This is a genomic window from Bacillus sp. SRB3LM (assembly GCF_015712745.1).
Lineage (GTDB): Bacteria > Bacillota > Bacilli > Bacillales > Bacillaceae_G > Bacillus_A > Bacillus_A thuringiensis_K.
The window spans coordinates 1-57671 of record NZ_VWVQ01000017.1; the positions used below are offsets into that span (position 1 = coordinate 1).

Genomic DNA, 57671 nt, shown 5'->3' on the forward strand with positions numbered 1-57671 from the left:
TTAATGCTGTTAATACTACCGCTCCACTTGCTGATCCTACGAAGTCACCTTTTGTTACTTGTAATACTTGCTCTTTCATATCTTTCATTCTCCTTTTTTTATAAGTTATCTATATGTAATTTCTAAGAAATGTTTATTTCATAGTTTTTATGTTAACGTTACATTAAATTTGATAACGTAATGTTTGTAACATTAATGTAACATAACTATTATTACGTTGCAATATAATTACGTAAAATTTATTACACTTTTTTTACGTTTTTTTATAACAACCCTCAAAAACCTTTATTTAATGCGTTTTTCACTAAGTCCACGTTTGTAACATTCGCGTAACATTACAGTCATAAAGTGAAATGTATCCATATTCCTCTCTATTTTTGTTACAAATTGTTTATTTAGTGCCACTAAACCTATCTAATCTTTACTTACTTTTAATATGAGATAAAATACCGTCTTTCCAAGATAAGTTTATATGTTTCCTCTATATAACTATGTATAATAAAAACAAAGAGGTGGTCATTTTGAAATTAATCGCATTAGATATGGATGGTACACTACTATCATCTAATCTTGAAATCTCCAAAGAAAACCTACAAGCAATCCAAACTGCACAAGAAGCCGGTCATATTGTAATGATCTGTTCTGGTCGTGCGAAAGAGGATGCTTTAAAACTATTGGAAGAATATAAATTATCTCTTCCAGTCGGAGCAAGCAATGGGGCAATTGTTTATGTGGATGGAAAAGTAATTAACTCGCGTTGTTTACAAAACGATAAAGTATACAAGCTTGCAAAATTACTAGAATCTGAAGGTTTTCCTTATAAGCTATATACGAATAAAGGAGTTTATTCTCCATATACATGGCAAGATCAAGTCATGCAAGCTTTCGAAGAGAACAAGCATGCATTAGATGTTACACTTGAGGAGCTTGAGAGAATTACAGAAAAACAAAAGAAATCAAACTTAATTACTGATTTCCAAAAAATTGAAGATGTTGTAAATAATCCAGAATTAGAAATATCTAAATTCTTCATTTTGACATTTAATGCAACGCATCGTGCACAGCTATTAAGTATGTTACAAGAAGACACTGATATTTCGGTTACAGCATCAGCTCCTACTAATGTAGAAATTATGGATAAGCTTGGTCATAAAGGAAACGGTCTACAAGAAATGGCTGCTTATTTCAATATACCAATTGAAGATACTATTGCAATCGGGGACAACTTTAATGATGTGCCAATGTTACAAGTAGCTGGCTTATCAGTTGCGATGGGAAATGCTGAAGAAGATGTAAAAAAACTATGTGATGTTGTAACATTAACAAACAATGAACATGGTGTTGCTCACGCAATTGAGCAATTTGTATTGAAACAAACTTCATCTAGTAAATAAAAGAAAAGGACTCTTTCCATTTGAAAGGGTCCTTTTCTTTTATACGTGATGACAAGCAACAAAATGCTCCTCACCAACATTACGGAATTCTGGTACTGTTTTTTTACAAACATCCGTTGCAAATGGGCAACGTGTATGAAAACGACAGCCCGAAGGTGGATTTGCTGGACTTGGAATATCCCCTTCTAGTATAATTCGCTCTCGCTTCACTGTTGGATCTGGTATTGGAACAGCTGATAACAATGCTTTCGTATAAGGATGTAGCGGATTGGTAAATAACTCATCACGCGGTGCTGTCTCCACAATCGTACCTAAATACATAATTCCGATTTTCGTACATAAATGTTCTACTACACTTAAATCATGCGAAATGAATAAATAAGATAATCCCTTTTTCTCTTGTAACTCACTAAATAAATTAATAATTTGTGCTTGGATAGATACATCTAGTGCCGCCACAGGTTCATCAGCTACAATAAATTCCGGATTTAATACCATAGCTCTTGCGATTACGATACGCTGACGTTGTCCACCAGAAAACTCATGGGGATACCGGTCAATATGATAAGGAGCTAACCCACATAACTCCAATACTTCAATTACCTTTTCACGAACATTTTCTTTCGTCGCTAATCCGTGGGCCAACATTGGCTCTCCAAGCGCTTCTCCAATTCTCATTCTCGGATTTAATGAGCTAAATGGATCTTGGAAAACGAGCTGCATATTAGGGCGATGTTTTCTTAATTCATCCTTGGATAAAGAATGAACATCTTTCCCTTTAAACTTCACTTCTCCCTCCGTTTTTTGAACGAGGCGTAAAATTGTTTTTCCTATTGTTGTTTTTCCGCTCCCTGATTCGCCAACGAGACCAAACACTTCACCTTTATTAATAGTAAAACTTACTCCATCAACCGCTTTTACATGCCCAATTGTTCTACTAAATACGCCACCCTTGATTGGAAAATATGTCTTTAGATTTTTCACCTCTAATAATGGTTCACTCATTGTTCCGCACGCTCCTCATATAGCCAGCAAGCTACTTTATGATTTTCATCATTTACATTTAGATTTGGGGCTTCTTTTTCACATATTTCCATACAATGCTCACAACGCCCACTAAAGTAGCAAAACTCACCTAAACCAACTAAATTCGGAACTTGCCCTGGAATAGAATATAGTTTATCTATTCGTTTTCCCATTACTGGTTTTGATTTCAATAATCCTTTCGTATAAGGATGTTTTGGATTTTGGAATATCTCTAGTACTGGGGCTTCTTCAATAACTTTCCCGCCATACATAACGACAACATAATCAGCCATTTCTGCTACGACACCTAAGTCATGTGTAATTAATAAAATCGACGTTTTAAATTCTTCTTTCACTTGTCTTAGTAGATCCAATATTTGAGCCTGAATGGTAACATCAAGAGCTGTTGTTGGTTCATCCGCAATTAATAACTTAGGATTACAACTAAGTGCAACAGCAATCATAATACGTTGTAACATCCCACCGCTCAGTTCATGCGGATAAGAATGGACGATTTCATCAGCGCGGGCTATGCCAACTTTACGAATTAACTCAATTGCCTTCTTATATGCTTCATTTTTACTAAGTAATTCATGCTCCCTTAACGTTTCTACAATTTGCTCACCTACAGTGAAGACGGGGTTTAGCGATGTCATCGGTTCTTGGAAAATCATCGCAATATCATTACCTCGTAAACTACGAAGTTCTTTCTCTTTCATTCCTAAAAGACTTTTTCCTTCATATAAAATGTCTCCACCTACTACACTGCCTGATTCAGCAATAAGTCCCATAATAGATAACGCCGTTACACTTTTTCCGCAACCAGATTCACCTACAACACAAACAGTTTCACCTTCTCGAACAGAAAAACTAACATGATTCACAGCTTTTACTGTCCCTTCTTCTGTCTGAAAGTGTGTTTGTAAATCTTTCAGCTCTACTACCGCTTTACTCATATCTCCTCACCTACCGTCTCATCTTTGGATCTAATGCATCACGAAGTGCATCACCAAGTAAATTAATTGATACAACTGTTATAAAGATTGCAAAACCAGGCGGAATCCATAACCATGGACGCTTTTGGAAATCGATTAATGAGTTAGCTGCGCTAATCATGTTCCCCCATGATGGTGTAGGTGGAACGACTCCGAGACCTAAGTAACTTAGTGCGGATTCTCCCAAAATAGAACCTGCAACACCTAATGTAGATACGACAATTAAAATGGGTAAAACATTAGGTATTAAGTGATATATAATTTTCCGGTAATCTTTTATTCCTAACACATCCGCAGCTTGCATAAATGCTTGCTCCCTAAGTGATAAAATTTGCCCTCTTACAAGGCGTGCAAGCCCTGGCCAACCTACTAAACTTAAAATAATCATAATGACATACAAACGATAATCAGACGGTACTTTCCACTCTGATAAAATCGCACCCATTATAATAAGTAACGGTAATCCTGGCATCGACATTAAAATATCTGCAAGTCGCATAATAATATTGTCCACAATACCACGATAAAAACCTGCAATCGCTCCTAATAAAGCTCCAAGTATAACCGATAAAACCATTGAAGCTAAACCAATGGTTAATGAAATACGTCCCGCTTGCATAAGCCTTGTTAAAATATCTCTTCCTAATTGATCTGTACCAAGCCAATGAGAAAAACTAGGTGGTTTGTTAATGAGCGCAACTTGTATTTTTCCTGATGCATATGGAGAAAAGAACGGACCGATAAAACAAAATAAAAACATAAAAATTAATGCATAAAACCCTACAAGTGCCATCTTATTTTTCTTTATCTTTTTAAAAGCTTGTCGCCATGGTGATGATTCATTTCTTCTCTTTTTTTCTGTAATTACTGTAACAGTCTCCATTTCTTTCCCCCCTTACTTCAACCGAATTCTTGGATCAACAACTGCATATACGATATCTGCTAAAAAGTTTGAAACGATTGTTAAACAAGAAAGAAACATCGTAAATGCCATCAATACTGTATAGTCACGGAAATTTAATGCTTCTAATTGAATATTACCAATCCCTGGCCAGTTAAAAATTTGTTCAATAATAATTGCCCCAGAAAACAATCCAGGTAATTCAAATGCTAATAACGTAATTGCCGGTAAAATTGCATTTTTTAATGCATGCTTATAAATAACCGTCTTCTCCTTCAAACCTTTCGCTCTTGCTGTTCGTATGTAATCTTGTCTTACAACCTCTAACATACTTGTTCTAAAATAACGAGTTAGCGAGCCGACCCCAAGAAGTGTCAAAATAAATACTGGTAAAATCATATGTTTTGCAACTTCTATCACGTAAGCAAATCCTGTTGAATTACTGCCAACATCAATCATTCCACCTATCGGTAATAACTTAAAGTCAACCGCAAACACCTTAATTAAAAACAAACCGATAAAGAATGAAGGAAATGACATTGCTGCAAAAACACCGATTGTTACAAGTTTATCGAATAAAGAATGTTGCTTCGTCGCCGAGAATACACCGATAATAAGTGCAATTAGCCAAATAAAAAACAATGCAATAATTGCTACACTAAAAGAATTCCAAATAAATTTATTTAATAATGATGTTACAGGTTCTTGATATTGAAGCGAAAAACCAAAGTCTCCTTGTAACGCATTACCTAGCCAGTGAAAATAGCGTTCAACAATTGGCTTATTTAATCCGTACAATTCCCGAAGCTCTTCCGCCCTTTGCGGTGTAATCTTAGGATTCGAATCAATATAATCCCCCGGAAGAAGTGCGAACAGGAAGAAGATAATAATTGATGTTCCAAACAGTGTAGGAATCATTTGTAGCAACCTACGAACAATATATGTTTTCACCCTTTTTCTCTCCAATCTTATGCTTAAAATAGAAGAACATTTTTTCGAATCAGCACATTACTAGCCGAATGAAAAAATGCCTCCTACTTATACATTCTTCTTATTATTTTTCAATAGATAATACTGGTGAATTAGAACTAATACTGTCGTACTTCTCAGGATCAATCCCTTTAATGTTTCCATTGTAAGCTGTGATGATTCTGCGATAATTTAATAAAATTACTGGTGGATCATCACTTAGTTCTTTATATAATTCTTTATAAATTGGTTTACGTTTCTCAATATCGACTGTACCAATACCTTTTTTAATTAATTCATCTACTTTTTCATTCTTATATCCTAAACTATTACCATCACCTTCAGAAAGATAGCTACTAACCGGTTCACTTGGATCAGTAGTAATCGGTGTAGATACTGAGGCCAAATCATAATCTCCTTTATTTACCTTCGAAAGCATTGTATTAAAATCCATAAACTCTGGATTAAAATCAACACCTAATTCTTTATAATTTTCTTTTGCTATCGGAATAAATAAATCGCCATCTTTTGCTGAACTTGCACCATAATATGTTAGTTTAAGTTTTTGACCATCTTTTTCACGAATTCCATCTGAACCAGCTTTCCATCCTGCCTCATCTAGTAACTTCTTCGCCTTATCTAAATTATATTCATACTTATTGATGCCCTCTTCTGTATACGCCCAAGATGTTGGATGAATTGGAACGTTAGCTACTGTACCGTATCCTTTAAGCGCTGTATCTACATATTTTTTGCGATCTAATCCATAAATAAGAGCTTGACGAACTTTCTTATCTTTTAAATACGGTTTCTTACTATTCATTCTTATATAACTAAATGATGCTGCTGTCTCTATTTCAACATTTGCAAACTGCAAACTCTTCACCTGTTCTAAAATTTCATCCCCATACCCAACTCCTGTATAATCTATCTCACCCGTTTGGAATAATTGGAATTTTGTATCTGGTGATGTAATTTTATAAATAAAGTTTTTGATTTTCGGTTTACCTGCATAATAATTTTCATTTGCTGTAAAACGAACTTCCTGTCCTGGAATATATTTTTCAAACTTATATGGTCCCGCAGCTATCGGTTTCCCATATAACTCTTTTAAATAGTCTAAACTAGTATTTTGTTTATACTCTTTTCCATAATAAGCTTTCGATAATACTGGACCACCTAAAGCAATTAGTGCTTGTGAGTTAACTTTTTCGGTCGTAATTTTAATTGTTTGTGGATCAACAACTTGAATTCCTTCAATAGATGTCACTTTTCCTTCTTTATATTCCTTTCCACCTTTAATCGCATATTGTGAAATATCATCGCCGCCTTCATACGCTTTATCATGTAGAAGTGATAATGTAAATGCTACATCGTCTGCAGTTAATGGCGACCCATCACTAAACTTTAAGTCTTTACGTAAGTGAAATGTATACGTTAATTGGTCTGAAGAAACATCCCATTTCTCAGCAAGATCTGGTATCGGTTTTCCTTGTTTATCTGTTGTAACAAGAGAAGCAAAGATAACTGATGTCACATTGCCATCCCAACCATTCTCTTGAAAGTAAGGCAAGAAAACTCCTCCAGGTTTTGAGATACCAGAAATAAAGGTATCTTTTCTATTCTTCGCCTTATCAGGTTCTTTCGTCTTATCTGTCGCAGCGATCTTTTCAATTTTTATATTTTTTAAATCCTGCTGTTTAACCGGTTCTGTAGAAGCCGTATCCTCCTGTCCCCCACAAGCAGATAACACAAGCGAACTACTCAGTAATACCGAAAATACACCAGCCCATTTTTTTGTCTTTTTCTTCATTGTCCCCACCCTAACTTTTTAATAGTTATACCCTTTGAACTTATTACCTTATGTATGCCTCCCACAGCACATTTATAGCCAATCGGAAAAGTCGGTTTTAATCGTAAAAAAATAGATGTTTTTGAGGGGTAACAATCCTATTCCGACCTTTCCGGTAGACTTTATGGTTATTAGCTTATATCGTCCGTTATATTTTGTCAATTCTTTCTAAATAAATATTTTGAGAATTTTTTAAAAATTATCGTTCTATCTTTAATTTAGGTAAACTTAACAAGATACCGTTATAGTTATCTTCTTGCAATCCTTGAATGCGCGCATGATGTGCAGACACAACCTTGCTATTATTTAAGAAGATTACAGGCGGATCTTCACTCAACTCCTGGTACAACTTTTTATAAATTTCTTTTCGTTTTTCAATATCTAATGTTTCTAGTGCCTGCTTCGCTAATTCATCTACTTTCGGATTATGGTATCCATCATAGTTTCGTTTACTTTTCGAAACAAACTCTTCAATCGCTCTCTTTTATTTCGTATAAAAAAATTTAAAATTCACTTCTATTCGTTCCTTATGAAACATAGAATACTAATAACCAATTACCAAAAAGGGGGCGAAAACATGGACAACCTATTCCAATACGTCCTGCACTATGTATTATTAACAATTATGATAGTTGGGGCGCTATTACTATTCCCATTCTTCCCAAAGTTCGTCCTCTTTTTAGCTTTTTTTATTATGCTCGGGGTCGCTATTATCATTTCAACAAGGGAAGATACGACACAAAAAGAAAACAGAGTTCAGCGCGTAAAGCTGTAACTCTGTTTTTTTTCAGTCGTAACGTATTCTTGTTAAACTAATTATGAAAAAGACTCCTGCAAATAAAATGAGTATACCAATATATCCTCCTATATCTGCCAATGTACCTCCCCTTACAATTAACTCCGTAAAGCCACGCATCGCCCAAGTTTGCGGAACAAAATTTGCTGCCGTCTGCATCCATGCTGGTTCAATTTCAATTGGCCAATACAGGCCACCAATCATGCATGTTGAAATCACAACGATATTACCTAATGCAGACTGTTGTTCTGTTGTTTTCACGATACTTGCTAATAATAAGGCTAGACCAATGACAGCTAATAATAATACGGAAACGAGTATAATAACCCCTAACAAATTTCCCCACTGCACATTAAATAAGGAATGCGTTAATATCATTAGAACACCAAATTGAATCCATCCTATTAAGAAGAATGAAAGGATATATCCCGTTAGTATTTGAACTTTTGAAACTGGTGCTTCTAATAAACGAGACCAAACACCAATTTGTCTAGCTTTCAAAATAGTCCCCGTCGCACTTAACATAACAATCATAACGAATAGAATTGAAAATCCCGCTGCTCGCCCTGTAACGTTATTTAACTTTTGATCATCATGTGAAATTGACTCTTTTTGAATCGAAGCAGGTTCTACTTTTGTATAGATTTCTTTATACATAGGTTCCCACGAAGCGTTACTTTTCTTCTCAAAATCTCTCGCTGCACTAACTTCTATCTCCATTTTTTTTAATGCACTTGCCAATACTTGCTCTACAGAAGTTCCACCAGTAAAATCAGCACTAGCTTGAAACTGAATATTTTCTACCCTTCCATCTAACATATTCTTTTGAAAGTCTTTCGGAATAAGAACTATGCCGGATGATTTTTTGTTTTCAATCTTCTGTTTGCCTTCCTTATACGTTACCTTCTCTATAGAAATTAAGTCACTTTTCTTTATGTCCTCGTAATACTTGTTAGATAATACAGAACCATCTTCATCTACTAAGCTAACATTTACTTTCTTATTCCCACTTCCACCTAAAAGTCCGCCGAAAATGAGTGTAAAAATAATAGGCATTCCAAACATAAGTATATAACTTTGTGGTTTTATTAAAATTTGTTTTAACTCTAGCCAACAAAGTGCCCAAACTTTCTTCATCATTTCTCCCTCCTATCTCGTATGTAAACGTAATGTTCCTATCATAACGGAGACAATTCCTGCACCACATAAACTAAAAATAACAGGGAGTAACACATCCCAAGATGTTCCCGACATAATATTTAAAAAGCTTGTAAGTGCCCATTTATTCGGAGCAACATTCGCAATGGTCTGGAGTGTATCAGGGAATACGTAAATTGGTAACATCGATCCTCCTAATATAGCCAGTATTTGAATACCAATTCCTCCCATTACATCTGCCGTTTTTTCCTCGCGAATAAAAGCGGCAATTAACATAGATAAACCCGAAACACAAATTGCATAAGACATTCCCACCGCTACTATTTGAGATAAGTCTCCGCCCCATTCCACATGAAACATAAAGTGTGTAGCAACTATAAATATCCCAAATTGTATACAAGCAAATAATAATGTACCTAAAAACTTCCCGAATAAAATTGAAAATGAGCTCGTCGGTGTACTGAACAAACGCGCCAACGTCTCAGTTCGTTGCTCTGTTACAACTGACTTTGCACCTACTGTTATGTTATATAGTAAAAACATGACTAACATCGCTGCGGCATAATATTGCATCGCTGCAACTGTTTTTTTACCTATCGTTCCTTTTTCAATGTTATCTGCACCCGAAGTTGCTACTGTTTGTAAATCCCCACTTACTTCTTTTGCAACTTGTTCCACATTACTATGCTGAGAATTTGCTAATTCCGTCACAACACTTTTAGTAGATACCGCAATTGTTTGAACACGCTCTGAAAAAGAGCGGACCATTGATTCAGCGATTTTCGCTTGTATATCTTTTGATGGGTCTATAAACACCTTTGGTTCTTTTAATTTTCCATCTTGTACTTGTTCGCTCCATTTATTCGGGATGACGATTCCCACATCGATTTTCTTTTCCTTTAACATATCTTCAAGCTCTTCCTGAGAATTAACTATCTTTACTTTCACATCATCTTTTAATTCTTTAGATTGCAATACGTCTTTTTGAAAGACATCTGCAAACTCATCATTTCCTACTTGATAATAGCCAATCACTGTTTTGGGTAGTCCACCATTATCAAATATATTACTTAACGCTGAACCTAAAATCGCTGTTAATAAAAGCGGCATAATTAACATCATCATAAATCCGCGCCGATCAATTAAACGTATTTTTAAATCTTTCCATGCAATAATAAAACTTTTCATCTCGCACTAACCTCCTTAATCACGAAGTGAACGTCCTGTTAATTGTAAAAAGAGTGCCTCTAAATTCGGTTCTTGCACTTCAAGCTTTAAAATTTGAGCGTTGTTCTCCACAACTACTGACACAACTGTACCAATGGACTCGCCACCATTTAGCCCAATATCAATCGTACTATTATCTTCATCAAAAATAATTCGTTCAACAACAGATAGTGCTTTCAACTTTTGTAGCAGTTCCGTACTATAACGATTTAATTGCAATCTCACTATAAACCCATCCGCCAGGCGATTACATAGCTCCCTTTTCGTTCCTAATGCAATTACCTTTCCATGATCAACAATTGCAATTCTTTCACATAAATACTCTACTTCTTCCATGTAATGACTCGTATAAATAACTGTCATCCCTTTTTCATTTAACTTTTTAACAGTCTCTAAAATATGGTTTCTCGATTGCGGATCAATCCCAACTGTCGGTTCATCCATAATTAACAACTCTGGCCCATGCATAAGTGCTGCACCAATATTAATACGCCTTTTCATTCCACCTGAAAATGTTTCAATTTTATCTTTTCCACGGTCCTGTAAACCGACGTAAGCTAATACTTCCTCCGCTCGTTCTTTTGCAATTTTTCCATTTAAACCGTACATTTTCCCCCAAAAAACCAAATTTTCCTTCGCTGAAAGTGTTGGATAGAGCGCAATGTCTTGTGGAACAATACCAATTTTCTTTTTCGCCTCTAATGGATATTCTTTTACAGATTTCCCACCAACTTTTATATCACCACTGTCGTATGAAATTAACCCGCAAATCATTGATATCGTCGTTGATTTTCCCGCTCCATTTGGACCAAGCAATCCAAATGTTTCCCCTTTCTTCACCTCAAAAGAAACATTCTTTATGATTTCCTTCTTACCAAATGATTTCGTAATATGATCTATGACTAACATACTGATTCAGCCCCTTTGCATTCATCTACACTTTCATTGTAGAAAAATTTCTTCTTCTCTCCATCATCCTTGAGATAGAAATACAAAATAAAAAAGCAGCAAATTCTGCTGCTTTTTCACACTTATATATGCCAAAAGTCATGTGTACATCGTGATGCCATACCTTACTGCGTATATGGCTGCTTGCGTTCGATCTCTCAGTTCTAACTTACTAATTAAATTAGAAACATGATTCTTAACAGTTCCCTCTGTAATAAATAACTTTTCCGCAATCTCTTTATTATTTAACCCAAGTCCAATTTCCCTTAAAACATCTACTTCTCGCTCAGTTAATTGCGCTAATTGTTCTGGTGTGGTGCACTCTACTGCTACTTTTGTCTTTTTTAATTCTTTTATGATTTGCGCTGTTATATCCTGAGGAAGCACAGCCCCTCCACTATGCACCGTTAAAATTGCTTGAGCGATTGCATCTGTCTCCATGTCCTTCAATAAATAACCGCTTGCTCCTTGCTCCAATGCTTCAAAGATAAGCTCACTATCACTAAAAGTCGTCAACATAAGTACCTTTATATGAGGGAACTGTTCTCTAACTAAACGTGTTCCTTCAACACCATTCATACGGGGCATCCGAATATCCATCAAAATAATTTCAGGATGTAACTCTTTCACCTTTTGTATCACTTCGTCTCCATCTGTAGCAGTTCCCACTACTTCAAGTTCCTGACGTAAATTTAATAACATCGCTAAGCCATCACGAATGAGTGATTGATCATCAACAATCATAATCCGAATCATACAGTTCCCCCTATTAACCACGTTTTCTCCTGAAGTGGAAATTCAATCTGTAACCGAAAGCCTTTTTCTATCTCACTCTCAAATTGAATAGTTCCACCATGTTCCTCTACTCGTTCTCTCATATTAAGTAAACCAAAACCTGGGCTTACCTCGTTAACTCCCACGCCATTATCCAAAATACATAGTTTAACTTGTTTCGCCGAACAAGTTAAACTCACTTCACATAAACTCGCCTTGCCATGCCGCTTTGCATTTGTTAAAGACTCTTGCATAACCCGGAGCAGTGTAGGTTGTAGTGACAGCGGAATCACAACCGGATCTCCTTGTAATTGAAACGATACTTGTACTTTCGTCGCTTTAGAATATCCATGTAACATTTCACGCATATTCTCTATTATGTTCCCTAGTTTAACTTCTTCTTTTAAGGCATGTACAGACGCTCTCACCTCTTGAAGTGATTTCCTGGCTAGCCCATGACATGTATGTAAAACCTCTTCCGTAGCGTCCGACTTTTGTTTCCACAAAGCCTCTGCCAGTTGTAATTGGACAAGTAAGGCTGTCATATTATGACCGACAGTATCATGAATTTCTCGGGCAATATCATTTCGCTCTCGAACGGCTGTCAATTCTTCTACCTCTTTGGCATATAGACGTAATTGTTCATGCGCTTCTTTTAGAGCTGTATGAGACAATGTCAATTCCTCATATTGCTCATCTACCATTTTCCGAGCAGCTGTAAGTTTTTTTATTAAACTTCCAGCTAAAGCACTAAAAACGATGAACATAAAATTAATGGCATTACTCTCCAATTCTAAACTACCTGTATGTTGATACGCATGTAATATATTTATAAACCAACAAAGAAAGAAAAAAGTAATAAAAAAGTACGTCATGCTTCTACGAAACTCATGAATAAATAGCCCTACTGCATCAATTCCAAATATAATTAAATATAAACATGTCTCGGGAAATAAAAAACCTAATAAAGCTGTGACTATCCCATTTGCTAATAGTGTATAAAAAACAAGTTTTTTACCTCCATTCACTTTTACTAGCAAAATATGATTCACAATATAAATAAAAAGTGCTGTACCTACAAAAAATTGCAAATGTGCTGTTTCACGTGAAACATGGTTTGCATAAACAAAACAAATCATGACGATTGTAACAATTCGCGCGTATCCTAACATAAAATTCTCCTCACATTTTAATAACCTAAAGTGCATCTCTTCATTATGATGACAAGAAAATTATACCAATTACTTCTCTTTCCTTACACACAAAAAAAAGCAAGCCCCCCTCAAAACATGAGAAAACAACTTGCTCTTTCATTCTAATCTCTTTACTCCACAATATTCTCTAACTCATTATATAACTCCGCTCGTAACAACTCTTTCTTCGTTTTTTCCTCATATAATTTTTCAAGTCTTTCAACATCAGCTACATGTTCCATTTCACATTCTATTGCATATATATCTTCTTCTACATGCATTAACTCATTTTCAATCTCTTCAAGATTCCTAGCTTCTTTCTCTTTTACAAGAACCGTTTCAACACTTTTTCTCCCTTGGCGTTTCTGCTTTATTACTTGCTTCTCAAGCTTTTCCTCCCACTTTTGACGAGCCCATGCATAGTTTCCTGCAAACTCAAATAATTGGCATCCATCAATCCAGTACGTCTTTTCAAATAACTTATTTAAAAAATAACGATCGTGTGAAACAGCTAAAATCGTCCCATTATATTGCTCAAGGGCTTCCTCTAAAACTTCCCTTGATTCAATATCAAGATGGTTTGTCGGCTCATCTAAAATTAGAAAATTGATGTCTTGATACATAAGTTGCGCAAGTCTTAACCTCATTCTTTCTCCACCGCTCAGTTGCGTTACTTTCTTAAACACCGCTGGACCATAAAATAAAAACTTAGCTAATATATGTCTCGCTTCTCCCTCTGTTACAGCTACATATTCTCTAAAAGCCTCTAATACATTACTCTTCATATTTCCGTACGCATGCTGGGATAAATAACCGATTTTCACACTACTACCAATTCGAATTTCTCCCGCGTCTGGTTCTATTTCTTCTAATAATAATTTTAGTAGCGTTGTCTTTCCTGTACCATTACGACCAACGATGGCCGCACGCTCTTGAAAACGAACATGTAAATTCACTTCGTTAAATAAGGGGTGGTCAGCAAATCCCTTACTCACTTCTTTCATTACAACAACATCTTTCCCACTTCTCTCTTGCCCTTCAAACTGAAGTCCCATTTGTTTTCGTTCTAAAATAGGTTTTTTTAGTTTCTCCATCCGTTCCAGTGCACGTTCCATACTTCTTGCTCTCTTATGCAATCCTTCATTCGGAGGATTCGCTTGATTTGCCCATTCACGTAGGCGCTTAATTGCTTCTTTCATTTTCTTTATTTTCTTTTGCTGCTCTTGATAAGCTTGAAACTCTTGAAGTAATCTTTCTTCCTTCTCCTCGACGAACTGAGAATAATTCGTATGGTACACGTGAATCTCTCCATCTTCCAAATCAAAAATTTTCGTTACAACTTCATCAAGGAAATAGCGATCGTGTGAAATAACCATAACTGTTCCAATATATTCTTTTAAAAATTTCTCTAACCATTCAACTGCAAACAAATCTAAATGATTTGTTGGTTCATCTAATAGAAGTAAATCTGGTTTCTGCAATAACATATATGCAAGGCTAACTTTCGTCTGTTCTCCTCCACTTAATTCCGTAAATACTCTTGGAAATAAGTCTGTTACTTGTAAGCCATTTGCTACCTTCATTATATTTGCCTCTATTTCATAACCACCGAGAAATGCAAATTTTTCTTGAATTATTCCGTACCTCTCCATTAGCTTTTGCAATGAAGATTGTTCCTGCTCCTCCGCCATATTTTTTTCTAGAGCATGCATTTCTTTTTCTAATTCCTTTTCTACTTTAAAAGCGGAACTCAATACATCATATACATTCATGACCTCATCAAACTTCGGAATTTGTGCGACATGACCAATACGTGTACCTTTCTTCATATGGATGGCTCCTGCATCCAAACTCTCCCTTCCCGTTAGAAGTCCAAAGATTGTTGTCTTCCCACTACCGTTACGACCAACTAACCCAACACGTTCACCATTCTTTATTTCAAGCGATATATTTTCAAATATGATGTTTCCACCAAAAGATTTCATTACATTATTTACACTACAAATAGTCATTTTCCGTACTCCTTTCAATATAAAAAACCATGAGAAAGAAACATTCCCCATGGTTTTCGGCATAGAAAAAGGAAGCCAAATAGCTCCCTTTTCACACGTTTATTAAAAATGGGTGAAGAGATTTCTATCGTTCAATAGTCACTATGCAATTGTTAAAAAAGGGCATACGTATCCCGTTAACAACTACATCATGAAAAATCGCACGACAAAAATAAATAAAATCTAAAAATTTGGCACGCGCAGCTAAAGAACGTTTCATCTCATTCACCCCTTTCGTACGGAATTTAATACTTACTTCTTTATTATACTTTCCAATTTCATGTTTGAACAGTCATTTTTCTGAAAATAATGAAGATAGACTAAACATTTCAATAAGTGACATCAAATCTTACAAAACTGTTATGTTCACGTAATGGAAAGCGATAGTACGAAAAGATGCCTCCCTATACAATAAAGATGTAAACAAGCGAGACAAACAAAAGGAGGAAACAAACATGATGAAAGAAATCGTAAAAGCAATCTTTGAGGTATTAGTGAACGGACAAGCAGTTGTAAACGAACTAAATGAACTATAAAAAGGAGTGAAGAAATATGATGAACATGGTGAAAATGATTTTACACGCTTTAGTCGATGCAAAAGCAGTTAGCCAAGAATTAAACCAACAATAAAAAGGGGTATATGAATATGAAGAAAGCCATTATTATAATTGCAAGCACAGCAATTACCTTATACACAATAAAAAAGAGAAAAAAGAAAAATAATGAAAATGTTCTATATTATCCATACACGCTATTAGAGAAAAAATAAAAGACAAGGTACCCTATCGTAATGAGGATATCTTGTCTTTTATTTTTCCCCTATTCCTTTAGAGGATTTCCTTCTCCTTTTCCCGAATGTATTAAGCGGGATTTTTACACATATTTTAAAGGGGCATATATACAAATGGATACACAACAACTATATTTTTTAAACGATATCGGTAAACAAAAACCAGAAAGTATTCGGAATAGAAGCGCTGCATGTCCATTTTGCGATAAAGAACAATTAACGGATATTTTAGCAACTGATGGTTCTATTATTTGGTTAAAAAATAAATTTCCTACATTACAAGATACATTTCAAACAGTGTTAATCGAAACCGATAATTGCGAAGATCATATCGCAACATATACCGAAGGACATATGAGAAAATTAATGCAATTTTCTATTCAACATTGGTTACACTTACAGAAGAACGAAGAGTTCGCATCTGTGATTTTATATAAAAATCACGGTCCATTTTCAGGTGGCAGTTTGCATCATGCACACATGCAAATTATCGGAATGAAATATGTAGATTATCTTGAAAATATTGAAGAAGAAAATTTCCAAGGGTTAATTATTCAAAAAAATGAATGCATTGAGCTTAATATTTCAGAGCGTCCCATTATTGGCTTCACTGAATTCAATATAATCATTGATAATATTTTATATATAGATGAAATGGCAAATTACATTCAGCAAACTGTACGTTACATACTGACAGATTTCCATAAAGGATGCAGTAGTTATAACTTATTCTTCTATTACTTAAATGGAAAAATCATTTGTAAAGTTGTACCTAGATTTGTCGTTTCACCATTGTATGTAGGATATAAAATACCGCAAGTTTCTACAAAACTAGAAGAGGTGAAAATACAACTCACGCAGTATTTCACGAAAGAAAAGGATGAAATTATTCATAAAAAAACAGAGTAGGTATAGAAAACCTACTCTTTAATTACACCTTTATTTCGATAGTACACATCTTCTAATCCGATGTTATACTTCATGTTATTATCCGTCCACTCTGGCCCTAAATTCCCTGGCCATCCAGATGTATTCGCTATATATTTCAGTAATGCAAAATCAGTCAAACCTTTTTGCACCCCACGCTTATATCCTTTCATTAAATGCGGCATTGCAATTTGCGCATTTGTACGTGGATCTTTCAGCTCATCATCAGTTAAATATTCTGGTGCAAGCCCGCCGCCGCGGTGTAGTTGAAACAATCCGAATGAAGTTCCATTATCTCCAACACTCCTTGGATTTAATCGACTTTCATGCTCGGCAATTGCAAGAGGTATCCATTCTGGAAGATTTACTTTCTTCGCTTCCTCTATAATGATTTGTTTCATCTGTTTTGCTTCTTCTGAATCAACATAGCTTGTTCCATTCACTAGCTTATCCATTCCTTCAGACTTTCCTTGGAAATATAAATATACTCCAAGAACAACTAAAAATCCTACAAAGAATTTCTTCACTACCTCTACCTCTTTCTCCGCTGAAATTTGTCCCCTTTCAGCCTTCCCTTTACAATTACCTACATTCTATTACTCTTTTATCATAGCAAATAACTATACATATTATCATCATGCTTTAGACCGATTTTGTGAAAAAACAGCTGGTAAATACGTGCAAAAATGTAACTTTCATAGACTATAACGCATTTATTGTATATAATTGTAAACTGAACTCTACATATAGAATAGGAGCATACAAAATGAAAAAATGCCTAACACTCTTGTTCAGCATTTTACTACTCATCCCTACCTACACCTCTGCACAAACATCATCAAAACCAAAAGTACTTGTTTTGTATAGTACACAAGACGATAAAGTTTCAAATAACGTCCAAATACTTAATACTCAATTAGGACATTTTACAAATGATATAACCGTAAAAAGCTTAAAAGAAGCAACTTCAATTAATAACGTATCCTCCTATACACATATTGTTTATATCGGTGAAACAAAAGAAGTGTTTTCCGATGAAACGAAACAATTTCTAGAAAACTTCTCCGGCCCTGTATTAGTATTAGGACAAAATGTTGAACAATTATCTAAGCGTTTTTCTTTCATTACATTGAAGAGTGATGATATACGAGTTAATAAAATTGAATATCCAGACAAGAAGCTAAAAAATACTTTAGAAGCGGAACGATTAATTCAATCATTTGATACGAATGGAACTGTGCTTGCTAGCGCCTTAAGCTCAAATAACACTAACCCACTAATCGTTCAGCATGAAACATCTTATTACGCTGCAACGCCAAATCTCTTTGACTGGATGTCTCATTACGTCGGTGAAATGTTATTTTCTTACTTCGGAAAAGAGCCAACGACAAATAAAGTAGAAGCTTATTTACGTCTTGAGGACGTTCATCCGGCCGCAGATATAAATCAATTAAAAGAAATTGCTGAATTACTAAAAGGGAAAAAAATTCCTTATATGATTACGGTCATCCCTGTATATAAAGATCCAAATACGGGAAAGACAATACATCTAAAAGATAAACCCGAACTAGTCGATCTTTTACGCTATATGCAAAATGATGGGGCAGCAATTATTTTGCATGGTTATACTCACCAATTTTATGACAGTGAAACCGGTGAAGGGTTTGAATTTTGGGACGTAAAGACAGATCAACCAATTCGCCAACCGAAACATGAAAAACCGAAGACAAAAGATGACTTTCCAAATATAGAGGCATATAACCAATATGTAAAAAAAGGGGAAGAGTTTGAGGAAAAATATACGAAAGATCATATCGAAAAAGGAATTCAAGAACTTGTAGCTGCTAAACTATATCCTGTTGCCTTTGAAGCACCTCATTACACGATGTCTCAAAAAGGATATGAAATATTATCAAGATACTTTTCAACTTATGTAGGACAACTACAGTTAAATGATACAACTTGGAAATCCATGCACTCACCATATTATACAAGTACTCCGTCATTTTTACATGGAATGAAAATATTGCCTGAAACAGTCGGATTTATTGAAGAAAATAAACCACAAACTATTGCTAAAATGAAAGAACGTGCTCTATCTGTTTCTAAATTATCCGATGGAGTTATTGGAGCATTCTATCATCCTTACTTAGGTGTGAAACCATTAAAAGAAGTGTTAAAGGACCTAGAAAGTATTCCAAATATAGAATGGATTGATTTACAAAAGGAAAAGAATGAAGTAAAAATGAAAGATATTCATATTACGACGAATAAAGACGGCATTCACGTTGAAAAACCAACCAGTGCGAATGACATAATTGATTATATAAAGCAATATGGCATCTTCCTTATACTAGGGTTCGTTATCATTGTCTTTCTTTTATTATTAAAACGTGCGAAAAAATTAGAATCCTAATACAAAACCACCGAGCGGAACGCTTGGTGGTTTTTTGTCCTATATCAAACCGTGGCATTTTATTAAATAAATTCAACTTTTACTTTTTCCGTTACATGATTAAAACTATAATTCTCCTATCCTTTCAAATAAAATCGACTTGTATTTTCATATATTGTTTCTGCGACCTTATCAATAGATATGTTTTTTATAACACTAATTTCCTTTAATACCTCTCGAATCATTCTTGGATGCGTTATAACATCCTCTTGAAATTCCCACGGTCCATCTGTTTCTACCATCATATATTCAAGTGGATAATACGAAACGATTTTTCTAATCTTCTCCTTATGTAAAACATCCGGTGTAATCGAAATATAATAACCATTCTTCATCATCCGTTTCATTGTTTCATCACTTCCTTTAAACCAATGGAAATGTGCACGTGAAACTTTATATTTCTCTAGCAAATCACATACAATGTCAGCATCTTCATAAACTGCATGTAATATAATCGGCAAATTATACTTACTAGCTAGTTCTATAAATTTTTTCAATACAACTATGTATGGATTTACAGCAATTCTTTCATCTTCTTTCCTCAAATAATAGGGCAAACCTACTTCACCAATCGCAACAATTTCCTCTGCGTTCTGTTCAATAAGTTTATAAATCTGTTCACACTCTTCTTTATGAATCTGTTGCTCTGGATGAAACCCTATCGCTGGATATATAAAAGGATAGTTCTTCGCTAAAGATAACGTTTCCTTACAAGATTGATAATTCATAGATACTGCAATAAGCCCCTTTATTTCATTACTATTTTCCACCTCTTTCAGTAATCTGTTCTTCTCTTCATCCTTATATTGATCAACATGTATATGACTATCAATCCATTTCATCTTTATGCCCCCATAAAAAAAACAAGAAAGGACTTCCTTTCTTGTTTTATCATCTATATTATTTAACAATTAAGTTTGTTATGATATCAAATAATCCAATACACACTACGGCAACAGTAAAGTAGCTACAGAAATCTTTAATTGGTAACTTCACTACTTCTTCTTTACGCATCCCATTTTTCTCCCTTCTTACTAGATCCCTAATTATTTTTCTATCTGTATCTATTATGCAAAAAATATGACAAATTTACTATCGAATTAACTTACGTAAACCTTACAATGTTGTAAGGTTTAAAAAAGGATCCTCATCTTTATTCAGATGAGGATTATTAAAAATTAGTTGGTTTTTCATTCTTCATTACAAACAGAAAGTAATACATTGAGACTTTCTAGTTACACTATATGAAAATTACTATCTTTTAACTATCGAATTACATTACAGAAGGCTTACATGTTTGTAAGTTATGTGTAATGTAATTCGATAGTTCTCCTTACTTATATTTCGTACAATAAAGTTAGAAAGTAAGCCAAATAAGAAGAACAATCACATAACCAAATTACATTGCTAGTAGCTACTCTTCTTATACCTTTCACCTATGCTACTACAATGTACCCCCTTCCCTTTTATATAATAAAAAAAGCCTTAGTCCATATTGAAGTGACCCCCGAAAGTTAGACAGGTCGTTTCATTAGGCAGCCTCTAGGGTATGAGCCCGGTATTGTACTGGGCTCATACCCTTTAATTTTGCCTTAATTCTTTTATGATTATAGTATTCTATATACTTTGCTAACTCTTGTTTGAAATGTGTTATACTTTCAAATTCTTTTCGATACAGAAATTCCGATTTCATGATACCGAAGAAATTTTCAATAACGGCATTGTCATAACAGTTTCCTTTGCGAGACATACTTTGAGTTATGCCACAATTCTTAAGAGAATGACGGTATTGTTTCATTTGATAGTGCCAACCTTGATCAGAGTGAATGAGGAGTTTATCCGGATCGGTTACACAATAAAGGGCTTGGTCCAACATCGTTGAAACAAGGGAATAGGTCGGTCTTGAACCAATTGTATACGTGATAATTTCACCATTAAATAAATCCAACATTGGTGATAGGTATAACTTCTCCCCAAATAACTTAAACTCCGTAATATCTGTAACCCACTTTTCATTTGGTTTTTCAGCTTGGAAGTTGCGATTTAAAATATTTGGTGCAATTTTCCCAACTGTCCCTTTGTAAGAGCGATATTTTTTCATACGAACCAGACATTTTAACCCTAATTCTTTCATAAGACGATACACTTTTTTATGATTTACTTTGTGTCCACGATTCATAAGTTCATCACGAATACGACGATAACCATAACACCCATCGTGTTCATTATAAATAGCTTGAATCAGTTCTTTTACCTCCGCATTTGGATCAGGACGATTAAAATGTTTCATCCAGTAATAGTACGTACTACGTGGAATGTTTGCGAGTTGAAGTAACTCCTTGATAGGAAATTCATGCCTTAACTCGTAGATTACTTGCGCTTTGTCTTGTTTGGTGATTTTTCTTTGTTTTGAACTAAGGCATTCAACTTTTTTAAATATGAATTTTCCATACGTAAACGCTCATTTTCCGCTTGTAAGGCTTCGATTGATCCTTCATCTACTGGTTTTATTTTTTTATCTTTCATGGTTGGACGCCCCTTTTTCTTTGATTGTAGGGCATCCAATCCTCCTGTTTCATAAGCTATTTTCCATTTCCGAAGTGTTTCATAAGACGGTATATTGAAAAGTGCCGCTGTTTCTCTGATAGATGTCCCGTGTTCATTCATATAATAAAGTACATCTAGTTTATACTGGGCTGGGTAGAATGTATAGCACTTTTCAAAGGCCTTTTCACCTGAAGACTCATATCGTCTAATCCACTCACGAAGTACGCTAGGGTTAACTCCTATAGATTTAGCAATTGTTTTTCCACTTTCTGTACCATCTAAATATCGTTTCACCGCTTGGATTTTTTCTTTTGAAGAAAATTTAGCCATAAAAAATGCACCTCCAATTGTTAGACTGTGTCTAACAATTGGGGTGCACTTCAATTAGCAGCAAGGCTCTTTTCTCTCTTCAATATGCTAGCCTTTTGAATAAAAACTAGTAATAAACTTCATATTACTACTTCTTATCCATTAGCAAGTAAGTAATCCATTTATTTTCAAAACGAATCTTATCTTATTCTACAGAGAAGATGAAAGAATACACTGGTTGGTTTCCAGCATGCACTTCTACTTCTGCATCTTCAAATTTCTCTTCTACAAATTCAACTAACTCCGCTACTTCTTCGTCAGTTGCATCCTCACCTTGTAGAATCGTTACGATTTCAGAATCTTCATCAATAAGCGCTTCTAGTAATTGCTTCGCAGCTCCTACTTTTTCAGCATTTGTAGATACAATTTTCCCATCTGCAATACACATGAAGTCATCTTTTTGAATTGCTACACCATCAATTTCCGTATCACGTACAGCATACGTAATTTGACCTGTTTTCACATGAGATAAAGCTTCTTGCATGTTTTCTTCATTCTCTTCTAACGTTCCAACTGGGTTAAATGCTAACATTGCTGCCATACCTTGAGGAACTGTTTTCGAACGAACAACAATAACTTCTTGATCTACAACTGATGCCGCTTGTTCTGCTGCCATTACAATATTTCCGTTATTCGGTAAAATAATGATTTTTTCAGCATTTGCTTCTTCAATTGCCTTCACGATATCCTCCGTACTTGGATTCATCGTTTGACCACCTTCGATAACTTTCGTTGCGCCGATGCTCTCAAATAAAGTTTTAATACCAGACCCCATAGCTACAGTTACGATACCATATGGTTGTTTTTCTTTCGATTGAGCTGGTTGTTCAGGAACCATAGTAGGTTCATCTAATAAAGCAGTATGCTGTTCACGCATATTTTCTACTTTAATCTTAATTAAACTACCGTATTTTTGCCCGTAGTTCATAGCGTCTCCAGGATGTTCTGCATGGATATGAACTTTTACAATTTCATCATCAGACACAACTAGTAGCGAATCACCATATACACTAATATCTTCACGGAATTTTTGTTCAGAGAAATTATGCTCTTTCACCTTTTCAGCCTCTAATTTCACCATGAACTCCGTACAATATCCATACTTAATATCTTCTGTACTCAATTGGCTTTGTACACTACGGTGATGTTCTGCGCGTACCATTTCATTCATAGATGGTTGCGTCGGTGCATCAGAAGAAATCGTTTCTCCTTTTAAGTCAGCTAAAAATCCTTCGTATACCACTACAAGACCTTTACCACCGCTATCTACAACGCCAACTTGTTTTAATACAGGTAATAAATCTGGCGTACGATTTAACGATGCGTTTGCTTCTTTCACAACGTCTTCCATAAACAAAACAAAGTCGCGCTGTTTTTTCGCAACTGTTACTGCATATTTACCCGTTTCTCTTGCAACCGTTAAAATCGTTCCTTCAATCGGTTTCATAACCGCTTTATAAGCCGCCTCTACTCCAGCTTCTAGTGCTGCAGCAAAATCAACTGTTGTTAATTCTTCTTTTTGTTCAATGGATTTAGAGAAACCACGGAACAACTGAGATAAAATAACTCCAGAGTTACCACGAGCTCCCATTAATAATCCTTTGGCTAAACTTACGCCGACTTTACCAGCATGCTGTGAAGGGTTTGCTTTCACTTCACGCGCACCTGAAGTCATAGATAAGTTCATGTTTGTACCGGTATCGCCATCTGGAACTGGAAATACGTTTAATGCATCAACAAGCTGAACATTGTTTGTTAAATTATTCGCTCCTTGCATGATCATTTGTGATAAACGTTTTCCATCAATTTTTTGAATTGACACAGATTTTCCTCCTTAATGCACATTACAAGTTTATTACTTTAACTCCTTGTACGTAGATGTTTACAGAATCTACTGCTAGTCCTACAGTTTGATCTAATGTATATTTCACTTTCGTCTGCACATTATGTGCCACTTCTGAAATTTTCGTACCATAGCTCACAATAATATACATATCAATATGTACTTCATCTTCATCTTTACGAACAATAACACCTCTAGTGAAGTTTTCTTTTCGTAAAATGTCTGTTAATCCATCTTTTAACTGATTTTTTGATGCCATACCTACGATACCGTAGCAATCTACCGCGGCACCTCCAGCAATTGTTGCAATTACATCTGTACTAATATCAATTTGACCGTACTTCGTTTTAATTTCAATTGACATCTCGTTTCCCCCTTCATAAATGGTGAAAGTGAGCTAGACTACTTTAGTTACTATCATATAATCTTTTTAAAGAAAATTCCATCGTTCTTTCTTTTCACTCTCATATTTTATGTTTTAAATTACACTTTTTTATGATGAGCAAAATAGTCCATTGTTATTATACAACATGTACCACTATAATATGTCAAGCAATTTTTATGGATTTCAACTTTTCTGCATTAACATATAGTGTCAAGTAAATTTTCTTGATTTCTTTTTTCTACGGTGTTGCATTCTCTTTTTAGTTGTGTTAAATTATAGTAGTGTTTTTAGCATCGCATAAAAGACTAACATTGAAAAATTACGTATGGTAAGGTATCAAGGGAGGGAAATATAAATGGCTCGTGTTTGTGCTATTACTGGAAGAAAAGCTCGTTCTGGTAACTCTCGTTCTCACGCAATGAACGCTACAAAACGTAAATGGGGCGCTAACCTTCAAAAAGTTCGCGTACGCATCGACGGAAAAGTTCAACGTGTTTACGTTTCTGCTAGAGCATTAAAATCTGGCAAAATCGAACGTGTTTAATAATAAAAAAAAGAGCCGATAGGCTCTTTTTTTACTATAACAATGGAAAAAGCACCGGTGATAGGTGCTTTTTTTAATCTTTTTTGAAGGTATTTAACATTGCACGAACTATTCCACCAAGAAATTTAGGTAACTTAATTGTATAAAATCTCATGGTTTCCCTCCTAATCCCCATTACTCCACTTGGTCACTATATGATGTAAGGAGCAAAATTGTTTCTTCAATCAGTGCTTCTTATCAACATTAATATGCCAGAAGTAAATGAAAAAGTACCTTTTTCCTCAACGAGTTCGTTACTAATACAAAGTGTTGATCCCCACTCTATTGTTTTATTAGTAAGAGGGTACTTAAAACCAAACAATGTAATCCCTTCCACTATTTCAGTAACTGGTACAAAAGATACATAAGGAAAATTTTTATTTTCTTCAATTATATGTGTACCCATTTTTTTAACTGTTATTTCATTTTTATTGTCCACAATACACATTTCTATCTCTACTTCTAACCCTTTTAAAAGCATCTGTATATTTGCCAAACCGTGATCAAGCCTTCCACCAGTAGCACCAAAAATACGAATTAGTGCCGGCTTCTGTTCTAATGCCCAGTTGATTGCAATTTCTAAATCCGTTTGATCTTTTTCCCGCGGAACAATATGTAATTCGTTCGTTTGCTGTCCCATCCATACTAATTCTTCTTCAGTAACTGAATCGTAATCTCCAAACGCAACAGCCGGGGTAATCCCTTTCTTTAATAGACGGTATACTCCCCTATCAACCGCTGCCCACACTACTTCCTCATTCTCGTATCGAGCAAAATCTGCGCAATATTCCGAAGGTCCTCCTGCCAAAATATGAATAATCATTTTTTCTTCTCCTTCCATTGTAAAAAGGCAATCTGCCATTCGGTAGATTGCCTTTTTACATATTTTTATCCTATCCTATAAATACCTTACTAGGATAAAAGTTCATCACTACCCACGAATTACGCGAATTGCTTCACCGCGGTCTTTTTGATTGTATACCGCTGACCCAGCTACAAGTACATTTGCTCCTGCTTCCACACAAAGTCTTGCTGTTTCAGCATTTACACCACCATCAACTTCAATTTCCACTTCTAGATTGCGCTCTTTCACCATGTCTGCAACTTGTTTAATTTTCGGTAATACAGAATGGATAAACTTCTGTCCACCAAATCCAGGGTTTACTGTCATAAGTAATACCATATCTACATCTTCTAATACATGCTCAATCACTGAAACTGGCGTATGTGGATTTAATACAACGCCCGCTTTAATACCATGAGATTTAATTAACTGAATTGTACGATGTAGATGCGGACACGCCTCTACGTGAACAGTAATAATATCCGCTCCCGCTTGTGCAAAAGTCGGGATATAGTTATCAGGATTTTCAATCATTAAATGTACATCTAATGGTAATGATGTAATCGGACGGATTGCTTCTACAATTAACGGTCCAATCGTAATATTTGGTACGAAATGTCCATCCATTACGTCAACGTGAATGTAATCCGCTCCGCCCTTTTCTACATCTTTAATCTCTTCCCCTAATTTTGAAAAATCTGCTGATAAAATCGATGGTGCAATTTTAATCATAACTAATACCTCGGCTTTCTCTCTCTAATTTCTTCTACGAATTGTTTATAGTTCTTATAGCGATATTCTGTAATCTTCCCTTCTTCAACCGCAGCTTTCACCGCACATTTCGGTTCAGAAAGATGTGTACACCCTCTAAATTTACAGTATTGGCTCGCTTCTTTCAACTCTGGAAAACAATATGTAAGATCTTCTACTTCTATATCAATGAAATCTAGTGAACTAAAACCCGGTGTATCTGCTACTAGCCCACTCCCAATTGCAATTAATTCTACGTGTCTTGTCGTATGCTTCCCGCGTCCTAAATGGGAGGAAATATCATTTGTTTTCAGCTCTAATTCTGGACGTAGCACATTAAGCATTGAAGATTTCCCGACACCAGATTGACCCGCAACGACAGAAACACAATTTTCTAAGTATGGTTTTAATATATCAATACTTTCTGACGTATTAATAGAAGTAAATAAAACATCATAACCCATCTCACGATAATCATTCGCATAAGCTTCAACAGTTGCTTTCATCTTTTCATCTACTAAATCCATCTTGCTAATACAAATAATTGGCTTAATGTTATGATATTCAATCAGCACTAAAAATCGATCTAACAGTCCAGGGTTAAAATCTGGTTCTACTGCAGAGAACACAAGGATCGCTTGATCGACATTAGCAATAGGAGGTCTAACAAGTTCATTTTTCCGATCAAACACTTCAAGCACATAACCTTCAGTTGGATTATCTGCCTGAAAAACAACTTGGTCTCCTACAAGTGGTGTAATTTTATTTTTTCTAAATACACCTCGCCCACGACATTGCGTAACCCCTTCTTCATGCTGCACGTAATAAAACCCACTTAAAGCTTTTATAATTTTTCCTTCTGGCATAGAATTCTCCTTTTTTGTATAAGGTGATGCTGAATTTAAAAATGAATGGATTTAATTTTTCCAAATAAAGATTTCAAAACCTACCATATATACTTTCGCTAATATACATTAAATTTCCCATTAAATGCAAAAAAATATTTACAGCTGCATCACTTTACTAGCTTTTTGAATCATATATTTTTGCCTGCTATACCGTCCACTTTGTAGACAGCATAACAGGCAATAATAATAATAATAATAATAATAATAAGTAGACTTTCACTATTATTGAGTTGGATATGGTACTTCTTTATCAATAATCGTTACTCCATCTCGTACAATTTTATAGTGTCCCTTTGAACCTTCTTGAATTACAAATTCTAAAGAAATAGTCGCTGATTCAGTAATTGTTCTCGTTTCAACCGGTCTATCCATTTTTTGCTGCATGTCTTCTTTATAAATTTCTATTGTTTGCGGTTTTTTTTCACCTGTTACAGCAGGCTCATATAGGATAGAGATATTGTCCACTTTTACCGTTTTAGTCACTTTAGGTTTTTGACCATCAGAGATAATAATAGTTACTTTATCTCCCTCTTTTAATGGTGTACCTGGTTTTGGAAATTGCGAAATTACAAGTCCTTTTTCGACTGTATCTGAATACTCTCGTTTTATATCTGACGTTAGTTTTCTCTCATTCAAATAACCAGTTACACTATTTTCAGTCCACCCCGAAAAGTCACCTGGTCTAATTTGATAAGGACCTTTACTTACCCAGATTTTCAGTTCTTGCTCCGCTTCTATAACCATTTGATCAGACGTCGGAATTTGCTCTACAATTTCACCTTTCGGCTTATCATTTTCAATATAATTTACTGTAACTTGTTTATATTTTTCTTCTAACTCAGCTTTTACACTCTCAAAGTTTTGCCCTGTGAAATTCGCCATCTTACTTTTCTTTTTTCCACCTGATTGATAGATAGTAATTTTAGCGTTTTCTTTTACCACTCTTCCTGCTACAGGGTCCGTTTTTATTACATCCCCAACTTCAACATCATCTGTATATACAATATTAGGCTCCGTCACCTCAAAGCCCTTTTCTACTAATGTATTTACAGCTGTCGTGTATTTCATACCAGCCACATCAGGAACTTTCACATCTTTCGGAATAAATAATCCTGGAATAACCGTAAGCGCTAATGTTATTCCTATTGCTAAAAATAAAAATGTTGAAATTAAAACTTTAAGCCACTTGTTACTCCTTTTTTTCTTCTTATCTAACTTAGCTGCTTCTGCTCTTACCGGTTCTTCCACCTTACTCCCTTTTAAAACAATTGTTTCATCACTTACATTTTCAAATAATTGTTCTTGTTGAATAATCGGAATCGCTTTCGTCGCTTCCATATCTTCTGGTATGTAAAATGGTTGCTCATTTATCCTCTCTGGATATAGCGCAGTTTCAATATCTCGCTTCATCGCATTGGCAGATTGATATCGATGGAACGGATCTTTTGCAGTTGCTTTTAATATAATATTTTCAACACTTTGCGGAATATTTTCATTCCATCTTTTTGGTGATGGGATTTCACTTTGTAAATGTTTTAAAGCTATAGCAACAGCAGATTCGCCAGAAAACGGTTGTCTTCCTGTTAACAATTCAAACATAACTATCCCCAGAGAATAGATATCTGATTGTTTATTTGCTATCCCGCCACGTGCCTGTTCTGGTGATAAATAATGGACTGAACCGAGCACTGAATTTGTATGTGTAATTGTTGTCGCACTTGTAGCTGTCGCAATTCCAAAATCTGTTACTTTTATTATTCCATCAGCTCGAATTAAAATATTGTGCGGCTTTATATCACGATGCACAATTTCAAAATGATGGGCATGTGCCATAGCGGATGTTAACTGCTCCATAATATCAAGAGCTTCTCCTATAGGTAACATCCCTCGCTCAATTATGTATTGCTTCAATGTTTGCCCTGGTACATATTCCATGACAAGATAGTATATACCATCTTCTTCTCCGACATCATACATATTCACAATATTTGGATGCGACAACGTTGTAACAGACTGCGCTTCTCGATGGAAACGTTTAATAAACTCTTCGTTATTTGAGTAGTCGAGTCTTAATATTTTTACCGCTACATCTCGGCCAAGTATATCATCATGAGCTAAATATACATTGGCCATTCCGCCACCACCAATCATTTTCAGCAGCTTATAACGGTCATTTAAGCGTTTTCCAATCAGCACGTTGCACTTCACCTACTTTCGTTTGTCGAACCCGCATAATCAATAAGAACAAGTGTGATATTATCTTCTCCACCGCGATCATTTGCCAATTGAATGAGTTGCTGCCCTTTACCTTCAAGCTGTTCATTTAACTGTAAAATTTGTCGCATATCATCAATAGAAACTTTGTTTGATAACCCATCAGAGCAAAGAAGTAATTGATCATCTTCCTCAATCACCAACGTTTTAACATCTAACCCAACTTTTTCTTCTGTTCCTAATGCTCTTAATAACACATTCTTTTTCGGATGATACTCTGCGTCTTCCTTCGAAATTTCACCATGTTTCACAAGCTCATTTACAAGTGAATGATCTTCCGTTACTAGAGTCATTTCTCCTTCTGATACCATATAGCAACGACTATCTCCTATATGCCCTATTGTCACAAAGCTTGGTGTACAAACAGCTATTATAAGCGTTGTTCCCATACCATTACATTCCGCATTTTGCTGAGCGTATTCATATATACGCTCATTAATAATCCCAACACTAGTATGTAACCATTGTTCTACTTTTTTCGGCTCATTCATATTATGTGTTTGCTTCCAATAATCATGGAATAATTGAATGGCCATCGAGCTAGCTACATCACCAGCTCGATGACCTCCCATTCCATCTGCTACTACCGCTAATACATTTCCATCTAAATTGTGAAAAACTCCTGCACTATCTTCATTATGTTGACGAACTTTTCCTTTATCCGATAGAAATACGGCTTTCATCTCGTCACCTCGTCTCTTCTTTGCGCTCCTTCGCACGCAACTGACCGCAGGCTGCATCAATATCATGACCTTGTTCACGGCGAATCGTTACATTCACTCCACGATCTTTTAACGTTTTCTCGAACAAGAAAATTTGTTCACGTGGCGTACGTACATAATCACGTTCAGGTACGTAGTTTACCGGAATCAAGTTCACATGACATTTTACACCTTTTAAGAGCGCAGCAAGCTCTTCAGCATGCTCTACTTGGTCATTTTCTCCTCCAAATAATCCATATTCAAAAGTAATACGACGCCCTGTTCTATTTACATAGTATTTAATAGCTTCCATTAAATCTGGTAATTTATAAGCACGGTTAATCGGCATTAATTTTGAACGTAATTCTGAGTTTGGAGCATGCAATGAAATCGCAAAATTAATTTGTAGATCTTCTTCAGCAAACTTATAAATTTTCGGGATAATTCCACTCGTCGAAACAGTCATATGTCTCGCACCAATATGAAGTCCTTTTTCATGGTTAATGATGCGTAAGAATCCCATTAAATTATCGTAGTTATCAAATGGTTCTCCAATTCCCATAACAACAAGAGAACTTACACGTTCTTCTGTTTCATCAAGCGCACGCTGAACTTCTACTACTTGCGCTACAATTTCTCCAGCTTCTAGGTTTCGCTTTAATCCACCAAGTGTCGAAGCACAGAACGTACACCCAATACGACAACCAACTTGCGTTGTTACACAAATGGAATTTCCATATTCGTGTCGCATTAATACCGTTTCAATAGAATATCCGTCATATAATTGGAATAAGAATTTAATTGTTCCATCCGAAGACGTTTGTTTTACTAACGTGTTTAAAGTAGTAATATCAAAGGAATTCGACAATTTATCACGCAATCCTTTAGAAAGGTTTGACATATCCTCATAATTTTTTACACGTTTTTTATATAACCAGTCAAAAATTTGTCCAGCACGGAACTTCGGTTCTCCTTGTTCCTTTAACCAATCTTGCATTTCATGAAGTTGTAAAGAGTAAATTGATGGTTTCTTCGTTTCTAAATTTTTCTTTTGTTTTCTTACAGTCGTTTCCATGATGCTACACCTTCTTCCTTAAACAAGCAATATAAAAGCCATCCGTTGCAAAATAATGCGGCAAAATTTGTACTTGACCTTCATCAATATACGGAGTTAATTTTTCTGGCATACGCTCTTTTAGCGTAGTATCCCATTCAAATTCAGGATGTTCTTGTAAAAACTTCTCTATTACTTGTTCATTTTCTATTTTCTCAATTGTGCACGTACTATAAACAAGACGACCGCCTTGCTTTAATAATGGTGCTATTTTTTCTAGTATTGCAATTTGAATCGTCGATAATCTTTCACTATCGCCTTTATCTTTTCCTAACTTAATATCAGGTTTACGTCTAATTACACCAAATCCAGAACACGGTGCATCTACCAATATTTTATCAAACGTTTCATTTGCAAAGTGCTCTTGCACTTTTCTAGCATCTAGCGCTTTAGTTTCGACATTTTCTAGACCCAGTCGCTCTGCTTGCTGTTTAATTAAACGTACTTTGTGTGCATGTAAATCAAGGGACATGACCTTACCAGTTCCCTTTAATCGTTCGGCGATATGCGTTGTTTTTCCGCCTGGAGCAGCACAACTATCAAGAACTGCATCTCCCGTATTCGGTTCTAAAGCACGTGCTACAAGCATAGAACTTTCATCTTGAATAGAAAGAAATCCTTTTTTAAATGCTTCTGTATGTGCTACATTACCTCTTTCAATCTGAATTGCATCATCTGACAAGTCACCACGTTTTGCTTCTATACCTTCACTTGCCAACAACTCAATCGCTTCTTCTACCGTTACCTTATCAACATTCACACGTGCTGTTGGTACAGGTGGTAACATGTTTACTTCGCACATTTTTTCTGCAGTTTCTAAACCATATTCTGAAGTCCACTCTTGGACAAGCCAAACTGGATGACTTGTTGTAATTGCAAGACGTTCTACTGGATCCTTGATTTCATCTACAGAAGGTACACCTTCTCTCTGAATCGAACGTAATACACCGTTCACCATACCAGCAATCCCCTTATGCCCGCGACGCTTTGCAATCTCAACCGCTTCATGAATAGCCGCTCTTTCTGGCACTCGGTCTAAATAAATCATTTGATATAAAGATAAGCGAAGCAATACTCTTACCCACGCCTCAACCTTCTTTTTTAAAAAAGGCTGTAAATAATAATCTAATGTGTCACGACGTTGAATCGTTCCATATACAATTTCAGTTAATAAACCAATATCTTTTCTATCAATTGTACTCTTTTCAATTAGATTATTTAAAAGTAAGTTACTGTATGCACCACTTTTTTCTACTTGAATTAAACCATCAAGAGCTAATTCACGAACATTTTGTCTCATGCATTTTCTCCTAACTTCGTTCCAATTTCAGGTTTTGTTCCACGTAAAAATTGTGAACAACTCATACGCTTTTTACCAGAAGGTTGCAATTCGGTAATTTTAACACCTGTTTCATTACCTGTTGCTACAACAAAACCATCTTCTTCGATTGCAACAATCGTACCTGCTTCAGCTGATTTCGTTACAGGTACTTTTTCTCCCCACCATACTTTAACAACTTGTCCTGCTAAAGTTGTATAAGCAACTGGCCATGGATTCAATCCGCGAATGTGATTGTATACTTCTTCACCTGTTTTTGTCCAATCAATTTTCTCTTGCTCACGTTTTATATTGTACGCAAACGTTACTTCTTCTTCGTTTTGTTTAATCGGTTCTAACTTACCTTGAATTAATAAAGGCACTGTTTTAGATAGAAGGTGTGCTCCTGCTTCACTTAATTTATCAAATAATGAGCCTGTCGTTTCACGCTCTTCAATTTCCACTTCCACTTGCGTTAAGATATCACCAGCATCCAATTTTTCTACCATATACATAATTGTAATACCTGTTTTTTCTTTACCTTCCATAATTGCATAATGAATTGGTGCACCACCACGAAGTTCAGGAAGTAAAGAAGCGTGGACATTAATACATCCATACTTCGGTGCTTCTAAAATTTCATTTGGTACAATCTGACCAAATGCAGCTGTTACAATTAAATCTGGCTCTAACGCCAATACTTTTTCATATTCATCTTTTTCACGAATTTTTAACGGCTGTAACACAGGGATACCATGTTTTTCCGCTTCAACTTTAACAGGTGTAGGGGTTAATACTTTTTTTCTACCTACTGGACGATCAGGTTGCGTCACAACACCTACTACCTCATAGCCATCTTCAATAAGACGACGAAGCACCGGCACTGAAAAGTCCGGTGTTCCCATAAATACTACTTTTATCATTTAAAAACCGCTCCTTTTAACACCTATTCTAGTTCGTTTTCTTCATAATATCTTGTCACTTTCGATGTAAATAAAACACCGTGTAAATGATCGATTTCATGTTGAATTGCACGCGCTAAAAATCCTTCCGCTTCTAATAAGAATACTTTCCCACGGCGATTTTGCGCCCTTACTTTAATATAATCGGCACGTTCTACTTCACCATAAAGTCCCGGGAAGCTTAAACAGCCTTCGGGACCTACTTGTTCACCACGTTTTTCTAATATTGATGGATTGATTAACTCGATTTTCCCAGTATCATCATCGACATCAACAATCGCTACTTGCAAGCTTACACCTACTTGAGGCGCAGCTAAACCGACTCCGTCCGCAATTAACATTGTTTCATGCATATCTTTCAACAATTTCACTAACTTTTTATCAAAGTTAATTACTCTTTCGCATGGTGTTTCTAACACTTCATTTGGATGCTTTACTATTTCTAAAACTGCCATATTTCCCTCCGCTACATTAACATTGTTGGATTAAAATCAATTGAGATTTGTAGCTCTTTTTGCATTTCTGCTTGATAATGTTCATTTACCATTTTGAGCACGTTCTTTAAGTTTGGTTCCCGTTTGTATTTTATCATGCATTGATAACGATATCTATCTTTTATCCTTGGAATTGCTGAAGCAACTGGTCCTAGCACCATTGTTTGCTGTGAGCAATGCGTTCGTAAATACGAGGCAATTTTTTCCGTCACTTGTACCGCTTTTAATAATTCAGGATGAGATACAGTTACGAGTACAACATAGTAATATGGGGGATATTGTCTCGTTCGTCTCATTTGCATTTCTTGATCAAAAAACACATCATATTGTTGGTTCTTCGCTAACTCTATACTGTAATGTTCTGGCGTATACGTTTGAATCACAACTTCCCCTGGCAATTCATGTCTACCCGCTCGTCCACTTACTTGAGTCAATAACTGGTATGTCTTTTCACTCGCCCGAAAATCAGGTAAGTGAAGCATCGTATCTGCAGTTAAAACCCCAACGAGCGTTACTTTCGGAAAATCTAATCCTTTAGCAATCATTTGTGTTCCGAGTAATATATCTGCTTTTTCTTCCCCGAACGCCTTTAATAATTTTTCATGCATTCCTTTTCGACTTGTCGTATCTACATCCATTCGAATGACTCGTGCCTCTGGAAATAGTTTTGTAATTTCTTCTTCTACCTTTTGTGTACCTGTACCAAAGAAACGAATGTATGTACTTTGACAAGCTGGACACTCAGTTGGCATATTCTCTTCGTAACTACAGTAATGACATTTTAAACGATGATTCATTTTATGATATGTCAATGAAATATCACAATGCGGACATTGGACAACATATCCACAATCACGGCACATTACAAATGTTGAATGACCTCTTCTATTTAAAAAGAGTACCATTTGTTCTTTCTTTTCTAATCGATCTGCTATTTTTTCATGCAGCGCCTTAGAAAACATTGATCGATTCCCGTCACGAAGTTCTTCTCGCATGTCAACAATCTCTACCGTTGGTAAAGCTTGTTCATTCATACGTTTTTCCATTGTTAATAGTTCATAAACACCCTTTTTCGCCCTTGCAAACGATTCAAGTGTTGGTGTCGCACTACCGAGAACGATAGGACATTTATGATATTGCCCTCTCCAGACAGCTACATCTCTTGCATGATACCTCGGATTATCTTCTTGTTTGTAGCTTGATTCATGCTCTTCATCAATAATAATAATCCCTAAATTCTCAAAAGGCGCAAAAACAGCTGAACGCGCACCAACTACAACTTTCACTTCTTTTCTTAAAATCTTACGCCACTCGTCATACTTTTCTCCAACAGACAACGCACTATGAAGAACTGCAACTTGCGAGCCAAACCTACCTTTAAAACGATCCACCATTTGGGGCGTTAGTGCAATTTCAGGAACAAGAACGATAGCTTCTTTTCCTTTCTCTAGCACTGCTGCTATAGATTGTAAATATACTTCTGTCTTTCCACTTCCTGTAACACCATATAGTAAAAATGGATTATAAGTTTCATTTGTAATTGATGATAAAATCGGTGTAATAACTTGTTTTTGTTCCTCCGTAAGTGGAAATGGTTTCGTTTGTTCAAAATCATCATCGTCATACGGATTTCGGTATACTTCCACATACTTTTCTGAAATGAATCCCTTTTTAACAAGTGCTTTTATTGGAGCATCTGTTATTTGTAACTCTTCTGTAATTACTTTCAACGGTGCACTTTTATAATTTTCCACAAAATAATAAAGTACATCTTGTTGTTTTTTACTTTTTAGTTCAAATGCTGCTAATTCTAATTTATCTTCTGGCAACTCCGGTTGTACGACTCTTTGCTTCTTCTTTTGTACCTTATCTTTCACTTGATAAACGACTTCAACCGTACCATTTTTAATTTCTTGTTGAATAGTCCGGTATAAATGTGGCTGTTGCTCGATTACTTCAAAATCAATTGCTTCTTTATCCTGAAATAAATATAGTATTTCAGGTGCTAGTTCTGCCTGTTTACAAAGTTGTAGACGTTTTTTATATGTTGCTTTTATCGCAGTTGGAAGCATCACTTGAAAAGCTGAAATCATGTAGCATAACGTTTCACTTGTAAGCCAATATCCAAGCTTTAATAATTCATCATTTAAAACCGGTGTTACATCTAATATTTCATGGATTGTCTTTAACTTCTTACTTTCTACATCCACCGAATCTTTAATCCCAATAATAAAACCTTGCAATTTCCTTGGCCCAAACGGAACTACTACACGCATTCCTGTCTGTACAATATCTTCCCATTTTTTAGGGATAATGTAATCAAATGGTCGATCTGTCTGACGGGCAGGTACATCAACAATTACACTTGCAAATTTCATAAACGATCATCTTCTAACATCATTTCAATTTGCTTCAATATTTCACGAGCTACCTCTTTTTTCATTAAAAGTGGCAACTCAATAACTTTTCCATCTTTTCTATACATTGTTACAATATTCGTATCCGTGCCAAATCCTGCTCCTTGTGCTTTTACATCATTCGCGACAATCATATCTGCATTCTTCTCACGTAATTTTTTCGTTGCATATTCCTCTACATTTGTCGTTTCAGCAGCAAAACCGATAAGTAACTGTTTATTCTTTTTCTGACCTAACGTTTTTAAAATATCCACCGTTCTTTCGAGTTCAATGACAGCATCACCATTTTGCTTTTTCATTTTATTATCATGAACATATTTCGGCCGATAATCTGCAACTGCTGCTGTTTTAATGACAACGTCTACGTTTTGATAATGTTGAAGAACTGCTTCTAACATATCTTGTGCAGATTCCACTTGCACTGTCGTTACATGCAACGGTGGATTTAATGCTGTCGGTCCTGAAATGAGTATAACATCAGCGCCTAAATTCGCTGCCACTTCCGCAATCGCATACCCCATTTTTCCAGAAGAAAAATTCGTCATAAAGCGAACTGGATCAACCTTTTCACGTGTCGGGCCAGCAGTTATTAATATTCTTTTTCCCTGCAATGGTTTGTGTTCTGAGAAAGCTTCCTCTAAACGTGCAATAATTGCTTCAGGTTCTTCTAGTCGTCCCTTCGCTACATATCCACATGCTAAAAAGCCTTCCCCAGGCTCAATAAATGTATATCCTAGCGTTTTCAATGTCATCATATTTTTTTGAACAATTTTATTTTCATACATATGCACATTCATAGCAGGCGCAATCCATACCGGAGCTGTAGTAGCTAACAAAGTAGTTGTAATCATATCATCTGCAATACCACTAGCTAACTTTCCAATACAATTGGCAGTAGCAGGTGCGACAAGTACAACATCCGCCCAATCTGCTAAATCAATATGAGCGATAACAGCTGAGTCTTTCTCATCAAATGTATCCGTATATACATCATGGCGAGAAAGCGCTTGGAATGTAAGAGGCGTAACAAACTTCATTGCCGACTCACTCATCATTACTTTTACAATCGCGCCAGATTGTGTCAATTTACTTGTTAACGCAGCTGCTTTAAAAACCGCAATGCCTCCTGTTACACATAGAAGTATCTTTTTCCCTTTTAGCATATGACTCGTCCTCTTTCTTTTTCAAACTTATAATACTGAAATAGAATTCTCAGCTCGTCAGTACCAATATTTCATTCCTTTCGTAAAAAAATAACAACCTACTTGTAAATAGGTTGTTACCGTTACATAGAAAATTATAAAGTCTATGTTTTATTTTGTCGAAGGCAAAGGCTTATTCAGCTACTTTATCTTCACTTGGTACGTAGCTTAATGCTTCTGCATCGATTTCTTCTAATGCTTTACCTACACATTTATGAGAAACAGGTTTTTCTACAACACAGTTATTAGCAAGTTGCATTTCACGTGCGCGTTTTGCAGCTACTGTTACTAATGTGTACTTAGAATCGATTTTTTGTAGTAATGAGTCAATTGATGGATTTAACATAATTATAGACCCTCCGTCATTTCTTTATAATATTTTGCTACCCTTTCGCGGCGGCAATGTTCGCCAACCACAATGGCTTTAATTCTATCACAAGCTAATTCAACTTGATCGTTTTCTACTACATAGTCGTAAGCGTCCATCATCTCGATTTCTTCTTTCGCTACAGTTAAACGATTTTCAATAACATCTTCAGTCTCTGTACCACGTCCGACAATACGGCTCTTTAGTTCAGATAAACTTGGAGGTGCTAAGAAAATAAATACACCTTCTGGGAAAGCTTTCTTAACTTGAATTGCTCCTTGCACTTCAATTTCTAAGAATACATCTTTTCCTTCTTGTAATGTTTTTTCAACATAGTCAATCGGTGTTCCGTAATAATTACCTACGAACTCAGCCCACTCAAGTAATTTTTCATTACGAATCATTTCCTCGAATTCTTCTCTTTCTTTAAAGAAATAATCCACACCATCTACTTCACCTTCACGCGGCTTACGTGTCGTTACTGAAATAGAGTACTGAAAACGTGTATCCTCATGGCTAAACAGCTCTTTACGAACCGTCCCTTTTCCAACCCCAGAAGGCCCTGAAAGAACGATGAGCAATCCTCTTCTACTTCTCATAAATATGTAAAACCTACCCTTCCTCACTTAAATCTTCTTTATTATTCAAACGATGTGCAATCGTCTCTGGTTGAATTGGACTTAATACAACATGCCCATCATCCATAACAATAACCGCCCTTGTTTTTCTCCCATACGTAGCATCAAGCAAAGCATTATGTTCGCGTGCTTCCTGTACTGTTCGTTTAATAGGAGCTGACTCCGGACTTACAATAGCAATAATTCGATGAGCAGATACAATATTTCCGTATCCAATATTTAAAAACCGCATGGCCATAGTTTGCGCCTCCTAGTAAGTCTATCCGATTTCTCCACCACGTATAACTTTACATATTTTTTGAAAGCTACTCAATATTTTGTACTTGTTCACGAATTTTTTCAAGGTTATTTTTCATTTCTACAACATATTTTGAAATTGTTAAGTCATTTGCCTTAGAACCAATCGTATTAATTTCTCTATGCATCTCTTGCACGATGAAATCCATTTTCCTTCCAACAGGCTCTTCAATCTGCAGTGTTTCACGAAATTGCTCTAAATGACTTTGCAAACGAACTAACTCTTCATGAATATCACAACGCTCTGCAAAGATTGCGACTTCTGTTAGCAATCTTTGTTCATCTAGATCTTGATTATGTAATTCTTTTAAGCGATTTTCTAATCGTTCACGATATTTTTGTGTAACAATTGGTGCATGTGGAATAATTGCATTTACACAATTGCTAATCTCTTGTAAACGATACGCTATATCTTTATGTAATCGTTCTCCTTCGCCATCTCTCATCGTTTTCAACATATGAGCAGCTTGACGAACAGCCTCATATAAACTGTTCTCAAAATGTTCATTTACATTTTCTATTTCTTCAATTGCTGTTACTTCTGGCATTGCCATTAATTGCTGAAGTGTAATAGAATCTTGTAATTGAAATTTCCCTTTTATATCTTCCATCATCGATTGGTACTGCTCAAGAAGTGACCAATTCACACTTAATTTTCTTTCAACAAGTCCTTCACCCGCTATACTAATAGACACTTCAATGCGTCCACGTCGAACTTGCTGTGCAATTATTTTACGAATTTTGTCCTCAAATACCATCATTTGCTTAGGAAGTCGAATACTCATCTCTAAAAAACGGTGGTTCACCGATTTCATTTCTACTGTAATTTGAAAAGTATCACTTTCTACTTTCGATCTTCCAAACCCTGTCATACTAGAAATCATTTTTATCACATCCAAGCCATAAAATAACTCAATGAAAAAGGTAATAGAGACAAGGCTCTACTACCTTCTGTAAATTATATCACATTTTCATAACATTGACTATTTCAAGTTTAATCCCTTCTTATATAACATCGACTTTTTCTTCTTAGCCTTTTTCCCTGTTAATAAAGAGCCTACTAGTAAGAAAGTCGGAATTGATGACAAACCTCCAATTAATAACCAATCTCTTGCTTGTATCGGCATTGTGCTAAAGATCGGTTGTAACGGTGGATAATATATAACCACTAGCATGAGTAGTAACGAAATAATAACCGCCCCTACTAAATACACGTTCCCAAATGGATTACGGTGAAAGACAGAATGCTCACTGCGACAATCAAATACATGAATAAGCTGAGCAAGTACCAACGTCGCAAACGCTACAGTTTGTGCATATTTCAGTTCATTTGGATGTTGGTTATACGCAATAATGAACGCTACTAACGTCACTGCCCCAATTAAAAAACCTCGACTTATTATTTTCCACGCAAGCCCTCTAGCAAATACCCCTTCTTTCGGGTGGCGCGGTGTTCTCTTCATCACATCTCCTTCAGCCTTATCCAAACCTAATGCCATCGCTGGTAAACCATCAGTAACTAAGTTCACCCATAAAATTTGAATAGGAACCATCGGCAGTGGTAATGCAAGTAACATCGCAAATAACATAACTAAAATTTCTCCAACATTTGACGCCAATAAGTAGCGAATGAACTTACGTATGTTCTCATATATATTTCTTCCTTCTTTAATTGCTGATTTAATTGTAGCAAAATTATCGTCTAGTAAAACAAGTGAAGAGGCTTCTTTCGCAACATCTGTCCCTGTAATTCCCATCGCTATCCCAATATCCGCTGTTTTTATCGCTGGAGCATCGTTCACTCCATCACCTGTCATCGCTACTATATGTCCTTGATTTTGCAGTGCCTTAACAATTTTTAATTTATGTTCAGGTGATACACGAGCGAATACATACGTATCTTCTACAACATTTTCTAATTCCTCCACATCCATATTCGCGAGTTCTACGCCTTCAACAACGCGTCCATCTGGTGGTAAAACTCCTAATTGTTCAGCAATCGCCATTGCTGTCACTTTATGATCACCTGTAATCATTACTGTTCGAATACCAGCTTCTTTACACTCTTTTACCGCCTGCGCCACTTCTGGCCTTGGCGGGTCAATCATACCTTGTATCCCAACCAACATAAAATCTTTTTCAACGTCTCTTTCATGTTCAATAGAATCCGTGACTTTTAAAGGCTTAAACGCAACTGCAATTGTTCGAAGCGCTTGACTACCTAAGCTATGAATAGCCGCCTGTACTTCTTTTCTATATAGCTCACTTAACGGCTGCTGCTTATCCCCCCATAAGATTGTTTGACTCATTTGCAAAAGAACATCAGGTGCTCCTTTCGTAACAATAAACTTTTTCCCCTCTCGATCTCGTACAATAACACTCATCATTTTTCGAGTTGAATCAAAGGGAAATTCACGAATAATTTCAAATTTCCCTTTCAACGCCTCACGTGTTATCCCAGCTTTCATTGCTGCAGCTACAAGCGCTCCCTCTGTTGGATCTCCATCTAATACGTACGCCTTTTTCTTTTGAATAATATTTGCATTGTTACATAGTGAACCAAATGTAAGTAGCTGATAAAGTGATTTTGTCTTAGCTGGATTCACTTCTTTTTCACCTTTCATAAAAGAGCCATTAGGTTCATATCCTTGCCCTGTCACTTTCCACAATTCTCCGCCTGACCACATATGTGTTACCATCATTTTGTTTTGCGTCATTGTTCCCGTTTTATCAGAGCATATAACAGAAGCGCAGCCTAACGTTTCTACGGCCGGTAACTTCCTTACAATTGCTCTCTTTTTTATCATACGCTGTACACCAAGTGATAAAGCTACTGTAACAATTGCTGGCAATCCTTCTGGAATAGCCGCAACAGCTAGCGATACGCCAGCTAAAAACATATGATATACTTCATTCCCTTGATACACGCCAGCCAATACAACGAGCGCTGTCAAAATAAGAGCTACAATAATTAATATTTTTCCGAGCTGTTCTAACCTTCTTTGCAGTGGCGTTTCCATTTGCTCTGCATTTTGCAACATATTTGCAATTTGCCCCATCGCTGTATTCATACCAGTTGCTACAACAACTCCTGTACCAGATCCTCGCGTAATCATTGTCCCCATAAAAGCCATATTTTTTTGATCCCCAATTGCAACATCTTGCCCTTGCAATGCTTCTACCTTCTTTTGTACAGGTACGGACTCCCCTGTCAAAGCAGACTCTTCAATATATAAACTTGATGCCTCAACAAGACGCACATCAGCCCCAATACGATCACCACTGGAAAACTTAATAATATCCCCTAAAACAAGTGCTTTAGATGGTGCTTTTACCCACTTTCCATTCCGCATTACAGTAACTTGCGGAGCGGCTAGTTCCTTTAAAGCTTCCAATGATTTTTCAGCTTTTCTTTCTTGAAAAAAGCCGAGAATACCATTGATAATAACAATGGCAACAATAGCAATAGAATCAATGTATTCACCTAAAAACGCAGAAACAATTGTTGCTCCAAACAAAACGAGTACCATGAAATCTTTAAACTGTGCTAAAAATACCATTAGTGCAGAAGGCCTTTTTGCTTCTTCTAATTCATTAGTACCAAATTTCTTTACTCGCCCTTCTGCTTCTTTCTCTGTAAGTCCAACCTTTACATTCGTATTCGTTCTTTCTTCCACTTCATGTGCTCGCATTCCATACCAGTTCATCCTGCTATCGACCTCCTGATTCCAGACATACTCTATTGAAAGCTTATTCAGCCTCGTCCAAAAAAATGCTATAATTAACATTTAGTTAGAAAGGAGTGTTCATTTATGGCATTCGATGGATTATTTACAAGAGCGATTACACATGAAATTGAAAATTTTCTTTACACAGGAAGAATTTCCAAAATATATCAACCTTCAAAATACGAGATTTTATTACATATTCGAGCGAATGGAAAGAACCAAAAACTAATTCTTTCATCTCATCCTACATATGCGCGTATGCACTTAACGAATCAAAACTACGATTCGCCAGCAATACCGCCGATGTTCTGTATGCTTCTTCGCAAACATTTAGAAGGTGGATTTATTGAAAAAATTGAACAAATCGACTTAGAACGCATTATTCAAATTACAGTTCGCAGTCGTAATGAAATCGGAGACGAATCATTAAAAACATTAGTAATTGAAATAATGGGACGACATAGTAACATTATCTTATTAGATACGAAAACAAACGTGATTTTAGATAGCTTAAAACACGTTTCATTAGCCGTAAACCGTCACCGAACTGTATATGCTGGCGCTGAGTACGTCGCGCCACCAGCCCAACATAAAATCAATCCTCTGCAAATTGAAACCGCAGATGATTTTATTAGACCGCTAGACTTTCTATCTGGAAATATGGATAAACAACTCGTGGGGGCCTTCATGGGAATATCCCCATTATTTGCAAAAGAAGTAGTAAAGAAAGCCGGTATGGTAAACGAGAAAGCATTATCAGAAGCATTTTTCTCTATACAAACACCATTACTATCTCATGCATATACACCAACAATGATTACTGCAAATGGAAAAGAATTCTTTTATCTTTTCCCTCTTACACACTTGCAAGGAGAAGAAAAAACATTCTCATCAGTGAGCGAACTGTTAGATCGTTTCTTCTTTGGCAAGGCAGAACGTGATCGTGTAAAACAACAAGCTCATGATTTAGAGCGCTTTATGCAAAACGAAAAAAATAAAAATGAGAAAAAACTCATTAAACTCGAAAAAACACTGCAAGATGCTGGAAAAGCAGATAAATATCAACTATTTGGAGAGCTACTTACAGCTAATATGTACGCTTTAAAAAAGGGCGATAAAGATATTGAGGTCGTTAATTATTACGATGAGAATGGTGGAACTGTAAAAATCACATTAGATCCTTTAAAAACACCATCTGAAAATGCACAACGCTATTTCCAAAAGTATCAAAAAGCAAAAAATTCAGTTGTTGTTGTAGAAGAACAAATCGAAAAAACAAATGAAGAAATTCTTTATTTTGATAGCTTACTTCAACAAATGGAAGCTGCTTCTTCAAAAGATATTGAAGAAATTCGTGAAGAATTAGCTGAAGAAGGTTATGTGCGCAATCGTAAAACAAAAAACGCAAAGAAAAAGCCTACTAAACCAGTATTAGATAAATATGTAGCAAGTGATGGCACAGAGATTTTCGTTGGTAAAAACAATAAACAAAATGATTATTTAACAACGAAGTTTGCCCGCCGTGATGAAATTTGGTTACATACGAAAGACATACCTGGTTCTCACGTTGTCATTCGTTCTTTAGAGCCTGCTGAAGAAACTTTACTAGAAGCTGCCAAGATTGCTGCCTATTACAGTAAAGCAAAAGAGTCTAGCTCTGTACCTGTTGATTTCACCAAAATACGCCATGTTAAAAAACCGAGTGGTGCAAAAATTGGTTTTGTTACGTATGACAATCAGCAAACCGTATATGTAACACCAGATGCTGATATTGTAATGAAATTAAAAGCGTAAATAAAAAAATGCGTTGCTTGTATGCAGCGCATTTTTTATATTCGTTCACACTAATTCATATACCCATTTACTAATTCATAACATCTTGCTTTTGTCATCTTATATTTCTCTTCTGAGGCTTCTATACGCCTCATCGTTCCATTATTTGTATCAGTACCAATTGCTTTAACTTTACTTTCTTTTTCTTTAACCCACGCAATTTGTTTCGTTTTTAACGACTGGAACGCATCAGCTGACATCGTACTTTTTAATGTACTGTAAATTTCATTTAGTTTATTATCCCACAGTTCATAATTTCCTTCTATTTCATTTACTATATCAGTGGTTGACATAGCATTCGTATGTTTTTCTTGTTTATCTATAGCAGCTAATTCGCTTAAAACATTTGCTCTATCTATCTTTGAAGAAGATTCTTTTTGCGATTGTTTCTCGTCTTTTGAGCCTGTATACGCACTGGAATCCTTTCTCTGTACTTGTTCTGTTTCTTGAATATTTCTTTCTTTCGTTAACTTTTCATACTTATTTTCATCTACATTGTATGAAATAAGAGATGTTTTCGCATTTACAGTAATTAATCCGTTACTATCTTTGAATATATATTTCTTATCGCCACTATTTTCTTCACTTACAAATGACACATTCTTATCGTCTGGCGTTTGTAAAATTCTATTTGCTTCTTCTTTTGTAAGTTTTAAATCTTCAGGAAAAACGAATGACCATTTATCCATTAACCATTCCCCTTCTTTATACACCAAATGAAATTCCCATTCTTGGGCCGCATGACCTATTTCATCTTCTAAACTTAATGTATGTACCGTTAAATTTTCTTTATCTTGTGAAGAAGAAAATCTTATTTCAGTTTGAAAATAATTTGGGAATGGTAACATATCAGTCTCTCTCGATCTATTAAAGTTATTAAGCAATTCAAGAAGCTGATTCTCTACAAATTTTTTTGAAACTAATCCCTTAACTCCTTTTTTAACTGTCTCTAAATCCCCAGGATTATTTCGGCTCCATCCATTTTCTTTTTCCATCTCACTAAACGCGTTTGCTATTCCATCTACACTCTTTCTTACAATCTTTTTTGCTTCTTTTTCTGTCACTTCTGGCGCTTCATCAAGCTGGTCAATCATTTTATTCACTTGAACTTTGTTTTCACTTGTTTCACACCCCGTTATAACAAGCATACTAGCGGCCAAACAAAATGACATTACTTTACTTAATTTCTTCATACATTCACATTCCTTAACCCAATTTTTTCGTTACATCTCTTTACCTACAAAAAAACGTAACAATCCCTTATTATACCAATTTTTTAATTTATTTATACAAAAAATATAATATTTAAATTAAAAAGATTTTGTTTGCAAGTTTACATTATTGTTCATTCACATAAAAACTTACTGTAAAAATTATATATATATATTTTACATCCGTCTAGTTTTTTTGACACACAGCTACCCTCTTCTCTTTTATTCTAAATAAATATATTGGCACAATTCTTGCTTTATTAATGTAAAAAGGAGGAATTAAAATGAATATAAGAATAACTAACATCCAAAAACAACTACATAATTACGGAATCGACGGGTTACTTATTACAAAGAAAGAAAACCGTCAATATGCAACAGGCTTTACAGGTAGCGCTGGCGGCGTCTTAATCTCTGCCGATCAAGCTGTTTTTATCACTGATTTCCGCTATGTAGATCAAGCGAAATCACAAATAAAAGATGCTGAAATTATTATGCATAAAGGAAATTTAGAAAAAGAAATTGCACATCAAGTATCGAAATTAAACATTCAAAAACTTGGAATTGAAGAAAACAACATGATATTGCAACAATATAAAAACTTGCAAAAATACGTACAGGTGGAAATGATTCAAGTGTGCGAAATTATCGAAAATATTCGTATCATTAAAGACACGCCTGAAATAGAAACAATGAAAATTGCAGCTAATATCGCGGACGAAGCATTTCACCACATTCTTACGTTTCTAAAACCAGGAATAAGTGAAAATGCTGTACGAGATGAATTAGAATTTTTCATGCGAAAAAAAGGGGCTACATCTTCTTCATTCCAAATCATTGTAGCCTCAGGCGTTCGTTCTTCACTTCCCCATGGAGTTGCATCAAATAAAATAATCGAACGAGGGGATATCGTTACATTAGACTTCGGTGCACTTTACGACGGATATTGTTCCGATATAACACGTACTGTAGCAATAGGGGAACCATCGGAAGAATTCAAAAAAATATACAATGTTGTACGAGAAGCGTTAAAACGTGGGACTGAAGCGATTAAGCCTGGAGAAACTGCGAAAAGTATCGATGATGTAACAAGAAAATACATTACAGATTGTGGATATGGTCAATATTTTGGACACTCTACTGGTCATGGTCTTGGGTTAGAAATACATGAACCTCTTCGCTTATCTCAAGAAAGTACGGCTACTTTAGAAGAAGGTATGGTTGTTACCGTTGAACCTGGTATTTACATTCCGAACTGGGGCGGTTGTAGAATTGAAGACGATATCGTCATTACAAAAGAAGGCTATGAAGTTATTACAAAATCAAATAGAGAACTAATTGTTATTCCTTGTTGAAATCACGACCTTTTTTAAAGGAGTTTTTCGTTGCATATAGAATTCTTTCTCTGGAGTCATCGTTTAAGAGGGGGAATTTAAATTGAATTTTGTAATTGATAAGATAGATGGGTTACAGTCTGAATTCTCAAATCTTGTTTCCATGATGAATTACGCTCGCTATACAACAATGCAAGCGGTGGAAGGTTTAACAATTGAGGAACTTGATTATTTATATGATAAGGACACAAATTTAATTGGCATGTTATTGTACCATATGGCCGCTATTGAATTTTACTACCAGATTCATACTTTTGAAGACCGTGAACCAACGGAGGCTGAATTAGAACGCTGGTTACCTGGCATTGAATTAGGCGATCTTGGACGTGAGAAAATAAAAGGAAACGCTATTGAATTTTACATCAATACATTACAAGAAGTACGTTCCAAAACAATCGAGACTTTTCAATCGTTACCTGATGAATGGTTATTTAAAACGACAGACTTTTGGTATGACAAACCAGCAAATAACTATTTTAAGTGGTTTCACGTTTTTGAAGATGAAATCAATCATCGTGGACAAATTCGTTTAATTAAAAAGATGCAAAAAGCTCATGCAGTAAAATAATGAGGAAATGCCACCGAATAAGGTGGCATTTTCTTTTATTCATTAACGAATAGCTTTTCGTTTACTATTTTAGTGACTACCACTACCAACATTAAAATGCATATTAAATATAGCATTTTCGCAATAAACAACCACCCTTGAAACATTACAATTCCATCTATTATCTCATTTCCTTTCCATAACAAAAACGGAATTGTGCTGATTATAATGACAAATTCGATGCTGAAAACCATTTTCTTTTTTCGACTATATGCTTTCCATTCATTCCAGCGATACATAGGAGCAAAATCAATACGCCTATACATAATATAACTGGTACCCATTCACTGTTAAGAAATTGTCCTGAAATAACTGATAATAGTAAACAAACTAGCACACCATAATATCCTATTTTTTCTCTCATTCGTACTCCCCCATTCCCCTTCTCCTCAAATCCCATTTTTAGGATTAATTGTATTGTATCATCCATTTTTTATTCTTATCATTACAGTACATGAAATTTCACTTTTTTCTTTTTCCTATACTCACATACTTTCACCGCTTTCATACAATACACTACACGAATGCCTAAAGGATGTGAATGTTATGGGAGTTGAATTAACGCTATTACACGCTCTCTACATTATTTGTTTACTCACTATTATTACCTTTTTTATTCTCCGAAAAGATACGACTATCATTTGTATCGTTTTTATCTTTTTATTAGCATTAACTGCAACAAGTTCTATCCCTCTTGCCATTAGCGGAATTTTTCAAAGTTTCATTTACGCCATTACTGAGCTATTACCAACTATATTAATCATCTCCATTATCGTATCAATGAGCAATTTACTCGTTCATACTGGCATAAATGATACGATGATTTCACCATTTACAAAAATGATTCGTACACCTACACTCGCCTACTGGATTATCGGCCTTTTAATGATGACCATTTCTTTCTTCTTTTGGCCTTCTCCAGCTGTCGCCTTAATGGGAGCTATTTTATTACCGGTTGCTGTACGTGTCGGCCTTCCTCCAATTGGGGTTGCAATTGCTATGAACTTATTCGGTCATGGGATTGCTTTATCCGGCGACTTCGTTATACAAGGCGCACCAAAATTAACCGCAGACGCTGCTGGTCTCCCTGTTTCCAGCGTCGTATCTGCAAGTGTTCCACTCGTTATCGTTATGGGCGTTGTGACAACTTCCGTCGCTTTTTTCTTCTTACGAAAAGAGTTTCATACAGGCTTAGCTATACAAGAATCTATTCTATCAACTGAGTCTTCTAAAACGCTCACTTCATTATCTCCTCGCACAAAGAAATGGCTCGCTATTTGTATCCCTATCGTATATATCATTGATATCCTTTGCATGATTCAATTTCAACTACAAGGAAGCGACGCAACTGCACTTATCGGTGGAACAACTGTTATTATGATTATCATCATTCCTCTCATCGCCTACAAAGGTAATGGACTGAATAAAACGACCGATTATTTCATAGAAGGGCTCCAATTTGGCTTTAAAATTTTCGGACCAGTTATTCCTATCGCTGCACTCTTTTATTTAGGAGATAGTGGCTTTGTGAAAATTATCGGGGACTATTTACCGAAAGGTTCACATGGAATCATTAACGACTTAGGCATCGCTTTATCTCAAACTGTTCCTTTAAATCAATATGTATCGGCAGGGACATTAACCATCGTTGGTGTCATTACCGGCTTAGATGGATCAGGTTTTTCAGGTATATCACTTGCTGGTTCCATTGCCAATCTTTTTGGAACAGCACTTGGCCATGGAACAGCTACATTAACAGCACTCGGGCAAATTGCAGCTATATGGACCGGGGGCGGGACGTTAATTCCTTGGGCACTTATTCCTGCTGCTGCGATTTGTAAAGTCGATCCATTTGAACTTGCACGCCGAAACTTTTTACCTGTTGTTATCGGTTTAATTGTCACCACGATCGTTGCGATGTTTATCCTATAACGTAAGCAAGTGTTCTCTTGCTTACGTTTTTTGCTTGTAAAATTCATCATGAATTATCAGTTTTCAAGAGGGATTTATTATTACTTAGCGAAATTATATTAGGAGAGTAATTATTTCAAAACGTTTACGAGAAACAGATTACTGCAATTAGAAAAGGGGACATACCTATGAATGAATTGATTTTCGTCTTATTAATTTGTCCATTATTTATCTTTATCGTATCTGTTATTGGAACACGCAAAACGAAAACGTATTACGTAATGCCGATTGTAACGTTTGCTAGTTTTTTAATACTAGGTGTTATCGCCTTTACTCCAAAATTTTTCTTTTGGGTCGGCATGTATAGCATTTTCTCATTTATTGTTTCTTATGTGACTCTATTGTTTGTAAGAGGATATAAGCTTGCAGAAAGCACTAAGTAGTTAAGGAGATTGTAATATGATTTTCTTTAATATTGATGGAACTTTACTTGAATTTTTAACAATAATATAAAAAACGACCGCGTTCCCCCGCGGTCGTTTTTTTGTATTACGCTGTGATCCAAGCTTCGTTAGCTGGATTTTTACGCCACTCTTGTAATTTTTTCGTTTCAGCTTGTCCGATCATACCTTTTTCTGCTGCAACTTCAGTTAATGCACTGTAATCACTTAAAGAATATGATGCTACGTTAGCTGCTTCTAGCTTTTCTTTTCCTGCTTCTAGCTCGTATGTGAAGATTGATACGATTCCTAATACTTCACATCCAGCTTCGCGAAGTGCTTCTACACATGTAATTGCACTACCGCCAGTTGAAATTAAGTCTTCTACTACTACGACTTTTTGACCTTTTTCAGCTTTTCCTTCGATTTGGTTCCCTTTACCGTGCCCTTTTGCTTTACTACGTACGTAGCACATTGGTAAATCCATACGATCGCTTACCCATGCAGCGTGCGCAATACCAGCAGTTGCTGTTCCTGCAATAACTTCTACAGTTGGGAAGTGCTCTTTAATTAACTCTTCTAATCCAGCTGCAATCGCTTGACGTACTTTTGGATAAGATAAAGTTAAACGGTTATCACAATAAATTGGTGATTTCATACCTGAAGACCAAGTGAATGGATCATTCGGTTGTAAAAATACTGCTCCAATTTCTAATAAATGCGATGCGATTTCTTTTTTCATACTGTTACACCTTCCCACTGTTGTTTTACTGTTTTATACGCTTCAAGCGGATTTTCTGCTTTTGTAATACTACGTCCGACTACGATGTAACTTGAACCAAGTTCCCTCGCACGTTTCGGTGTTGCTACGCGCACTTGGTCATTTACATCATCGCTTGCAAGACGAATCCCCGGTGTTACTGTTACAAATTCATTTCCGCATACTTCACGTAATTTTGGAACTTCAAGTGTTGAACAAACAACGCCATCAAGTCCACTTTCTTTCGTTAGTTTTGCATAATGAGCAACCGCTTCTTCTAACGTTTTCTCAATGCCAATCTCTTTTTTCATCATAGCTTCCGAAGTGCTTGTTAGTTGTGTAACTGCAATACAAATCGGTCTCTCTTTTCCTTCTTGCTTACCTTCCTCTAATCCCTCAATCGCAGCTTTCATCATGCTGCTTCCCCCAGCAGCATGAACATTTACCATATCGACATCTAGACTAGCTAGGCTACGCATAGCGCTTTTTACTGTATTCGGAATATCATGAAGTTTTAAATCTAAGAAGATCTTATGTCCCTTTTCTTTTAAGTACGTAATAATCGCAGGGCCTTCTTTGTAAAATAACTCCATACCTACTTTGACAAATAACTCTTCCCCTTCAAAGTGTTGTAAGAATTGTTCTACTTCTTGTTTCCCTGGAAAATCTAGTGCAACGATTAACGACTGTGACATGTTTGCTTCCAGCTCCTTCCTTGACATTCCGAAATGTGATCAAATCCTAACTCATCTAATAATGCTGGTAACTCTTCAATAATTGTCGGACATACGAACGGATCGATAAAGTTCGCTGTACCTACTGCAACTGCGCTTGCGCCAGCATAGAAGAATTCAATTACATCTTCAGCTGTTTCAATACCACCCATTCCGATAATTGGAATGTTAACCGCTTGGCTTACTTCATGGACCATGCGAATTGCTACTGGCTTAATCGCAGGACCTGATAATCCGCCTGTACGGTTTGCTAAAATTGGTTTAGCTGTTTTTAAATCTAGACGCATACCAAGCAATGTATTAATCATCGTTAAACCATCTGCACCTGCATTTTCAATCGCTTTTGCAATTTCCACTATGTTTGCCACGTTCGGTGACAATTTCACGTATACAGGCACTTCAGAAACCTCTTTTACTCGCTTCGTTAAATCAGCAGCAATTTCAGGATTTGTACCAAAGGCGATACCACCTGTTTTTACGTTCGGACAAGAAATGTTTAATTCTAGTGCATGGACATTAGGCGCTTTAGAAATTTCCTTCGCAACCGCTACGTAATCCTCAGCTTGTGAGCCTGCAACGTTCGCAATAATTGGAAGGTCAAATTGTTCTAACCATGGTAATTCCGAATTCATTACTTTGTCTAATCCCGGGTTTTGAAGTCCAATTGCATTTAGCATGCCGCCTGGTGTTTCAGCAACACGAGGCGTTGGATTTCCATAACGTGGTTGTTCTGTCGTCGCTTTAATCATGATTGATCCTAGTACACTTAAATCGTAAAACTGTGCATATTCACGACCAAACCCAAAGCATCCAGATGCCGGTATAATTGGATTTTTTAATGATAATCCTGGTAATTCAACTTGCAATCTGTTCATAGTACAACCTCCCCGATTGGAAATACTGGTCCGTCGCTACACACCTTCTTGTAAGAATGTCCACTTGGATCTTCTTGTAAGTGGCATACACATGCGAAACAAGCTCCAATACCACAACCCATACGCTCTTCTAATGAAATATAGGCTTTTTTCTCTTTGTAACGTCCTTCTAATGCACGAAGCATCGCTAACGGGCCACATGAGTAAAGAATATCAAAGTCGATTCCGTAATTATCAATTACATCTGTGACAAATCCTTTTGTACCGTGTGTACCGTCTACTGTCGCAACGTACGTATCACCAAGTTCTGCAAATTTTTCTTCATAGAAAACAACATCTTTCGTTTGAAAACCTAAGATGTGAATAACACGTACCCCCCTTGCAACGAGGCGCTGTGATAATTCATAAAGTGGTGGTACACCAATTCCCCCGCCTACTAATAAAGCTGTTTGGCCAGCTTCTGCTTCTTCTACGGGAAAACCGTTTCCTAATGGTCCCAGTACATCTACCATTTCACCTTGTTTTCTAGTTGCTAATGTTTTTGTCCCTTGTCCTTCGGCACGATATAGCATTGTAAATTCGTTCTTCTCTTGATCTACATTACAAATACTAATTGGGCGGCGCAGAAGGGGCGCAATGCCCTCTGCTACCTTAATGTGTACAAACTGCCCTGGTTCGTTCATTTGCTGTACTAACGTTCCTTGAAGCACTAATTCGTAAATATTTTTTGCGATTTCTTTTTGGTTAACGACGATCATATTTTGCTTTTGCATCATGCATGTACCACCTCGTGACGCTTTGTTTGCGTAATTTCTTTCATTGAATGAGCTGAGAATGTCATAGATTCTAATACTCGTAAGATTGCTCTCGTTGTATCAAGTGATGTTAAGCAAGCTACACCATTTTCTACTGATTCACGGCGAATGCGGAAACCATCACGCGCTGGTTGTTTTCCTTTTGTTAATGTATTGATTACAAACTGCGCTTTTCCTTGACGGATAATATCAAGTAAGTTGTAGTCTTCAGAATCAATTTTGTTTACAACTTGCACTGGAATATTTTGCTCCGCTAACGATTTTGCTGTTCCAGCTGTTGCTAATAAGTTATAACCGATTTCGTGGAAACGTTTTGCAATTTCCATTGCCTCTTCTTTATCTTTATCCGCTACTGTGATAATTACTGATCCGTGCGTTGGGATGTTAATTCCAGAAGCAACTAATCCTTTGTATAATGCTTTTTCAAGTGTTAAGTCTTTACCCATTACTTCCCCTGTTGATTTCATTTCAGGTCCTAATGTTGTATCAACTGAGCGTAGTTTCGCAAACGAGAATACCGGTGCTTTTACATATACTTCTTTCTCTTCTGGGTGATAACCAGTTCCGTATCCTTGCTCAATTAAGTCTTGACCTAAAATAACTTTCGTTGCAACATTCGCCATAGGTACGCCCGTAATTTTACTTAAGAACGGTACTGTACGACTCGCACGTGGGTTTACTTCAATTACGTACACTTGATCTTTGAATACTACAAACTGGATATTTAGTAATCCAACAATGTTTAAACCTTTTCCAAGTGCAATTGTATGTTCAATAATTTGTTCTTTTAGTTTTTCAGATAAGCTTTGTGGTGGGTATACTCCAATTGAGTCACCAGAGTGAACTCCAGCGCGTTCAATATGTTCCATAATACCTGGAATGAATACATTCTCGCCGTCTGAAATTGCATCTACTTCAATTTCTTTACCAACCATGTAACGGTCAATTAATACCGGATGCTCCGCATGAACTTTAACTGCATTTTTCATGTAGTGCAGTAGTTCTTCTTGACGATATACGATTTCCATCGCACGTCCACCTAATACGTAAGATGGTCTTACTAATACTGGGTAACCAATTTCTTCAGCGATTGCTACCGCCTGTTCTACAGTTGTTGCTGTTTTACCAACTGGTTGTGGGATACCTAATTGTGTTAGTGCAGCTTCGAATTTATCACGATCTTCTGCACGGTCTAGATCTTCAAGTGATGTTCCTAAAATTTTCACACCGTGTTCTTCTAGTTTCGCTGCTAAGTTAATTGCCGTTTGTCCACCGAACTGAACGATAACACCTTCTGGTTTTTCTAAATCGATAATGTGCATTACATCTTCAATCGTTAATGGTTCAAAGTATAATTTGTCAGAAATACTGAAGTCTGTTGAAACTGTTTCTGGGTTGTTGTTAATAATAATTGCTTCATATCCAGCTTCTTTAATTGCCCATACTGAGTGAACTGTTGCGTAGTCAAACTCAACACCTTGACCAATGCGGATCGGACCAGATCCTAGAACTACTACACTCTTACGATCTGTTACAATCGATTCATTTTCGTCTGCATATGTGCTGTAGTAATATGGCGTTGCAGATTCAAACTCTGCCGCGCAAGTATCTACCATTTTGAATACTGGCATCATATTATTTTCTTTACGCATATCATAAATTTCGCGCTCCGTTTTGTTCCAAGCTGCTGCAATGTAGTGATCGCTGAAGCCCATTTCTTTTGCAGTTTGTAGTACTTCCATATTTCCTACATTCGCTTTTACTTCACGTTCCATATTTACGATGTTTTCAACTTTTTGTAAGAAGAAGAAGTCCATTTCACACCATTCATTGATTTCTTCTTTCGTTACACCTTGGCGAATTGCTTCTGCTACAATAAACAGTCGTTCATCATCCGCTTTAATGATACGTTTTTTCATCGTTTCTTTATCAAGTTCTTTTAAGTGGTCTAATTCTAAGTGATAAATGCCAAGCTCTAAAGAACGAACTGCTTTTAGTAATGATTCTTCTAAGTTACGTCCGATTGACATAACTTCACCAGTTGCTTTCATTTGTGTTCCAAGCGTTCTGTTCGCTGATTCAAACTTATCAAACGGCCAACGTGGAATTTTTGAAACAACATAGTCTAACGCTGGCTCGAAGCAAGCGTAAGTTTTTTGTGTTACTGGGTTTACGATTTCATCTAACGTTAAACCGACTGCAATTTTTGCTGCTAATTTCGCAATTGGATATCCAGTTGCTTTAGATGCTAGTGCAGATGAACGACTTACACGTGGATTTACTTCGATTACATAGTATTGGAAGCTATATGGATCAAGCGCAAGCTGAACGTTACATCCGCCTTCAATTCCTAGTGCACGAATAATTCGTAATGAAGTGTTACGTAACATTTGATATTCACGGTCGCTTAGCGTTTGGCTCGGTGCTACTACAATCGAATCACCTGTGTGAACACCAACTGGATCGATGTTTTCCATGTTACATACTACAATCGCGTTATCATTTGAATCACGCATTACTTCATATTCAATTTCCTTACAGCCAGCAATACTTTTCTCTAATAAACATTGTGTTACTGGACTATGTTTTAAACCGCTTGTTACGATTTCAATTAGCTCTTCTTCGTTATGGCAAATTCCGCCGCCCGTTCCTCCTAATGTGAACGCTGGTCGAACGATTACTGGATAACCAATTTCATTTACAAATCCATATGCTTCATCAAGGTTATGAATAATTTCACTTGGTGGTGTTGGTTCATTTAAATCTTGCATTAATGTACGGAATAAATCACGATCTTCCGCTTGCTCGATTGCTGATAATTTTGTTCCTAAAATTTCAACTCCGCACTCGTCAAGTACGCCTGATTTTGCAAGTTCAACAGCCATGTTTAAACCTGTTTGACCACCTAATGTTGGTAGGATTGCATCAGGACGTTCTTTACGAATAATACGGCTTACGAATTCTAATGTTAATGGCTCGATGTATACTTTATCTGCTGTTGCAGTATCCGTCATAATTGTTGCTGGGTTAGAGTTAACAAGGATTACTTTGTAACCTTCCTCTTTAAGAGATTGACAAGCTTGTGTGCCAGAGTAGTCAAACTCCGCTGCTTGCCCAATTACAATTGGTCCTGATCCGATTACTAAAATTGTGTTAATGTCTAGGCGTTTTGGCATAACTCTTCCCCTTCTTTCTTGAAGTTTTCAATCATTGTTAAGAAATCTTCGAATAAATCATTTGCATCTTCTGGTCCCGCTGAAGCTTCTGGATGGTATTGTACTGTAAATGCTGGGAACTTCTTATGACGAAGACCTTCTACCGTTCCATCGTTTAAAGCAACATGTGTAATTTCAAGATCTGTATTTTCAACTGATTCTTCTTCTACTGCGTATCCGTGGTTTTGAGATGTAATTGCTACTTTTCCAATTGCAAGATTTTTTACTGGATGGTTTAAACCACGGTGACCAAATTTCAACTTACTTGTATTTGCACCTGATGCTAGAGCGAACAATTGATGTCCTAGGCAAATTCCGAATAAAGGAACTTTACCGATAATGTCTTTTAACATTTCAATTGCTTCTGGTACATCTTTCGGATCTCCAGGTCCATTACTTAACATAATTCCATCTGGGCTAAGGCGTAAAATTTCTTCTGCTGTTGTGTTGTAAGGAACTACAATTACATCACAGTCACGCTTATTTAATTCTCGTAAAATACCATGTTTCATACCGAAGTCTACTAGTACAACTCGGTGACCACGACCTGGGCTTGGGTATGGATCTTTCGTTGATACGCGTTTTACATGATCTGTAAATACTGTCGCTTTTAATTGGCTTACAATGTACTCTACATCTGCATCCATGTTACAAAGGCGTCCGCGTAATGTACCGTATT

The 57671-nt window shown here is 36.1% G+C and carries 53 protein-coding genes and 2 pseudogenes (1 of these 55 running past the window's edge); 11 read left to right on the plus strand and 44 right to left on the minus strand.

The features are described 5' to 3' along the window. The coding region (locus F3I02_RS10935; RefSeq protein ID WP_088094816.1) for a DUF3948 family protein at positions 1-88 on the minus strand (88 nt) is incomplete at its 3' end. A gap of 433 nt (positions 89-521) precedes the next feature. On the opposite strand from F3I02_RS10935, the gene F3I02_RS10940 reads away from it, so the two are divergent. Beyond that, on the plus strand, positions 522-1394 hold the full coding sequence (locus tag F3I02_RS10940; protein ID WP_000766427.1) for a Cof-type HAD-IIB family hydrolase: 873 nt from the start codon (positions 522-524) through the stop codon (positions 1392-1394). A gap of 39 nt (positions 1395-1433) precedes the next feature. Here the strand turns inward: F3I02_RS10940 and F3I02_RS10945 are convergent, their stop codons facing one another. The 6 genes and pseudogenes from F3I02_RS10945 to F3I02_RS10970 form a co-directional block, all read right to left on the minus strand. Next, positions 1434-2399, minus strand: a complete 966-nt coding sequence (locus tag F3I02_RS10945) for an ABC transporter ATP-binding protein (RefSeq protein WP_001294520.1) — start codon at positions 2397-2399, stop codon at positions 1434-1436. After that, complete coding sequence (locus tag F3I02_RS10950; protein WP_000030789.1) at positions 2396-3376, minus strand: ABC transporter ATP-binding protein; 981 nt, start codon at positions 3374-3376, stop codon at positions 2396-2398. Before F3I02_RS10950 ends, F3I02_RS10945 begins: the two co-directional genes overlap by 4 nt. Positions 3377-3386: 10 nt before the next feature. Then, positions 3387-4298 carry an oligopeptide ABC transporter permease gene (gene opp4C / locus F3I02_RS10955; protein WP_196477992.1) on the minus strand — a complete coding sequence of 304 codons (912 nt, stop codon included), beginning with the start codon at positions 4296-4298 and terminating at the stop codon, positions 3387-3389. 12 nt (positions 4299-4310) lie between these two features. Then, complete coding sequence (locus tag F3I02_RS10960; RefSeq protein WP_196477993.1) at positions 4311-5267, minus strand: ABC transporter permease; 957 nt, start codon at positions 5265-5267, stop codon at positions 4311-4313. A gap of 103 nt (positions 5268-5370) precedes the next feature. Next, positions 5371-7098 (minus strand): ABC transporter substrate-binding protein, encoded by a 1728-nt coding sequence (locus F3I02_RS10965; RefSeq protein WP_000730679.1) that lies wholly within the window; start codon positions 7096-7098, stop codon positions 5371-5373. 238 nt (positions 7099-7336) lie between these two features. Then, a pseudogene (locus tag F3I02_RS10970) lies at positions 7337-7612 on the minus strand (ABC transporter substrate-binding protein); the annotation flags it as partial. A gap of 102 nt (positions 7613-7714) precedes the next feature. Between F3I02_RS10970 and F3I02_RS10975 the strand changes: the two are divergent. Continuing rightward, positions 7715-7912, plus strand: a complete 198-nt coding sequence (locus F3I02_RS10975; protein WP_000369261.1) for a hypothetical protein — start codon at positions 7715-7717, stop codon at positions 7910-7912. A gap of 12 nt (positions 7913-7924) precedes the next feature. Here the strand turns inward: F3I02_RS10975 and F3I02_RS10980 are convergent, their stop codons facing one another. The 7 genes from F3I02_RS10980 to F3I02_RS33875 all read right to left on the minus strand — a co-directional run bounded on the left by F3I02_RS10980 (position 7925) and on the right by F3I02_RS33875 (position 15504). Further along, on the minus strand, positions 7925-9070 hold the full coding sequence (locus tag F3I02_RS10980) for an ABC transporter permease (RefSeq protein ID WP_078419351.1): 1146 nt from the start codon (positions 9068-9070) through the stop codon (positions 7925-7927). Between the two features lie 12 nt (positions 9071-9082). Continuing rightward, positions 9083-10279, minus strand: a complete 1197-nt coding sequence (locus tag F3I02_RS10985; protein ID WP_000834533.1) for an ABC transporter permease — start codon at positions 10277-10279, stop codon at positions 9083-9085. Between the two features lie 15 nt (positions 10280-10294). Next, complete coding sequence (locus F3I02_RS10990; protein ID WP_078419352.1) at positions 10295-11227, minus strand: ABC transporter ATP-binding protein; 933 nt, start codon at positions 11225-11227, stop codon at positions 10295-10297. 138 nt (positions 11228-11365) lie between these two features. Continuing rightward, the gene (locus tag F3I02_RS10995) at positions 11366-12022 is read right to left on the minus strand and encodes a response regulator (protein ID WP_000619343.1); all 657 of its coding nucleotides are present in this window, start codon (positions 12020-12022) and stop codon (positions 11366-11368) included. Continuing rightward, on the minus strand, positions 12019-13212 hold the full coding sequence (locus F3I02_RS11000; RefSeq protein ID WP_196477994.1) for a sensor histidine kinase: 1194 nt from the start codon (positions 13210-13212) through the stop codon (positions 12019-12021). Before F3I02_RS11000 ends, F3I02_RS10995 begins: the two co-directional genes overlap by 4 nt. Positions 13213-13364: 152 nt before the next feature. Then, complete coding sequence (abc-f, locus tag F3I02_RS11005) at positions 13365-15296, minus strand: ribosomal protection-like ABC-F family protein (RefSeq protein WP_196478046.1); 1932 nt, start codon at positions 15294-15296, stop codon at positions 13365-13367. Positions 15297-15369: 73 nt separating this feature from the next. Further along, positions 15370-15504: an RAxF-45 family protein gene (locus tag F3I02_RS33875; protein WP_000830643.1), complete on the minus strand. Its 135-nt coding sequence runs from the start codon at positions 15502-15504 to the stop codon at positions 15370-15372. Positions 15505-15924: 420 nt separating this feature from the next. Here F3I02_RS33875 and F3I02_RS11010 point away from each other — a divergent pair, with 420 nt between their 5' ends. Together F3I02_RS11010 and F3I02_RS11015 are read left to right on the plus strand one after the other, a co-directional pair. Continuing rightward, the gene (locus F3I02_RS11010; protein WP_002023099.1) at positions 15925-16053 is read left to right on the plus strand and encodes a hypothetical protein; all 129 of its coding nucleotides are present in this window, start codon (positions 15925-15927) and stop codon (positions 16051-16053) included. Between the two features lie 135 nt (positions 16054-16188). Further along, positions 16189-16983, plus strand: a complete 795-nt coding sequence (locus tag F3I02_RS11015) for a DUF4931 domain-containing protein (RefSeq protein WP_196477995.1) — start codon at positions 16189-16191, stop codon at positions 16981-16983. A gap of 11 nt (positions 16984-16994) precedes the next feature. On the opposite strand, the gene F3I02_RS11020 is transcribed toward F3I02_RS11015, so the two are convergent. After that, the gene (locus F3I02_RS11020) at positions 16995-17528 is read right to left on the minus strand and encodes a transglycosylase SLT domain-containing protein (protein WP_131251509.1); all 534 of its coding nucleotides are present in this window, start codon (positions 17526-17528) and stop codon (positions 16995-16997) included. A gap of 239 nt (positions 17529-17767) precedes the next feature. Between F3I02_RS11020 and F3I02_RS11025 the strand changes: the two genes are divergently transcribed. Further along, a complete protein-coding gene (locus F3I02_RS11025; protein WP_196477996.1) occupies positions 17768-19417 on the plus strand; it encodes a DUF2334 domain-containing protein in 1650 nt (549 codons plus the stop codon). 116 nt (positions 19418-19533) lie between these two features. Here the strand turns inward: F3I02_RS11025 and F3I02_RS11030 are convergent, their stop codons facing one another. The 4 genes from F3I02_RS11030 to F3I02_RS11045 form a co-directional block, all read right to left on the minus strand. Next, positions 19534-20298, minus strand: a complete 765-nt coding sequence (locus F3I02_RS11030; protein WP_000871068.1) for a TatD family hydrolase — start codon at positions 20296-20298, stop codon at positions 19534-19536. A 689-nt stretch (positions 20299-20987) separates the two neighbouring features. Then, a protein-coding gene (locus F3I02_RS11035) for an IS3-like element ISBth10 family transposase (protein ID WP_085960089.1) occupies positions 20988-22333 on the minus strand; the annotation gives its coding sequence in 2 pieces (ribosomal slippage) (positions 20988-21892 and positions 21892-22333; 1347 coding nt in all). A 184-nt stretch (positions 22334-22517) separates the two neighbouring features. Further along, entirely contained in the window at positions 22518-24194 is a 1677-nt protein-coding gene (locus F3I02_RS11040) for a DAK2 domain-containing protein (protein WP_000027129.1), read from the minus strand. Between the two features lie 22 nt (positions 24195-24216). Beyond that, positions 24217-24579 carry an Asp23/Gls24 family envelope stress response protein gene (locus F3I02_RS11045; protein ID WP_000021109.1) on the minus strand — a complete coding sequence of 121 codons (363 nt, stop codon included), beginning with the start codon at positions 24577-24579 and terminating at the stop codon, positions 24217-24219. A gap of 376 nt (positions 24580-24955) precedes the next feature. On the opposite strand from F3I02_RS11045, the gene rpmB reads away from it, so the two are divergent. Next, the gene (gene rpmB, locus F3I02_RS11050) at positions 24956-25144 is read left to right on the plus strand and encodes a 50S ribosomal protein L28 (protein ID WP_000124776.1); all 189 of its coding nucleotides are present in this window, start codon (positions 24956-24958) and stop codon (positions 25142-25144) included. 73 nt (positions 25145-25217) lie between these two features. Here rpmB and spoVM read toward each other — a convergent pair whose 3' ends face one another. From spoVM to F3I02_RS11135, 17 genes are all read right to left on the minus strand, one after another. Beyond that, positions 25218-25298 carry a stage V sporulation protein SpoVM gene (gene spoVM, locus F3I02_RS11055; RefSeq protein ID WP_001213599.1) on the minus strand — a complete coding sequence of 27 codons (81 nt, stop codon included), beginning with the start codon at positions 25296-25298 and terminating at the stop codon, positions 25218-25220. Positions 25299-25364: 66 nt separating this feature from the next. Further along, positions 25365-26045: a thiamine diphosphokinase gene (locus tag F3I02_RS11060; RefSeq protein WP_000752663.1), complete on the minus strand. Its 681-nt coding sequence runs from the start codon at positions 26043-26045 to the stop codon at positions 25365-25367. Positions 26046-26114: 69 nt separating this feature from the next. Then, entirely contained in the window at positions 26115-26759 is a 645-nt protein-coding gene (gene rpe, locus F3I02_RS11065; RefSeq protein ID WP_196477997.1) for a ribulose-phosphate 3-epimerase, read from the minus strand. A 2-nt stretch (positions 26760-26761) separates the two neighbouring features. Continuing rightward, positions 26762-27643, minus strand: coding sequence for a ribosome small subunit-dependent GTPase A (gene rsgA / locus F3I02_RS11070; protein WP_001113932.1), 882 nt, complete (start codon positions 27641-27643; stop codon positions 26762-26764). Positions 27644-27907: 264 nt separating this feature from the next. Then, positions 27908-29881 carry a Stk1 family PASTA domain-containing Ser/Thr kinase gene (gene pknB, locus F3I02_RS11075; protein WP_196477998.1) on the minus strand — a complete coding sequence of 658 codons (1974 nt, stop codon included), beginning with the start codon at positions 29879-29881 and terminating at the stop codon, positions 27908-27910. A gap of 8 nt (positions 29882-29889) precedes the next feature. Continuing rightward, positions 29890-30642, minus strand: coding sequence for a Stp1/IreP family PP2C-type Ser/Thr phosphatase (locus tag F3I02_RS11080; RefSeq protein WP_000648704.1), 753 nt, complete (start codon positions 30640-30642; stop codon positions 29890-29892). Between the two features lie 4 nt (positions 30643-30646). Continuing rightward, complete coding sequence (rlmN, locus tag F3I02_RS11085; RefSeq protein ID WP_000450541.1) at positions 30647-31735, minus strand: dual-specificity RNA methyltransferase RlmN; 1089 nt, start codon at positions 31733-31735, stop codon at positions 30647-30649. Between the two features lie 4 nt (positions 31736-31739). Beyond that, positions 31740-33074, minus strand: a complete 1335-nt coding sequence (rsmB, locus tag F3I02_RS11090) for a 16S rRNA (cytosine(967)-C(5))-methyltransferase RsmB (protein ID WP_001249684.1) — start codon at positions 33072-33074, stop codon at positions 31740-31742. After that, a complete protein-coding gene (fmt, locus tag F3I02_RS11095; RefSeq protein ID WP_000598806.1) occupies positions 33071-34015 on the minus strand; it encodes a methionyl-tRNA formyltransferase in 945 nt (314 codons plus the stop codon). Before fmt ends, rsmB begins: the two co-directional genes overlap by 4 nt. 23 nt (positions 34016-34038) lie before the next feature. After that, the gene (gene def, locus F3I02_RS11100) at positions 34039-34509 is read right to left on the minus strand and encodes a peptide deformylase (protein WP_000279463.1); all 471 of its coding nucleotides are present in this window, start codon (positions 34507-34509) and stop codon (positions 34039-34041) included. Positions 34510-34520: 11 nt separating this feature from the next. After that, positions 34521-36926, minus strand: coding sequence for a primosomal protein N' (priA, locus tag F3I02_RS11105; RefSeq protein ID WP_000666710.1), 2406 nt, complete (start codon positions 36924-36926; stop codon positions 34521-34523). Then, positions 36923-38128: a bifunctional phosphopantothenoylcysteine decarboxylase/phosphopantothenate--cysteine ligase CoaBC gene (coaBC, locus tag F3I02_RS11110; RefSeq protein ID WP_000911760.1), complete on the minus strand. Its 1206-nt coding sequence runs from the start codon at positions 38126-38128 to the stop codon at positions 36923-36925. Before coaBC ends, priA begins: the two co-directional genes overlap by 4 nt. Positions 38129-38300: 172 nt before the next feature. After that, entirely contained in the window at positions 38301-38513 is a 213-nt protein-coding gene (gene rpoZ, locus F3I02_RS11115; protein ID WP_000933960.1) for a DNA-directed RNA polymerase subunit omega, read from the minus strand. A gap of 2 nt (positions 38514-38515) precedes the next feature. Then, the gene (gene gmk, locus F3I02_RS11120) at positions 38516-39133 is read right to left on the minus strand and encodes a guanylate kinase (protein WP_001257741.1); all 618 of its coding nucleotides are present in this window, start codon (positions 39131-39133) and stop codon (positions 38516-38518) included. 13 nt (positions 39134-39146) lie between these two features. Then, positions 39147-39410: an extracellular matrix/biofilm regulator RemA gene (remA, locus tag F3I02_RS11125; protein WP_001251456.1), complete on the minus strand. Its 264-nt coding sequence runs from the start codon at positions 39408-39410 to the stop codon at positions 39147-39149. Positions 39411-39477: 67 nt separating this feature from the next. Next, entirely contained in the window at positions 39478-40353 is an 876-nt protein-coding gene (locus F3I02_RS11130; protein WP_000625869.1) for a YicC/YloC family endoribonuclease, read from the minus strand. A gap of 99 nt (positions 40354-40452) precedes the next feature. Beyond that, positions 40453-43176, minus strand: coding sequence for a calcium-translocating P-type ATPase, SERCA-type (locus F3I02_RS11135; protein ID WP_001104779.1), 2724 nt, complete (start codon positions 43174-43176; stop codon positions 40453-40455). A 105-nt stretch (positions 43177-43281) separates the two neighbouring features. Here F3I02_RS11135 and F3I02_RS11140 point away from each other — a divergent pair, with 105 nt between their 5' ends. Next, positions 43282-44991 (plus strand): Rqc2 family fibronectin-binding protein, encoded by a 1710-nt coding sequence (locus F3I02_RS11140; protein ID WP_196477999.1) that lies wholly within the window; start codon positions 43282-43284, stop codon positions 44989-44991. Between the two features lie 50 nt (positions 44992-45041). Here F3I02_RS11140 and F3I02_RS11145 read toward each other — a convergent pair whose 3' ends face one another. Further along, positions 45042-46223, minus strand: a complete 1182-nt coding sequence (locus tag F3I02_RS11145) for a lysozyme inhibitor LprI family protein (protein WP_196478000.1) — start codon at positions 46221-46223, stop codon at positions 45042-45044. A gap of 302 nt (positions 46224-46525) precedes the next feature. Between F3I02_RS11145 and F3I02_RS11150 the strand changes: the two genes are divergently transcribed. Next, positions 46526-47596: a M24 family metallopeptidase gene (locus F3I02_RS11150; RefSeq protein WP_046946439.1), complete on the plus strand. Its 1071-nt coding sequence runs from the start codon at positions 46526-46528 to the stop codon at positions 47594-47596. An 82-nt stretch (positions 47597-47678) separates the two neighbouring features. After that, positions 47679-48203, plus strand: a complete 525-nt coding sequence (locus tag F3I02_RS11155) for a DinB family protein (protein ID WP_046946438.1) — start codon at positions 47679-47681, stop codon at positions 48201-48203. Positions 48204-48238: 35 nt separating this feature from the next. On the opposite strand, the pseudogene F3I02_RS33880 reads toward F3I02_RS11155, so the two are convergent. Beyond that, positions 48239-48606: pseudogene (locus F3I02_RS33880) on the minus strand (YoqO family protein). Between the two features lie 182 nt (positions 48607-48788). On the opposite strand from F3I02_RS33880, the gene F3I02_RS11165 reads away from it, so the two are divergent. Both F3I02_RS11165 and F3I02_RS11170 read left to right on the plus strand, forming a co-directional pair. Then, positions 48789-50174 carry a hypothetical protein gene (locus tag F3I02_RS11165; RefSeq protein WP_196478001.1) on the plus strand — a complete coding sequence of 462 codons (1386 nt, stop codon included), beginning with the start codon at positions 48789-48791 and terminating at the stop codon, positions 50172-50174. A 167-nt stretch (positions 50175-50341) separates the two neighbouring features. Beyond that, the gene (locus F3I02_RS11170; RefSeq protein ID WP_046946436.1) at positions 50342-50596 is read left to right on the plus strand and encodes a YbeF family protein; all 255 of its coding nucleotides are present in this window, start codon (positions 50342-50344) and stop codon (positions 50594-50596) included. Positions 50597-50702: 106 nt separating this feature from the next. On the opposite strand, the gene pyrE is transcribed toward F3I02_RS11170, so the two are convergent. The 6 genes in view from pyrE to F3I02_RS11200 are tightly spaced (each overlapping or abutting the next) and all read right to left on the minus strand, a layout consistent with a single transcriptional unit that may run on beyond the window. Continuing rightward, on the minus strand, positions 50703-51335 hold the full coding sequence (gene pyrE / locus F3I02_RS11175) for an orotate phosphoribosyltransferase (RefSeq protein WP_000711449.1): 633 nt from the start codon (positions 51333-51335) through the stop codon (positions 50703-50705). Beyond that, positions 51332-52048 carry an orotidine-5'-phosphate decarboxylase gene (gene pyrF / locus F3I02_RS11180; protein WP_000083512.1) on the minus strand — a complete coding sequence of 239 codons (717 nt, stop codon included), beginning with the start codon at positions 52046-52048 and terminating at the stop codon, positions 51332-51334. Before pyrF ends, pyrE begins: the two co-directional genes overlap by 4 nt. Then, positions 52033-52962 (minus strand): dihydroorotate oxidase B catalytic subunit, encoded by a 930-nt coding sequence (gene pyrD / locus F3I02_RS11185; protein WP_001081049.1) that lies wholly within the window; start codon positions 52960-52962, stop codon positions 52033-52035. Before pyrD ends, pyrF begins: the two co-directional genes overlap by 16 nt. Further along, positions 52959-53738, minus strand: a complete 780-nt coding sequence (gene pyrK, locus F3I02_RS11190) for a dihydroorotate oxidase B electron transfer subunit (RefSeq protein ID WP_000983365.1) — start codon at positions 53736-53738, stop codon at positions 52959-52961. Before pyrK ends, pyrD begins: the two co-directional genes overlap by 4 nt. Next, complete coding sequence (gene carB, locus F3I02_RS11195; RefSeq protein WP_196478002.1) at positions 53735-56953, minus strand: carbamoyl-phosphate synthase large subunit; 3219 nt, start codon at positions 56951-56953, stop codon at positions 53735-53737. The genes pyrK and carB overlap by 4 nt, the downstream gene beginning before the upstream one ends. Then, positions 56938-57671: the 3' portion of a carbamoyl phosphate synthase small subunit gene (locus tag F3I02_RS11200; protein ID WP_196478003.1), read on the minus strand. The gene runs 364 nt beyond the window's last position; the window shows 734 of its 1098 coding nt (coding positions 365-1098); its start codon lies beyond the right edge, outside the window; it ends in the stop codon at positions 56938-56940. Before F3I02_RS11200 ends, carB begins: the two co-directional genes overlap by 16 nt.

Coding starts and splice junctions, on each gene's coding strand:
- rpe (WP_196477997.1), bottom strand. CDS start 26,759: ATGATTAAAATTGCACCATCGATTTTATCAGCAGATTTTTCAAAATTA.
- rpmB (WP_000124776.1), top strand. CDS start 24,956: ATGGCTCGTGTTTGTGCTATTACTGGAAGAAAAGCTCGTTCTGGTAAC.
- abc-f (WP_196478046.1), bottom strand. CDS start 15,296: ATGGGGAATGTTTCTTTCTCATGGTTTTTTATATTGAAAGGAGTACGG.
- F3I02_RS10975 (WP_000369261.1), top strand. CDS start 7,715: ATGGACAACCTATTCCAATACGTCCTGCACTATGTATTATTAACAATT.
- F3I02_RS11045 (WP_000021109.1), bottom strand. CDS start 24,579: ATGTCAATTGAAATTAAAACGAAGTACGGTCAAATTGATATTAGTACA.
- F3I02_RS11145 (WP_196478000.1), bottom strand. CDS start 46,223: ATGAAGAAATTAAGTAAAGTAATGTCATTTTGTTTGGCCGCTAGTATG.
- pyrE (WP_000711449.1), bottom strand. CDS start 51,335: ATGAAAAAAGAAATCGCATCGCATTTATTAGAAATTGGAGCAGTATTT.
- coaBC (WP_000911760.1), bottom strand. CDS start 38,128: ATGCTAAAAGGGAAAAAGATACTTCTATGTGTAACAGGAGGCATTGCG.
- F3I02_RS10965 (WP_000730679.1), bottom strand. CDS start 7,098: ATGAAGAAAAAGACAAAAAAATGGGCTGGTGTATTTTCGGTATTACTG.
- F3I02_RS33875 (WP_000830643.1), bottom strand. CDS start 15,504: ATGAAACGTTCTTTAGCTGCGCGTGCCAAATTTTTAGATTTTATTTAT.
- F3I02_RS11140 (WP_196477999.1), top strand. CDS start 43,282: ATGGCATTCGATGGATTATTTACAAGAGCGATTACACATGAAATTGAA.
- F3I02_RS11015 (WP_196477995.1), top strand. CDS start 16,189: ATGGATACACAACAACTATATTTTTTAAACGATATCGGTAAACAAAAA.
- F3I02_RS10995 (WP_000619343.1), bottom strand. CDS start 12,022: ATGATTCGGATTATGATTGTTGATGATCAATCACTCATTCGTGATGGC.
- F3I02_RS11130 (WP_000625869.1), bottom strand. CDS start 40,353: ATGATTTCTAGTATGACAGGGTTTGGAAGATCGAAAGTAGAAAGTGAT.
- F3I02_RS10950 (WP_000030789.1), bottom strand. CDS start 3,376: ATGAGTAAAGCGGTAGTAGAGCTGAAAGATTTACAAACACACTTTCAG.
- F3I02_RS11025 (WP_196477996.1), top strand. CDS start 17,768: ATGAAAAAATGCCTAACACTCTTGTTCAGCATTTTACTACTCATCCCT.
- opp4C (WP_196477992.1), bottom strand. CDS start 4,298: ATGGAGACTGTTACAGTAATTACAGAAAAAAAGAGAAGAAATGAATCA.
- gmk (WP_001257741.1), bottom strand. CDS start 39,133: ATGAGAAGTAGAAGAGGATTGCTCATCGTTCTTTCAGGGCCTTCTGGG.
- F3I02_RS10990 (WP_078419352.1), bottom strand. CDS start 11,227: ATGTTAGTCATAGATCATATTACGAAATCATTTGGTAAGAAGGAAATC.
- F3I02_RS11080 (WP_000648704.1), bottom strand. CDS start 30,642: ATGAAAGCCGTATTTCTATCGGATAAAGGAAAAGTTCGTCAACATAAT.
- F3I02_RS11060 (WP_000752663.1), bottom strand. CDS start 26,045: ATGGCAGATTGCCTTTTTACAATGGAAGGAGAAGAAAAAATGATTATT.
- carB (WP_196478002.1), bottom strand. CDS start 56,953: ATGCCAAAACGCCTAGACATTAACACAATTTTAGTAATCGGATCAGGA.
- F3I02_RS11030 (WP_000871068.1), bottom strand. CDS start 20,298: ATGAAATGGATTGATAGTCATATACATGTTGATCAATATAAGGATGAA.
- F3I02_RS11135 (WP_001104779.1), bottom strand. CDS start 43,176: ATGAACTGGTATGGAATGCGAGCACATGAAGTGGAAGAAAGAACGAAT.
- F3I02_RS11010 (WP_002023099.1), top strand. CDS start 15,925: ATGAATATGAAGAAAGCCATTATTATAATTGCAAGCACAGCAATTACC.
- def (WP_000279463.1), bottom strand. CDS start 34,509: ATGGCAGTTTTAGAAATAGTAAAGCATCCAAATGAAGTGTTAGAAACA.
- rsmB (WP_001249684.1), bottom strand. CDS start 33,074: ATGAGACAAAATGTTCGTGAATTAGCTCTTGATGGTTTAATTCAAGTA.
- fmt (WP_000598806.1), bottom strand. CDS start 34,015: ATGATAAAAGTAGTATTTATGGGAACACCGGACTTTTCAGTGCCGGTG.
- priA (WP_000666710.1), bottom strand. CDS start 36,926: ATGAAATTTGCAAGTGTAATTGTTGATGTACCTGCCCGTCAGACAGAT.
- rsgA (WP_001113932.1), bottom strand. CDS start 27,643: ATGCCAGAAGGAAAAATTATAAAAGCTTTAAGTGGGTTTTATTACGTG.
- rpoZ (WP_000933960.1), bottom strand. CDS start 38,513: ATGTTAAATCCATCAATTGACTCATTACTACAAAAAATCGATTCTAAG.
- F3I02_RS11150 (WP_046946439.1), top strand. CDS start 46,526: ATGAATATAAGAATAACTAACATCCAAAAACAACTACATAATTACGGA.
- remA (WP_001251456.1), bottom strand. CDS start 39,410: ATGGCCATGCGGTTTTTAAATATTGGATACGGAAATATTGTATCTGCT.
- pyrD (WP_001081049.1), bottom strand. CDS start 52,962: ATGAACAGATTGCAAGTTGAATTACCAGGATTATCATTAAAAAATCCA.
- F3I02_RS10980 (WP_078419351.1), bottom strand. CDS start 9,070: ATGAAGAAAGTTTGGGCACTTTGTTGGCTAGAGTTAAAACAAATTTTA.
- spoVM (WP_001213599.1), bottom strand. CDS start 25,298: ATGAGATTTTATACAATTAAGTTACCTAAATTTCTTGGTGGAATAGTT.
- F3I02_RS11170 (WP_046946436.1), top strand. CDS start 50,342: ATGAATGAATTGATTTTCGTCTTATTAATTTGTCCATTATTTATCTTT.
- rlmN (WP_000450541.1), bottom strand. CDS start 31,735: ATGGAAACGACTGTAAGAAAACAAAAGAAAAATTTAGAAACGAAGAAA.
- F3I02_RS11000 (WP_196477994.1), bottom strand. CDS start 13,212: ATGTTAGGATACGCGCGAATTGTTACAATCGTCATGATTTGTTTTGTT.
- pyrK (WP_000983365.1), bottom strand. CDS start 53,738: ATGATGCAAAAGCAAAATATGATCGTCGTTAACCAAAAAGAAATCGCA.
- F3I02_RS11165 (WP_196478001.1), top strand. CDS start 48,789: ATGGGAGTTGAATTAACGCTATTACACGCTCTCTACATTATTTGTTTA.
- pyrF (WP_000083512.1), bottom strand. CDS start 52,048: ATGTCACAGTCGTTAATCGTTGCACTAGATTTTCCAGGGAAACAAGAA.
- F3I02_RS10985 (WP_000834533.1), bottom strand. CDS start 10,279: ATGAAAAGTTTTATTATTGCATGGAAAGATTTAAAAATACGTTTAATT.
- F3I02_RS10945 (WP_001294520.1), bottom strand. CDS start 2,399: ATGAGTGAACCATTATTAGAGGTGAAAAATCTAAAGACATATTTTCCA.